At 65.9% G+C, this 55,955-nt stretch carries 53 protein-coding genes, 2 tRNA genes and 2 pseudogenes; 23 read left to right on the forward strand and 34 right to left on the reverse strand.

Translation table 11 applies throughout. The annotated features are described in order from the left end of the window. The first annotated feature begins 860 nt into the window (after nt 1–860). From JNK84_RS09855 to JNK84_RS09865, 3 genes are read left to right on the forward strand one after another with little or no spacing between them, the layout of a single operon-like run. Nucleotides 861–2,204: a site-specific DNA-methyltransferase gene (locus JNK84_RS09855; protein WP_293423569.1), complete on the forward strand. Its 1,344-nt coding sequence runs from the start codon at nt 861–863 to the stop codon at nt 2,202–2,204. Continuing rightward, complete coding sequence (locus JNK84_RS09860; RefSeq protein WP_293423571.1) at nt 2,201–3,094, forward strand: DUF5681 domain-containing protein; 894 nt, start codon at nt 2,201–2,203, stop codon at nt 3,092–3,094. Before JNK84_RS09855 ends, JNK84_RS09860 begins: the two co-directional genes overlap by 4 nt. A 55-nt stretch (nt 3,095–3,149) precedes the next feature. Further along, entirely contained in the window at nt 3,150–3,737 is a 588-nt protein-coding gene (locus tag JNK84_RS09865) for a hypothetical protein (protein WP_293423573.1), read from the forward strand. Nucleotides 3,738–4,285: 548 nt separating this feature from the next. Here JNK84_RS09865 and JNK84_RS09870 read toward each other — a convergent pair. The 7 genes and pseudogenes from JNK84_RS09870 to JNK84_RS09900 form a co-directional block, all read right to left on the reverse strand. After that, nucleotides 4,286–5,080 carry an enoyl-CoA hydratase/isomerase family protein gene (locus tag JNK84_RS09870; RefSeq protein WP_293423575.1) on the reverse strand — a complete coding sequence of 265 codons (795 nt, stop codon included), beginning with the start codon at nt 5,078–5,080 and terminating at the stop codon, nt 4,286–4,288. Nucleotides 5,081–5,250: 170 nt separating this feature from the next. Further along, nucleotides 5,251–6,020: pseudogene (locus JNK84_RS09875) on the reverse strand (ABC transporter substrate-binding protein). A 359-nt stretch (nt 6,021–6,379) separates the two neighbouring features. Then, a complete protein-coding gene (locus JNK84_RS09880) occupies nt 6,380–6,991 on the reverse strand; it encodes a MarR family winged helix-turn-helix transcriptional regulator (protein WP_293423577.1) in 612 nt (203 codons plus the stop codon). Between the two features lie 102 nt (nt 6,992–7,093). Next, complete coding sequence (locus tag JNK84_RS09885; protein ID WP_293423579.1) at nt 7,094–7,870, reverse strand: enoyl-CoA hydratase-related protein; 777 nt, start codon at nt 7,868–7,870, stop codon at nt 7,094–7,096. 10 nt (nt 7,871–7,880) lie between these two features. Beyond that, a complete protein-coding gene (locus JNK84_RS09890; RefSeq protein ID WP_293423581.1) occupies nt 7,881–8,648 on the reverse strand; it encodes a glucose 1-dehydrogenase in 768 nt (255 codons plus the stop codon). A 25-nt stretch (nt 8,649–8,673) separates the two neighbouring features. Next, nucleotides 8,674–10,313, reverse strand: a pseudogene (locus tag JNK84_RS09895) (AMP-binding protein). A 59-nt stretch (nt 10,314–10,372) separates the two neighbouring features. Continuing rightward, nucleotides 10,373–12,367 (reverse strand): oxidoreductase, encoded by a 1,995-nt coding sequence (locus JNK84_RS09900; RefSeq protein ID WP_293423583.1) that lies wholly within the window; start codon nt 12,365–12,367, stop codon nt 10,373–10,375. Between the two features lie 287 nt (nt 12,368–12,654). Here JNK84_RS09900 and JNK84_RS09905 point away from each other — a divergent pair, with 287 nt between their 5' ends. Continuing rightward, complete coding sequence (locus JNK84_RS09905) at nt 12,655–13,698, forward strand: acyl-CoA dehydrogenase family protein (RefSeq protein ID WP_293423585.1); 1,044 nt, start codon at nt 12,655–12,657, stop codon at nt 13,696–13,698. An 86-nt stretch (nt 13,699–13,784) separates the two neighbouring features. Continuing rightward, nucleotides 13,785–14,423 carry a hypothetical protein gene (locus JNK84_RS09910; RefSeq protein WP_293423587.1) on the forward strand — a complete coding sequence of 213 codons (639 nt, stop codon included), beginning with the start codon at nt 13,785–13,787 and terminating at the stop codon, nt 14,421–14,423. Between the two features lie 319 nt (nt 14,424–14,742). Here the strand turns inward: JNK84_RS09910 and JNK84_RS09915 are convergent. Continuing rightward, nucleotides 14,743–14,818: transfer RNA gene (locus tag JNK84_RS09915), tRNA-Ala, on the reverse strand. Between the two features lie 326 nt (nt 14,819–15,144). Between JNK84_RS09915 and JNK84_RS09920 the strand changes: the two genes are divergently transcribed. Continuing rightward, the gene (locus JNK84_RS09920) at nt 15,145–16,239 is read left to right on the forward strand and encodes a DUF2336 domain-containing protein (protein WP_293423589.1); all 1,095 of its coding nucleotides are present in this window, start codon (nt 15,145–15,147) and stop codon (nt 16,237–16,239) included. 44 nt (nt 16,240–16,283) lie between these two features. On the opposite strand, the gene JNK84_RS09925 is transcribed toward JNK84_RS09920, so the two are convergent. The 8 genes from JNK84_RS09925 to rsfS all read right to left on the reverse strand — a co-directional run bounded on the left by JNK84_RS09925 (nt 16,284) and on the right by rsfS (nt 22,438). Beyond that, nucleotides 16,284–16,553 (reverse strand): DUF1150 domain-containing protein, encoded by a 270-nt coding sequence (locus JNK84_RS09925; protein ID WP_293423591.1) that lies wholly within the window; start codon nt 16,551–16,553, stop codon nt 16,284–16,286. Nucleotides 16,554–16,601: 48 nt separating this feature from the next. Continuing rightward, nucleotides 16,602–17,030, reverse strand: coding sequence for an Hsp20 family protein (locus JNK84_RS09930; RefSeq protein WP_293423593.1), 429 nt, complete (start codon nt 17,028–17,030; stop codon nt 16,602–16,604). 141 nt (nt 17,031–17,171) lie between these two features. Next, on the reverse strand, nt 17,172–18,248 hold the full coding sequence (locus tag JNK84_RS09935) for a sn-glycerol-3-phosphate import ATP-binding protein UgpC (protein ID WP_293423595.1): 1,077 nt from the start codon (nt 18,246–18,248) through the stop codon (nt 17,172–17,174). Nucleotides 18,249–18,257: 9 nt separating this feature from the next. Further along, complete coding sequence (gene ugpE, locus JNK84_RS09940) at nt 18,258–19,106, reverse strand: sn-glycerol-3-phosphate ABC transporter permease UgpE (protein WP_293423597.1); 849 nt, start codon at nt 19,104–19,106, stop codon at nt 18,258–18,260. Next, nucleotides 19,106–19,987 carry a sn-glycerol-3-phosphate ABC transporter permease UgpA gene (ugpA, locus tag JNK84_RS09945; protein WP_293423599.1) on the reverse strand — a complete coding sequence of 294 codons (882 nt, stop codon included), beginning with the start codon at nt 19,985–19,987 and terminating at the stop codon, nt 19,106–19,108. Before ugpA ends, ugpE begins: the two co-directional genes overlap by 1 nt. A 59-nt stretch (nt 19,988–20,046) precedes the next feature. Continuing rightward, a complete protein-coding gene (ugpB, locus tag JNK84_RS09950; protein ID WP_293423601.1) occupies nt 20,047–21,366 on the reverse strand; it encodes a sn-glycerol-3-phosphate ABC transporter substrate-binding protein UgpB in 1,320 nt (439 codons plus the stop codon). Between the two features lie 237 nt (nt 21,367–21,603). Then, nucleotides 21,604–22,080, reverse strand: a complete 477-nt coding sequence (gene rlmH, locus JNK84_RS09955; RefSeq protein ID WP_293423603.1) for a 23S rRNA (pseudouridine(1915)-N(3))-methyltransferase RlmH — start codon at nt 22,078–22,080, stop codon at nt 21,604–21,606. Nucleotides 22,081–22,093: 13 nt separating this feature from the next. Next, a complete protein-coding gene (rsfS, locus tag JNK84_RS09960; protein ID WP_293423605.1) occupies nt 22,094–22,438 on the reverse strand; it encodes a ribosome silencing factor in 345 nt (114 codons plus the stop codon). Between the two features lie 315 nt (nt 22,439–22,753). Here rsfS and JNK84_RS09965 point away from each other — a divergent pair, with 315 nt between their 5' ends. The 6 genes from JNK84_RS09965 to JNK84_RS09990 are packed head-to-tail and all read left to right on the forward strand — an operon-like array spanning nt 22,754 to nt 25,471. Continuing rightward, nucleotides 22,754–23,137, forward strand: coding sequence for an ArsR/SmtB family transcription factor (locus tag JNK84_RS09965; protein WP_293423683.1), 384 nt, complete (start codon nt 22,754–22,756; stop codon nt 23,135–23,137). Next, on the forward strand, nt 23,127–23,465 hold the full coding sequence (locus JNK84_RS09970) for a DUF6958 family protein (protein ID WP_293423607.1): 339 nt from the start codon (nt 23,127–23,129) through the stop codon (nt 23,463–23,465). The genes JNK84_RS09965 and JNK84_RS09970 overlap by 11 nt, the downstream gene beginning before the upstream one ends. 45 nt (nt 23,466–23,510) lie before the next feature. Beyond that, complete coding sequence (locus tag JNK84_RS09975; RefSeq protein ID WP_293423609.1) at nt 23,511–23,927, forward strand: VOC family protein; 417 nt, start codon at nt 23,511–23,513, stop codon at nt 23,925–23,927. Nucleotides 23,928–23,952: 25 nt separating this feature from the next. Further along, nucleotides 23,953–24,366: a DoxX family protein gene (locus tag JNK84_RS09980; protein WP_293423611.1), complete on the forward strand. Its 414-nt coding sequence runs from the start codon at nt 23,953–23,955 to the stop codon at nt 24,364–24,366. A gap of 27 nt (nt 24,367–24,393) precedes the next feature. After that, nucleotides 24,394–24,948, forward strand: a complete 555-nt coding sequence (locus tag JNK84_RS09985; RefSeq protein ID WP_293423613.1) for an SRPBCC family protein — start codon at nt 24,394–24,396, stop codon at nt 24,946–24,948. 34 nt (nt 24,949–24,982) lie between these two features. Beyond that, complete coding sequence (locus JNK84_RS09990; RefSeq protein WP_293423615.1) at nt 24,983–25,471, forward strand: DUF1579 domain-containing protein; 489 nt, start codon at nt 24,983–24,985, stop codon at nt 25,469–25,471. 3 nt (nt 25,472–25,474) lie between these two features. On the opposite strand, the gene JNK84_RS09995 is transcribed toward JNK84_RS09990, so the two are convergent. The 5 genes from JNK84_RS09995 to secB form a co-directional block, all read right to left on the reverse strand. Then, nucleotides 25,475–26,986 carry a hypothetical protein gene (locus tag JNK84_RS09995; RefSeq protein WP_293423617.1) on the reverse strand — a complete coding sequence of 504 codons (1,512 nt, stop codon included), beginning with the start codon at nt 26,984–26,986 and terminating at the stop codon, nt 25,475–25,477. A gap of 81 nt (nt 26,987–27,067) precedes the next feature. After that, entirely contained in the window at nt 27,068–28,021 is a 954-nt protein-coding gene (locus tag JNK84_RS10000) for a DUF3829 domain-containing protein (RefSeq protein ID WP_293423619.1), read from the reverse strand. Nucleotides 28,022–28,128: 107 nt separating this feature from the next. Then, nucleotides 28,129–28,323, reverse strand: a complete 195-nt coding sequence (locus JNK84_RS10005) for a hypothetical protein (protein WP_293423621.1) — start codon at nt 28,321–28,323, stop codon at nt 28,129–28,131. Nucleotides 28,324–28,437: 114 nt separating this feature from the next. Then, on the reverse strand, nt 28,438–29,091 hold the full coding sequence (locus JNK84_RS10010) for a class I SAM-dependent methyltransferase (protein ID WP_293423623.1): 654 nt from the start codon (nt 29,089–29,091) through the stop codon (nt 28,438–28,440). 64 nt (nt 29,092–29,155) lie between these two features. After that, the gene (gene secB, locus JNK84_RS10015) at nt 29,156–29,638 is read right to left on the reverse strand and encodes a protein-export chaperone SecB (protein WP_293423625.1); all 483 of its coding nucleotides are present in this window, start codon (nt 29,636–29,638) and stop codon (nt 29,156–29,158) included. 193 nt (nt 29,639–29,831) lie between these two features. Between secB and JNK84_RS10020 the strand changes: the two genes are divergently transcribed. Continuing rightward, nucleotides 29,832–30,611, forward strand: coding sequence for an enoyl-CoA hydratase (locus tag JNK84_RS10020; protein WP_293423627.1), 780 nt, complete (start codon nt 29,832–29,834; stop codon nt 30,609–30,611). A 4-nt stretch (nt 30,612–30,615) separates the two neighbouring features. On the opposite strand, the gene JNK84_RS10025 is transcribed toward JNK84_RS10020, so the two are convergent. Then, nucleotides 30,616–31,074, reverse strand: a complete 459-nt coding sequence (locus JNK84_RS10025; protein WP_293423629.1) for an FxsA family protein — start codon at nt 31,072–31,074, stop codon at nt 30,616–30,618. A 145-nt stretch (nt 31,075–31,219) separates the two neighbouring features. On the opposite strand from JNK84_RS10025, the gene JNK84_RS10030 reads away from it, so the two are divergent. Then, nucleotides 31,220–33,112 carry an extracellular solute-binding protein gene (locus JNK84_RS10030; protein ID WP_293423631.1) on the forward strand — a complete coding sequence of 631 codons (1,893 nt, stop codon included), beginning with the start codon at nt 31,220–31,222 and terminating at the stop codon, nt 33,110–33,112. Between the two features lie 4 nt (nt 33,113–33,116). Here the strand turns inward: JNK84_RS10030 and JNK84_RS10035 are convergent, their stop codons facing one another. Then, the gene (locus tag JNK84_RS10035) at nt 33,117–34,037 is read right to left on the reverse strand and encodes a hydroxymethylglutaryl-CoA lyase (RefSeq protein ID WP_293423633.1); all 921 of its coding nucleotides are present in this window, start codon (nt 34,035–34,037) and stop codon (nt 33,117–33,119) included. Between the two features lie 134 nt (nt 34,038–34,171). Between JNK84_RS10035 and JNK84_RS10040 the strand changes: the two genes are divergently transcribed. Further along, on the forward strand, nt 34,172–34,453 hold the full coding sequence (locus tag JNK84_RS10040; RefSeq protein ID WP_293423635.1) for a hypothetical protein: 282 nt from the start codon (nt 34,172–34,174) through the stop codon (nt 34,451–34,453). Nucleotides 34,454–34,464: 11 nt separating this feature from the next. Here JNK84_RS10040 and hrpB read toward each other — a convergent pair whose 3' ends face one another. After that, on the reverse strand, nt 34,465–36,924 hold the full coding sequence (hrpB, locus tag JNK84_RS10045) for an ATP-dependent helicase HrpB (protein WP_293423637.1): 2,460 nt from the start codon (nt 36,922–36,924) through the stop codon (nt 34,465–34,467). Nucleotides 36,925–37,287: 363 nt separating this feature from the next. Here hrpB and JNK84_RS10050 point away from each other — a divergent pair. Continuing rightward, a tRNA-Gly gene (locus JNK84_RS10050) sits at nt 37,288–37,361 on the forward strand. Nucleotides 37,362–37,376: 15 nt separating this feature from the next. On the opposite strand, the gene JNK84_RS10055 is transcribed toward JNK84_RS10050, so the two are convergent. From JNK84_RS10055 to JNK84_RS10070, 4 genes are all read right to left on the reverse strand, one after another. Next, nucleotides 37,377–37,772 carry a DUF1801 domain-containing protein gene (locus tag JNK84_RS10055; protein WP_293423639.1) on the reverse strand — a complete coding sequence of 132 codons (396 nt, stop codon included), beginning with the start codon at nt 37,770–37,772 and terminating at the stop codon, nt 37,377–37,379. Nucleotides 37,773–37,846: 74 nt separating this feature from the next. Beyond that, nucleotides 37,847–38,329 carry a YaiI/YqxD family protein gene (locus JNK84_RS10060; protein ID WP_293423641.1) on the reverse strand — a complete coding sequence of 161 codons (483 nt, stop codon included), beginning with the start codon at nt 38,327–38,329 and terminating at the stop codon, nt 37,847–37,849. A gap of 11 nt (nt 38,330–38,340) precedes the next feature. Next, complete coding sequence (locus JNK84_RS10065) at nt 38,341–39,006, reverse strand: nitroreductase (RefSeq protein WP_293423685.1); 666 nt, start codon at nt 39,004–39,006, stop codon at nt 38,341–38,343. Between the two features lie 164 nt (nt 39,007–39,170). Continuing rightward, nucleotides 39,171–40,253 carry an ROK family protein gene (locus tag JNK84_RS10070; protein WP_441343226.1) on the reverse strand — a complete coding sequence of 361 codons (1,083 nt, stop codon included), beginning with the start codon at nt 40,251–40,253 and terminating at the stop codon, nt 39,171–39,173. Nucleotides 40,254–40,471: 218 nt separating this feature from the next. Here JNK84_RS10070 and otsB point away from each other — a divergent pair, with 218 nt between their 5' ends. From otsB to JNK84_RS10090, 4 genes are all read left to right on the forward strand, one after another. Next, entirely contained in the window at nt 40,472–41,305 is an 834-nt protein-coding gene (otsB, locus tag JNK84_RS10075; protein WP_293423645.1) for a trehalose-phosphatase, read from the forward strand. After that, nucleotides 41,305–43,101 carry a glycoside hydrolase family 15 protein gene (locus JNK84_RS10080; RefSeq protein WP_293423647.1) on the forward strand — a complete coding sequence of 599 codons (1,797 nt, stop codon included), beginning with the start codon at nt 41,305–41,307 and terminating at the stop codon, nt 43,099–43,101. The genes otsB and JNK84_RS10080 overlap by 1 nt, the downstream gene beginning before the upstream one ends. Nucleotides 43,102–43,227: 126 nt before the next feature. After that, the gene (locus tag JNK84_RS10085) at nt 43,228–45,465 is read left to right on the forward strand and encodes an alpha,alpha-trehalose-phosphate synthase (UDP-forming) (protein ID WP_293423649.1); all 2,238 of its coding nucleotides are present in this window, start codon (nt 43,228–43,230) and stop codon (nt 45,463–45,465) included. Nucleotides 45,466–45,538: 73 nt separating this feature from the next. Continuing rightward, nucleotides 45,539–46,993 carry an MFS transporter gene (locus JNK84_RS10090; RefSeq protein WP_293423651.1) on the forward strand — a complete coding sequence of 485 codons (1,455 nt, stop codon included), beginning with the start codon at nt 45,539–45,541 and terminating at the stop codon, nt 46,991–46,993. Nucleotides 46,994–46,996: 3 nt separating this feature from the next. On the opposite strand, the gene JNK84_RS10095 is transcribed toward JNK84_RS10090, so the two are convergent. From JNK84_RS10095 to JNK84_RS10115, 5 genes are read right to left on the reverse strand one after another with little or no spacing between them, the layout of a single operon-like run. Further along, nucleotides 46,997–47,746 (reverse strand): CoA transferase, encoded by a 750-nt coding sequence (locus JNK84_RS10095; protein WP_293423653.1) that lies wholly within the window; start codon nt 47,744–47,746, stop codon nt 46,997–46,999. Then, entirely contained in the window at nt 47,743–48,564 is an 822-nt protein-coding gene (locus tag JNK84_RS10100) for a CoA transferase subunit A (RefSeq protein ID WP_293423655.1), read from the reverse strand. Before JNK84_RS10100 ends, JNK84_RS10095 begins: the two co-directional genes overlap by 4 nt. 25 nt (nt 48,565–48,589) lie before the next feature. Beyond that, a complete protein-coding gene (locus tag JNK84_RS10105; RefSeq protein ID WP_293423657.1) occupies nt 48,590–50,092 on the reverse strand; it encodes a tripartite tricarboxylate transporter permease in 1,503 nt (500 codons plus the stop codon). Nucleotides 50,093–50,095: 3 nt separating this feature from the next. Then, nucleotides 50,096–50,563, reverse strand: a complete 468-nt coding sequence (locus JNK84_RS10110) for a tripartite tricarboxylate transporter TctB family protein (RefSeq protein WP_293423659.1) — start codon at nt 50,561–50,563, stop codon at nt 50,096–50,098. A gap of 5 nt (nt 50,564–50,568) precedes the next feature. Continuing rightward, nucleotides 50,569–51,558, reverse strand: coding sequence for a Bug family tripartite tricarboxylate transporter substrate binding protein (locus JNK84_RS10115; protein WP_293423661.1), 990 nt, complete (start codon nt 51,556–51,558; stop codon nt 50,569–50,571). A 224-nt stretch (nt 51,559–51,782) separates the two neighbouring features. Here JNK84_RS10115 and JNK84_RS10120 point away from each other — a divergent pair, with 224 nt between their 5' ends. Beyond that, the gene (locus JNK84_RS10120; RefSeq protein ID WP_293423663.1) at nt 51,783–52,574 is read left to right on the forward strand and encodes an enoyl-CoA hydratase/isomerase family protein; all 792 of its coding nucleotides are present in this window, start codon (nt 51,783–51,785) and stop codon (nt 52,572–52,574) included. A gap of 41 nt (nt 52,575–52,615) precedes the next feature. Continuing rightward, the gene (locus JNK84_RS10125) at nt 52,616–53,494 is read left to right on the forward strand and encodes an SDR family oxidoreductase (RefSeq protein ID WP_293423687.1); all 879 of its coding nucleotides are present in this window, start codon (nt 52,616–52,618) and stop codon (nt 53,492–53,494) included. Between the two features lie 163 nt (nt 53,495–53,657). On the opposite strand, the gene JNK84_RS10130 is transcribed toward JNK84_RS10125, so the two are convergent. Next, entirely contained in the window at nt 53,658–54,818 is a 1,161-nt protein-coding gene (locus tag JNK84_RS10130; RefSeq protein WP_293423665.1) for an acyl-CoA dehydrogenase family protein, read from the reverse strand. A gap of 219 nt (nt 54,819–55,037) precedes the next feature. Between JNK84_RS10130 and JNK84_RS10135 the strand changes: the two genes are divergently transcribed. After that, entirely contained in the window at nt 55,038–55,859 is an 822-nt protein-coding gene (locus JNK84_RS10135; RefSeq protein ID WP_293423667.1) for an IclR family transcriptional regulator domain-containing protein, read from the forward strand. Nucleotides 55,860–55,955: the final 96 nt, after the last annotated feature.

Raw genomic sequence — 55,955 nt, forward strand, 5'->3', positions numbered from 1 at the left:
CACGCGGCAACAGAGGCTCGATACGAGCCCATTCCTCATCACTCAGCCATTGAACCCGCTTCGCCATCCCAAGACTCCTTCCAGGAGCCTTGAATCAGCAATGATCGATCCTCGCCAGAGCTTATCGAGTACGGACCCTAGGAGAATGAAGCGGTTGGGTGAGCCCAAACCGATCAGCGTGATTGCTATGTGATTGCTAGAGGGCTCAATGACGACCGCCAACCCGCCAACGGGGTCGGGGCAATCGTCTAAGTCATTGATATTATTTAAGGAGTTTGGTGGCGGACGCAGTCTCGGTAGCGTGGGTCTGCGGTCTGTTATTCCCTGAATTCCCTGCAATTCACCCGGGCACTTGGAAACTGTCTCCGGTGACGGCAATTCCTGTCGGTAGTTCAGCGCTTTAGGGGATCAATTCCCTGTTCTGAGAAACAGGGAATTGGGCACTTGCGCAGGGAATTGCCTTGGCAAAGGGACGTGCAACAGGCGGGATTTTGGGCTTCGGACGCTACCTTTAGCGGGTTTGAGCCTCTGGTCTTCGGGAAATCACCGGCACGATACGGGATATGGGCGCCGTTTCCCGGGATGAGAGACGCGAATTTCGGGATCGGCCGGGTCAATTCCGGGATTTCGTCGCCGGTATCTGCGATTTCGAGAGTGATATCCGGGATCTTGAAGCCAGTATGTGGGATTTTATACTGACGTTGGAAGCGTCGACAGAATTTGAATTTCGCATTGGTTGCTACGGAACAAAAGGTAAGGAAAATTGCCTTCTATGTTTTTACTTGAAATATCCGACGAGGTTGCGTCACCGTTTCGCTGTCGGGGCTGATTCGCCCTAGGTCAGCGTGAGGCGTTGATTCATGACGAGGACGACATCCTCCATTGAGCTGCGGCGCGTGTCGCAGCTCAAACCCTATCCAGGCAATGCACGGCGCCATTCGAAGGCGCAGGTCAAGCAGATTGCCACGAGTATCGAGCGGTTTGGGTTCACGAACCCGGTGCTTGTTAGCGATGACGACGAGATCGTCGCCGGCCACGGTCGCGTCATGGCGGCGAAGCAGCTTGGCCTTGCCGAAGTTCCTGTCATTCGCCTCTCGCATTTGTCGGCAGCAGAGCGTCGCGCCTATGTCCTGGCCGACAACAAGCTGGCGCTCAATGCGGGCTGGGATACTGAGCTCCTGGCGATCGAACTGCAGGGGCTCATCGATCTCGACTTCGATCTGTCGTTGACTGGATTCTCGATTGCCGAGATCGACCTGGTTCTGGACGAAGCCAAGGAGAGCGGAAGCACGGAGGCGGGCCCTCTCGACCATGTGCCGCCCGTGGGATCGCAGGCGGTGACGCGCCACGGCGATCTCTGGATCATGGGACGGCACAAGCTGTTATGCGGGGACGCCCGGCGGGGCAGCGACTATGCTCTGCTCCTCGGCAATGAGCCCGCCGATCTCATCTTCACAGACCCGCCCTACAACGTACCCATCGACGGTCACGTTTGCGGTTCTGGCCGCATCCGCCACCGTGAGTTCGCGATGGCCTCCGGCGAAATGTCCTCGACCGAGTTCACCGCGTTCCTGCGGACCTGCTTGTCCAACGCCGCCGATCACAGCCGGGACGGAGCGATCGCCTTCGTCTGCATGGACTGGCGCCACATGGCAGAGCTGCTTGCGGCTGGCAGCGCCGCATTCACTGAGCTGAAGAACCTATGCGTCTGGAACAAAACCAATGGCGGCATGGGCAGCTTCTATCGGTCCAAACACGAACTCGTCTTCGTCTTCAAGGTCGGAACCGCGCCGCACACCAACAGCTTCGGCCTTGGCGACACGGGCCGTTATCGCACCAATGTCTGGGACTATGCCGGCATCAGCTCCGTAGGGCGCGGACGCATGGAGGAACTTGCCATGCACCCGACCGTCAAGCCGGTCGCGCTCGTCGCTGACGCGATCCGCGATTGCTCGCGCCGCGGCGAGATCGTCCTCGACGCATTCGGTGGATCGGGAAGCACCCTCATTGCGGCGGACTCATGCGGCCGGCGTGCGCGATTGATCGAGTTCGATCCACTCTACTGCGACACGATCGTGCGGCGCTGGGAAGCGGTCACTGGCAAGGAGGCTCTGCTCGCAAGCGATGGCCGAACATTCAGCGATCTTGCCGACGAGAGTGCGGACCAGGCGACCTCGCCCAAGGCGAATGAGGTGCTGCAGTGAAGCGCCGCGAACCGCCTGACGCGCTGTCGAATACCTACGCAGTGGGATACGGCAAGCCGCCCGTCGCGACACGCTTTCAGAAAGGCAAGTCCGGCAATCCCAATGGCCGGCCGAGAAAGGCTGCTGCTAGCAAACAGCCAGGTCAGTCATTGACAGACGCTGTCCTCGATCTTGCCCGCCAATCGGTCACCGTGCGGGAGGGCGAGGACCATCGTCAGATCTCAGGTCGCGAGGTCGTCCTGAAATCGATCATGAAGTCGGCCGCATCCGGCAACTCGCGCTCGCAGCGGCACATGATGGAATTGTTTGCCGAAGCGGAGGCTGCAGAGACAGCACGGATTGAAGAGGATAACCGCGTCTGGACCCGGTACGTCGAGGTCAAAAAGGCTGAGATCGCTGACTGTGCGCGTCGCGGTGTCACTCCGCCGCGCATGGTCCCGCATCCCGAGGACATTTATATCTTCGAGGGCGAGCCGGTTGTGTTTGTCGGGCCCCGCACGGAGAAGGAAGCCGACGACCTGGACAAGCTTGCTTGGCTGAACGAGGCGCTGCTCCTCCACTATATTTGGGAGACCGACGTGCTTCCAAAACATCCGGAAGCAAGCGGCAAAGGGATATCGCTAGCGGGGTTGGCATTTTACTACATCAATCCTCTGCTTCCGAAGCGCATGCGACTGAGCGATGAGGACATAAGCCGCCAGATCGGACGGATGAGTTTCTGCTCCCGCGCTCGGGAGCGTGCGATGGTTGCTGACGCTTGGCAGAGGGCCTTACCCGGCCACTCGATCAAGCTGAAGCCCGTTCTGCTCACAGAAGAACTCCTGAAGAGCAGTGACGTCAGCCAACCTGTGCGTGATCAGCTAGCGAAGTTTCTGGCGACCATATCCTGACGCAATTGGACGCCAATGGACATGTCCCGCCAAGGCATGCGGGACGAGGTGTCCCATGGCTATTTTGATCGACAGTCGGAGTGACGAGACGGCCACGCCGCTGAAGCTCTCCATCCGCTGGAGGAGAATCTTCAGCAACGGGCGCGAATGGGACCGCAATGGCGAAATGGCCATCGGCCTCTACATCGGCGACGAACCGATATTCTCGCCAGCCGTCTTCGATTCCGGTTTCATGCGCGGCTTGCAACTGAGGCCTGGTGAGTTCTGTGGGGACAGCGACTACTGCGAGATTCTGCGCGACATTCCGCGCGCACTGAAGACCGGCGAGCGAACGGTCATCGAGGATTTCATCTGCCTCTTCACTCGCATCGTGATCGGCCCCGATCTGTTTGGGCCTGCGCCTAAAGCTGACCCTGAAGCCCGCTTCTTCGATGTCCTCGTCATCATCGACCACGGTGGCAGGTGGCACGGCCCAGCTGTCGGCAGCGGCGGACCAGCCGTCCTCCTGGGCGTGACGCGCAACGCGCTCGAACAGTTCTGGCGCGACCTCGTCTCAGAGGCCTTGGACCCCTCGGTGTGCGATGAGGTTTCGCGCGAACGGCTGGCGAAGGAGTTCAATGCTGAGGATGCAAACGAGCGCTAGGCACGCGCAATAGCTCCGAAGGACATGGTGGACGAGCGCTGCACCCGCGCGCCGCTTGCTCGCTGAGTTCGAGCGTTAGGCCCCTCACAGCTTGGCTATAACCTCGGCAATGGCGGGCACTGCTACCCCTCACGCGAAGGGCGCCACCACGGCAATCCATTCTACGGTGGTTTCGGCCTTTCGGCGCTGGGCGGGAGGGCTTCGGAATCGCCCTCGACGCTGCTGGCGGGCGACAATCGCCCAGCGCCTGGCTCGCAGGATTTGCTTTGCTGAGCTTGGCGATTTTTCTCGACCCGCTGGCGCTTAGGTGGTCCGGCAACAATCTTAAGAGTGCGTGGCATGAGCAAAATGGGCTGCGGATCAATCTGCTCGCTCCCGTTACGATCATTCTCGCACATTCTGTTCTGCGTCCTAGAAGCAGACACTGGGTGATAGTTCGACAGCGGACGTTCGGCCTCGGGATATGCAGCTTTCAGTTCAGGCTCCACTCGAGAAGACGGCGATCCGCCGTTGCTGCATCTATCGGATGCCCTGCAGGGCCGCCGAGCCTAAGCGTCGCGGCCGGCTGCGAAATCCGGCTTGCGCTTCTCAAGGAACGCGCGAATTCCTTCGGCACACTCTTTGGATCTGGCCGCAGTCACGACGGAGCGCGCTTCCCGCTCTAGATGATATTCCAGCGTGGAGTTGAAGCTTTCCGAGAGCAGATTGCGTGTCAGGCCTATGGCCTCGGTGGCAGCGCCAGCCAGCAGCGCCGTATACCGCTGTCGTTCATTCTCAAGCTCCGAATCCTCGACAGCGCGTGTGATGAGGCCGATCGCTTCGGCTTCGATTGCCGACACCCGGCGGTTGGTTAGGAGCATGTCCTGCGCCTTGCGCATCCCGATCAGGCGCGGCAGGTGCCAGGAGGTGCTGACGTCCGGGCTGAGGCCGATATTGATGTACCCCGCCGAGAAATGAGCCGATCTTGCCGCAATGACGATGTCACCGGCAGCGGCAAGGCCGAGACCGGCACCGGCTGCCGGTCCATTGACAACCACCAGCAAAGGCTTGGGCATTCGCATGAAGCGGGTGACCGCCATGTGCAGAACGCCGGCCAGTTCGCTGAAGTACGAGGGCATGCGGTCGCCGGCATCGATGAACGACTGGATGTCGCCTCCGCCGCAGAACAGGCGGCCGTTGCCAGAAAGGACAACACTACGGATTGAGCGATCCTGATCACAGCGGATCGCCGCCTGCAGCAGCTCCCGGGCAAGCGGCATATCGAGAGCGTTGCCCGTGCTGGGACGGTTGAGCGTAAGGTTGGCAATGCCATCCTTGACGACGACCAGCAGTGAACTGTCCATGGGACCTCCGGTGTGAGTGGTGATTGAAGCGAAGGGTGTCCTGGAACCCATTGACCTCGGGGGTCGCATCAGGGCGGCGATCGCCCGGCGGTGGTCAAAAGAAGGGGCAATCCCGAGCCGGGATTGCCCCAGGTTCAGTGACCGGAAAGGGAAGTCACCGCGCTACGAGATCATCCGGCCAAGGCACAGCCGCCGGCGTTGAGTGGACGGAAAGCCTCGACGGCGGGGATGCTGGAAATCTGCTTGTAGAGATCCCATTCGCCCTTCGACTCGTTCGGCTTCTTCACCTCAAAAAGGTGCATGTCGTGCAACTTGCGCCCATCGCGCCGCACCGTGCCCTTGCCGAACGCCAGGTCGTCCGTGGGCAGTTGATCGGCGCGCGGACGCGGCCGAGAACCTTGCCGCCGGCAGCTTCGACGAAGCTTGTGGTGTCCCGCTCCAGCGCATGACCGAAGGCGTAGTCGGCGGTGATGAAGAACCACTTGTCACGCCCGGCACGAGTAAGCGCACCGCCTGTGCCGCGGCTAAGCGCATAGGTGTCGTAGGTCCATTGAATCGTGTTCGGCGTGCAGGCGCGGCCGGTGAAATCGGAGCTCGCGGGGCCCGACGCCAGGAACACCTTGTTGCGTTCCTTGGTAAGCGAATTCACGGCGAGGCCTACCGCGGAGTTTGCCACGTCCACGATCGCGTCGACACCGGCCTCGTCATACCAACGGCGCGCCAGGGTGGCGCCAACATCGGCCTTGTTCTGGTGATCGGCGGAAAGAATCTCGACCTTGAGGTCGGGTCGGGTGCGATTGAACTCCTCAGCCGCGAGACGCGCCCCGATGATGCAGCCCTGGCCGGACAGGTCGGCATAAGGCCCGCTGAGATCGGTCAGGACGCCGAGCTTCACCGAGGTTGTCGCAGCTCTGGCCGTCACGACGAAGGGCGAGAGCATCAACGAAGCGCCAGCGGCCGCCGAGCCAAGCCACTGCCGGCGTGAAAGTGCAAGCGCGCCTGCGGGCGGTTTGGATCTTGTCATATGGGGTCCTCCTCGGGATGGCGGCGTCTGAGCGCCTTGGATCCATGTTTGCGACAGTGTTCATTTATGTCAACATATTGATCCTTATCGAGCAAAGATTCTTTGAGTCGCCTGTCATTAATGCCAAATATGCGACTCATTTATCGAAGCGTCGTGCAATATCGTGATTCTATATAACAATATATTGACGTAATTGGTCAGCACGGTGGCGCAGCAAGTTGCACGCCGCCGGTCGCTCGCCGGCAGCTGCCTGGACGCAAGAGGGAAATGGGGGCCTATTTGCCGTGGCGCTTGGGCAACCCGACCTTTGAGAGTTCGACCTTCGCCAGATCGCTCTGCAGAACATTCAGGGAATGAACGAGCGAGACGCGCGCATCGAACGAAAAGTGCGCAGAAGCCTGGTCGTAGAACAGCGAGATTCTGGCTCTGATTTCTTTCCAGAACGTCCGCCCTCGCGGCGTGAGCCGCACGATGCGTGAGCGCTTGTCTCCATCGTCGGCGACCCTTCGGACAAGGCCATCGCGTTCCAGCCGCTTCAGAACGCCGTCGAGGTTCTGGCGCGTGACGACGAGATACTCGCCAAGCTGGCTGAGCGGGATTCCCGAAGCATACTTCTCGCGGGAAAGCGCGCCAAGGACGGCCCACTGAACGGTCGTGATACCGAGTTGTTGCACCGACTGGCGTTGCAGCTCGTTGCCAAGCTGAAAGAGCCGGAAAAAGATCCGATTGTTGAGCTGATCGGTCGCATTGTCGCTGGACGAGAGCTCGGGCGCCACCGGTATGCCCTCCTGGGGTGGCTGGCGCGTGGAACGCCGGCGCACCGCAGTCGAAGCGTCGGCTGCAATAGCCTTACGGGACTTTCGGCCAGTTTGGCTGTCCTTGCTCATCCGCCTGCCTTCGCGTTCATCCGCCGCCTTAATAGCGAAGACGTTGCCTTCGCAACAGCAGAACGTGCCGGCCCAAGATCAACGGCTCGGGCCGGCGAGCGGTCAGGCCTGGCGGAACTTCGCGGGCCGCTTTTCCAGAAAGGCTTTGACCCCCTCCTTGGACTCTTCGGTCTGGTAGAAGAGGGCCAGCGCCTGCATCCCCAGAGCCGAGATGCCGCGGATGGAGTCCGAGTCCTGGTTGAAGGACTTCTTGGCGATCGCGATTGCCGTGGGGCTCAGCGCCGCGATTTCCATGCACCAGCGTTCAACCTCTTCGTCGAGCTGCTCCGGGGGCACCACGGCGTTGATCAGACCCATCTGCAACGCCTGCTCCGCAGGGTAGCGACGGCAGAGCATCCAGATTTCGCGAGCCTTCTTCTCTCCGACCACTCGCGCCAGCAGGGCGGTGCCGAAGCCGGGGTCCACGGAACCGACCTTGGGGCCGACCTGACCAAACACAGCATTCGACGAAGCGATAGCCAGATCGCAGCAGGTCACCAGCACGTTGCCACCGCCGATCGCGAATCCGTTGACGCGGGCGATGACGGGCTTGGGCACATCGCGGATGAGGGTCTGAAGCTCCTCCACGGGCAGGCCGATCGTGCCGCGGCCATCATAGGCGCCGTCATGCGCCGACTGGTCGCCGCCGGTACAGAATGCCTTGGTCCCGGCCCCTGTCAGAACAATTGCCGCGATGGATTTATCCCATCCGGCCTTCGAGAAGGCCGCGATCAGCTCCTCGCAGGTCTGGCCGCGGAAGGCATTGTATTTGTCAGGCCGGTTGATCGTAATCCATGCGGCCGATCCCCTGACTTCGTAGGTGATGTCCTGATAGCTCATGTGCGGCTCCTCATCCGTGCATCGTCAAACCGCCGGACACGCTGATCGTTTGTCCGGTAATGAAATCGGCGTCGCTGCTGGCAAGGAATGCGATGATGCCAGGCAGATCGTCCGGCTGCCCCAGCCGCTTGAGCGGAATGGACTTCTGCAGCTTGTCGTAGATCTTCTGGCCGTACTCGCCTTCACCGATGAAGGAGCGCAGCAGGGCCGTATCGGTCGGGCCGGGGCAAACGACGTTGACGTTGACGCCGCTGCGCGCGCACTCGCGCGCGATGGTCTTTGAGAAGGAAATGATTCCACCCTTGCAGGCCGCATAGACGGACTCGCCCGAAGAGCCCACGCGGCCCGCATCCGACGCGATGTTGATCACCTTGCCCCTTCCGGACTTGAGAAGGTGGGGCAGTACGGCCTTGTGAAGATTGAGGGGGCCGCGAAGGTTGATCGCGATGATGTGATCCCACAACGACGGCTCGGTCTCGAGGAACGGTTTGGCGACGTCCCAGCCCGCGTTGTTCACGAGAATGTCGAGCTGGCCGAAATGCGCCACGGCCCGCTCGACGGCGTTCTGCACGGCGGCATACTGGATGATATCGAAAGCCAGCGGCAGGACATCTCCGCCCTTCGCCGCAAGCTTCTCCTTCAGCACCTGCAAAGCGGCCTCATTGAGGTCGCAGGCAACAAGCCTGATGCCTTCTTCGACGAAGCGCTGGCAGATGGCTTGGCCGATGCCGCCGGCAGCGCCGGTCACAAGGGCAACCCGGTCCTTAAGGCCCTTCATTATATGTCTCCAGGAATGCGTTGCGTTAAACTGCGGTCGATCTTGAATCGACCAACTCGCGCAGCTTGAATTTTTGCACTTTGCCGGTCGCCGTCCGCTCGATGGGGCCGAAGATCACCTTCTTCGGCACCTTGAACCTGGCGAGCCTTGCCCGACAGAACTCCAGGATGTCCTCGACCGATACGCGCCCCGCATCCGGCTTGAGCTCAATGAAGGCGCAGGGGGATTCTCCCCACTTCTCGTCCTTCATCGCGATGACCGCGGCCGAAGAAATGGCTGGGTGCTTGTAGAGGATGTCCTCGACCTCGATGGAGGAAATGTTCTCGCCTCCCGAGATGATGATGTCCTTTGAGCGGTCCTTGATCTCGACGTATCCGTCCTGGTGGAGCACGGCGAGATCGCCCGTTCGATACCAGCCGCCCGCGAAGACCTCCTCCGTCGCCGTTGGATTCTTCAGGTAGCCCTTCATTCCGCAATTGCCGCGGAACATGATCTCGCCCATGACCCTCCCGTTGCTGGGAACGGCGTTCATCGTTGCGGGATCCGCGACGAGCATGCCGTCGGTAACGACCGTGCGAACGCCTTGCCGCGCCATGACCGCAGACCGCGTATCGGGCGAAAGGGCGTCCCATTCGCGGTGCCAGTCGCAGAGCGACACCACGCCATGCATTTCGGTCGATCCGTACACGTGCCGAACGACGAATCCGAGCTCTTCCGTCGCCTTCAGGATGGCGGCCGGGGGAGCCGAGCCCGCCGTCATGACGGCCACCGGCTTGGCAAGTTTGCGGCCAACGCGATTGGCACCCTCGACGAGCATGGAAAGGACTGTCGGCGCGCCGCACAGATGCGTCCCACCGTGCGTTTCAATGGCATCGAAGATTTCGTCCGCAACCACGCGCCGAAGGCAGACATGCGTGGCCCCCAGCGCGGCGACCGCCCAGGAAAAGCACCAGCCGTTGCAGTGGAACATCGGCAAGGTCCAGACATAGACCGAATTGCTGTCCATCTGATGATGCAGGAGCTGGCCGAGGGCATTGAGATACACGCCCCGGTGATGGAACAGCGCCCCCTTGGGATTGCCGGTCGTACCGGAGGTGTAGTTCAGCGAAATCGCGTCGAACTCGTCGTCCGGCCAGACGATCTCGTCGTCCGGCTTTCCCGACCGCAGGAAGTCCTCGTAACTGTGGTCGCCGATCCGCTCTCCACCTTCGGCGTAGATGTCTTCGATATCGACGACGAGGGGGCGTTTGGTGAGCTTCGACAGCGCGTCCCGAGCGACACCGCTCCACTGCTTGTCGACGAGGAAACCTTGGTCTCGCTATGCTCGAGGATGAAGGCGATCGCCGCTGGGTCGAGCCTGGTGTTGAGCGTGTTGAGGATGCCGCCGGACATAGGCACGCCGAAGTGCGCCTCAAGCATGGCGGGCGTGTTGGGGCTCACCACCGAGACGATGTCACCGCGGCCGACGCCAACCTTCCGCAACGCCGACGCGAGGAGCCGGCATCGCGCGGCATGCTCCCGCCAGGTAAAGCGCTGATCACCGTGGATGATCGCGACCCGGTCCGGAAAAACGTCCGCCGACCGGAACAGGAAGTTGATGGGCGACATGGGGCGGAAATTTGCCGGCCGACGCTGGAGAAAATCGGCATCGAGATCCAGGGCCATTGGAGCCTCCCAGGAAGAGCCGTCGTTCGACGGCATTTTTGATGGACGTGGGGAGCAAGTTAGAGGCGGTTTCCGATCACGGCGCCCTCGTAGATGGCGCGTTTGGCGTCGAGCTCGCCCGCCAGTTTCGCGCCGCCGACGAGATGCACGGACTGCCCGCGTGCCTCGAGCTCGTCGGCAAGGCTTCTTGCCGAGACTTGGCCAGCGCAGACGACGATCGTGTCGGCCGGTAGAACCTCGATGCGGTCGCTGACCGCGATGTGAAGCCCTTCGGCGTCAATCTTCAGGTACTGAGCCTCGGCAATCTGTCGAACGCCGAAGTCCTTGAGCTCCTGCCGCAGGATCCAGCCTGTGCTCTTGCCAAGCGTCCGTCCGAATGGGCCTGCCGAACGCTTGAGCATGGTGATCGAGCGCTTGGCGGGATGCAGCGTTTTTCCTGTGCCGATGCCCCAGCGCTGCTCGAACTGTTCGACCGATTGCCGTCCGGCATGCTCGCCTGTTGCGAGGAGCAGCGCCACGTCGTGGCCAATGCCGCCCGCCCCGATGATGACGACACGGTTGCCGGCCGTGACGGAGCCGTCGAGAATGCTGGTGTAGCCAACCACGCGAGGATCATTCGCCCCCGGGATATCCAGCGGGCGCGGATCGATGCCGGTCGACACAATGACTTCGTCATAGTTGTCTCGGCTGAGAGCCTCGATGCCGACGCGCTGGCCCGTGCGAACTTCGACCCCCGCAGCGTCCAGCTGACGCCGAAGACTCTCGATCGCCAGACCGTAGTCCTCCTTGCCGGGGATATGCGCCGCCAGAGAGAACTGGCCACCGATCTCTCGGCCGCCCTCGTAGAGGGTGACGGCGTGACCTCGCCGGCCGGCCTCAAGGGCGGCCGCAATGCCTGCGACGCCGCCGCCGACGACACCGACCCGCTTCGTCTGGGCGGCAGGCTCGTCGGAAAATTCGACTTCGCGCGCCGCTCTTGGATTGACGAGGCAGCTAATCACCTGACCGGTGAAATAGTGGTCCAGACATGCCTGGTTACAGGCAATGCAGATGTTGATCTGATCTGGCCGGGCGTCGCGCACCTTGTTGACGAAATCGGCATCGGCGAGGAACGGCCGCGCCATGGAAATCAGATCGGCCGCGCCGCTTGAGAGCAGATGCTCTGCGACGTCGGGAAGATTGATCCTGTTGCTTGCCGTCACCGGAATGCCGACGGCTTCCTTGATCCGGCGCGTCGCATTGGCGAACGCTGCATGAGGTACCGCGCCAGCGATCGTCGGCACGGTCGATTCATGCCAGCCAATGCCCGTTGAAAGCAGGTCCGCGCCGGCCTTTTCGACCGCCTGTGCAAGCCAGACGGTGTCGTCGTCGCTCAGCCCGCCCTCGATCAGTTCGAGCGCCGAAATGCGGTAGCAAAGGATCTTCTCGCCGACGGCCTCGCGAACGGCCCTCACGACCGAAAGAGGAAACCGTGCCCTGTTCTCAAGCGAACCGCCCCATTCGTCCTCTCGGAAATTGGTTCGGACGGCCAGGAACTCGCTGATGAGATATCCTTCCGAGCCCATCACCTCGATGCCGTCATATCCGGCCTGAATGGCGAGCCTGGCCGTGTTGGCATAGGCATCGACGGTCTTGCCGATTTCCGCCGGAGTGAGTTCGCGAGGGACATCGCGATTGATCGGTGATTTCACCGCTGATGGGGCGACAATGGCGGGGTGGTAGCCGTAGCGGCCGGCATGGAGGATCTGCAGCAGAATCCGTCCGCCGGCTGCATGAACGGCTTCGGTGATAACGCGGTGGGCGCTGACCTGATCAGCCCGCTCCAGCGTGCCGGGCTCGTCCTTCATCCGTCCTGCATAGGTGGGCGCGAATCCACCGGTGACGATGAGCGCCGCACCGCCGCGCGCCCGGTCAGCGTAGAAGCGGGCTAGTTGATCGAACCGCTCGGGGTGGCATTCGAGGCCGGTGTGCATGGAGCCCATCACCATGCGGTTCGGCAGCGTGGTCTTGCCGACGCGAATGGGTTGCAGAATGGGCGAAGATGCCGCTGACATCTCGTTTCCTCCGTGGGCGCCCTGTCGCGCTCGTCATTGGTTTCCAGAGACAAACCCATCGGCGATTCAATGTCAATATGTTTGCGTATTACCCATCCGTCGACACCTTGCGCAGCATCACTATATGCCAAAATATGAGATTTTCGATGACGCTCAAATCTCAGATGGGCAAATATTATAACAACATATTGACACGATTGAGAGCCAGGTTTAGCTAGCAACGGCGGACCGCCATTTCCTGGAAATGCGGCTACTTTCGACGAGAAAGCGCGCGAGGAGGCCTACCGATGCTGAAGTCCTTTGCTCACCTCGACCAGTCGCGAAAGTGGTCACCGGAGGAGAATATCGCGCTCGATCAGGTCCGGCGGCTGGCCACCGACGTGCTGAGGCCCAATGCCGATCGTTTCGATGAAACCAAAGAGTTCCCGTGGGCCAACATCGAAGCGTTCAGGGCGGTTGGCTTGAACGGCATTTTCGTGCCCGAGGAGTATGGCGGGTCTCCCATCAGCTACCGGTGTTATCTCGAGGCCGTTCGCATCATCTCGGAGGCTTGCGCTGCGACCGGAATTATCTTCGGGACCAGTGCCGCGACGATCAATCCGATCCTCGAATATGGGAACGAGGAGCAAAAGCAGCGTTTCATCCGTCCGATCGTCGAGGGGGGTCTGGGCGCGCTGGCGATCACCGAGCCTCACGCCGGATCGGACGGTGGATCGGTCGTCACCAGGTTTGAGCCGCAGGGCGATCAGATCGTCATCAACGGACGCAAGATTTTCATCACCACGGGCGACGTAGCCGACATTCTGCTGCTGTTCGGCAAATGGGCCGGCCCCGAGAATTCGCCGAAGGCGGTCAGCGCAGTGGTCGTCGAGAAGGGCACGCCCGGCTTCGAAGTCGCGCGCCTCGAAACAAAGATGGGCACCCATGCCTCATCGACCGCCGAGCTTGTGTTCACAGACTGCCGGATTCCGCGAGCCAATCTGCTTGGGAACCCGGGCGATGGCATGAAGATCATGATGGCGACCTTGAACAAGTCCCGCCCGAGCGTTGCCGCTCAGGCCCTCGGTATCGCATCCGCCGCGTTCAGCGACATGGTCGCCTACGCCAACGAGCGCCGGCAGGGCGGCAAGCGGATTGTCGAGCACCAAGCCATCGCCTTCATGATCGCGGATCTGGCGATCGAACTGATGGCTGCCCGGACGCTGATGGATCACGTCGGCATGCTGGTCGACGACGGCGTCAAGGACATCAGCGTTGAAGCCTCCATGGTGAAGGTGAAAGCGTCCGATCTCGCCATGCGGCTCAGCAGCGCCTGGCCTCGCAGCTTGTAGAGCGCACCAAACGGCCAAGCCCAAACGGACTGCTACGCGGCCTGCTCTTCGACTCGCGCGGCAATCGGATGTCGCCGAGCTACACGATGAAGCATGGTGCTCGATACCACTACTACATCTCCAGGGCGCTCTTGGAGAACCGCAAGGCGGAGGCAGGCTCGCCGCCACGCGCCAGCGCCACGACGATCGACGACATCGTGCTCGGCGCTCTGCGGCAACATGCGCGGGAGATTCCGTTAGCCGACGCTGCACAGCGTGAGCTGGTGCTTGAGCTGATCGAGCGGGTTGAGGTTCACCGTAGCCAAATCACAATCACGTACGCGAACCACCTCGCCGGTAATGATCGCATCGTCGCGCTGCCATGGTCACCGCGGCAGACGAAGCCTGAGAAGATCGTTCACGAGGCAGCGGCAGCGAGCAACAAGGTCGCAGCTGCCGCCCCTCAGCAGCGCGCCAATCGCGAGCGCCTGATCAAGGCGATCGTCAAGGCGCGCTCATGGCTCGATGACCTGATCGCCGGTCGCACCGAAAGCGTTGACGCAATTGCCGACAGCGAGGGTAAGAGCAGCCGCAACATACGCATGATGATCCAGCTCGCCTTCCTCGATCCTCAGATCGTCGAGGCGGTCGTCGATGGCCGATTGCCCGACAGCATCGGCGCGACAGAGATCGTCACGGACCTCCCGATGGCCTGGCACGAACAGCGTCGGCTCCTGGGCGCTTAAGCCCGACCTCCGATCCACGAACAATCCCGACAACCATCAGCAGGCAACGAGGGCTGGGGCAATCTGGGCCTCGCAAACGTTCGTAGTGCTCCGACGTTGGACAAAAGGTCGAACCACTCTCCGGGCAAGTTCGAACCCGTCTCGGCCATCAACGATCGGACATTCTACTTCCGCCCCGGAGAATGGTCGCCGTTGAAGAGGTTGAAAGGGCGCAGAACAGAGTCTCAGACGTGCTCGAATGCCGAACCGGGTCGCTAAGTCCCTAGAAAAACGCGAGAATTACGCTGGCAGGGATAGCCGCGAGTTAGAACCGGGTGGTTGGTGGAGCCAGGCGGGATCGAACCGCCGACCTCTTGAATGCCATTCAAGCGCTCTCCCAGCTGAGCTATGGCCCCACATGCTCTGACGAGCCTTGGCGGATCTTGGGTCTTCCGCCTGTGTGCCGGCCCCGGAGGGGCAGGCGGCGCGGCGAGGCAAGGCCCCGCTGCGGAGCGCGTGTTTGGCACATTTCGCTGGAGGCATCAAGCGCGCGATTGGTGTTTTTTCCACCGGGCCAATCATGACCTGGCGGCGGTGGTGCCGGGTGGCGCAGGCCGGCCCGCACACGGCTGAAATGCTGCTTTGCATGGAATGTGCTCCACTCATTCAACTTCTTCTTAATTGGCCCGGAATTACCGTCGCCTACGACGAGCTTTCGGCCTTCGGGCAGAGCAGGGCGAGAATGGCGGCGGCATCCATCATCGAGGAACTGGAGGAGGTCATCTCCCGCGGCACGAGCGATCGCCGGGTGGAAACCCTGCGCCGCGTGACCGACCTGTTCCTGAACGATGCCGACCGCTACACCGAAGCGCAGATCGAGCTGTTCGACGACGTGATCATGCGGCTGTCGACGGCGATGGAGAGGGCCGTCCGCCAGCAGCTCGCCGAGCGTCTCGCGCCGGTGATGAGCGCTCCGAAGACCGTGATCCGCAGCCTCGCGCAGGACGACGAGATCGACGTCGCGCGGCCCATCCTCATGCTGTCCGCGCAGCTGGACGACAAGACCCTCGCCGGCATCGCCCGCACCAAGAGCCAGGAGCACATGCTGGCCATTGCCGGGCGCAAGACCATTGGCGAGAAGGTCACAGACGTGCTGGTCGAGCGCGGCGATGCCCGCGTCGCGTTGTCGGTCGCCTCGAACGATGGCGCGAGATTCTCGTCGGAAGGCTACGGCGCGCTGGTGGAGCGCGCCAAGGGCGACGACACGCTCGCCGAATGCATCGGTTTGCGACAGGACATCCCGCCCTACCTGTTCCGCGTGATCCTCGCGACCGCGCGCGAGAACGTTCGCAAGCGTCTGATTGCCTCGACCACCGCGCGCGAGAAGGTGCAGCTTGCAGGAGCGATCGCCGGCGTCGCCGACCGCATCGCGGTCGGAACCGCGACCTCGGCGCGCGATCTGACCGCCATCCACCGCGCCATTGTGGTGATGAACAACCGGGGCGAACTCGGCGAGGCTCAGCTCAAGGCCTATGCCGAGGCCGGCAAGACCGACGAGACCGTCTGCGCGCTGTCGGTGCTGTGTGGTGTTCCGCTCGACATGGTGGAGCGGCTGTTCATCGGCGAGCGCCCGGACCCGATCCTCATTCTCGCCCGCTCCGCCGGCCTGTCGTGGCCGACGCTGCGCGCGGTATTGAAGACGCGGCCGGGAGCGGCCGGAACATCGGCCGCCGGGCTCGACGAGACGCGGGAAAGCTACGACAAGCTCACCGCCAACACCGCGCTGCGCGTACTGCGCTTCTGGCAGGTGCGCGAGAGTTCGGCCAAGGCGAGCTGAACGGCGGCGCCGCAGGCAGAGCCGGCGGCGCCACGCCCAAGGGGTCAGTGCAGGCTGACCGTTTCCAGTTCGTTCTGCCAGGCATTGGCCTCGGCATCCTCGCGCCTGTCCGTCACCATGATCGGCGTGCCGTCGGCCGAAACGAGGGCGAACAGGTCCAGGCCCGGCGGCAATTCGGGCGCCTGCGGGAACATCCGCGAAATGTCGTCCGAGCGCATCGGCTTCACATAGGCGACCTTCGCCATGCCGAGCTTGGCGAGGATTTCGGGGGTGATGGTCTGAGTCAGGTCATTCTGCGTCAGGTCGTGGGTCATGATGAACCTCCTCGATAGGCAGGTTGCAGGTCGCGGCGGCTGGACCGGTCAGTCCTGGGCCGCGATGTCGATCCGCCGCACGATCCTTTCAGGCTCCGGACGGGCAAGATCGATCGACAGGAGCCCGTTCTTCAGGTCGGCTCCGATAACCTCCATTCCGTCGGCCAGCACGAAGACGCGCTGGAACTGGCGGGCGGCGATGCCGCGATGGATGAAATTGCGCGTCTCGCCGTCATCCTGCTGGCGGCCGCGGATGGTCAGCTGACTTTCCTCGACCGTGACGTCGAGCTGGTCGCGGGTAAAGCCCGCAACGGCCAGCGTGATCCGCAGCCTTTCGGGTTCTCCGCCACCCGGCGCGATCCGCTCGATATTGTAGGGCGGATAGCCGTCACCGGCCTTGGCGACCCGATCCAGAACCCGTTCGAGCTGATCGAAGCCGAGCAGGAAGGGCGATGACAGCGACGGCATGCGCGACATGGGGCGAAGTCCTCGAAAGAGCGACATCGGCAGGGCCCCGAAGGCGCCCCGCGGCCCGGAAAAGCTCCGGACATCGGCGAATATGGATATGGCCGCGACGGATCGCAAGGACGGCCGCAAGCTGCCGGCGGAACTCCGGCGTCAGCCGCCGATGCGCTTGCCGCTGTCCTTGTCGAACAGGTGCAGGTGGTCGGCGGTTGCCACGACCGAGACTGGCGTGCCCGGCTCCAGCAGCGCCTTGCCGGGCAGACGGGCGATGATGTCCTGCCCCGAGCCTCCCAGCGGACCATAGACGAAGGTCTCCGCGCCCACGGCCTCGACGGCTGTGACGGGGAAGGAGAGGCCGACCGCGCCATCGGGCGGAGAATTGGTGGTGACGATGAGATGCTCCGGCCTGATGCCGAGGATCGCGCCGCCGGCGGGCACGGCGAGGCCCTTGCCTCCCGTCAGTCCCCCCGCCTTCGCGCCGCCGTCGCCGGGCTCCACCGGGATCAGGTTCATCGGCGGCGCGCCGATGAAGCTCGCCACGAAGGTCGAGGCCGGCTTCTCGTAAAGGTCGAGCGGCGCGCCGGCCTGCTCCACCAGGCCCTTGTTCATCACCACCAGCGTATCGGCCAGCGTCATCGCCTCGAGCTGGTCGTGGGTGACATAGACCGAGGTGACGCCCAGCGCCCGCTGCAGCTTCTTGATCTCGACGCGCATCTGGATGCGCAGCTTGGCGTCGAGGTTCGACAGAGGCTCGTCGAACAGGAACACTTTGGGCTTGCGCACGATGGCGCGGCCCATGGCGACGCGCTGGCGCTGACCGCCGGAAAGCTGGCGCGGCTTGCGGTCGAGGAACGGCGTGATCTCCAGGATTCGGGCCGCCTCCTTCACCCGCGCATCGATCTCGTCCTTCGGCGTCTTCCGGTTGCGCAGACCATAGGCCATGTTGTCGTACACGCTCATATGCGGATAGAGCGCGTAGTTCTGAAACACCATGGCGATGTCGCGCTCGGCGGGTTCCTTCTCGTTCACGCGCCCACCGGCGATGCGGCAGTCGCCGGACGTGATCGTTTCCAGCCCCGCGATCATGCGCAGCAGCGTGGACTTGCCGCAGCCCGACGGGCCGACGAGCACGCAGAAGGCGCCGGACGGCACGGTGATATCGACGCCGCGAACGGCCTCGACATTGCCGGCATAGACCTTGCGCACCTGGTCGAGAACGACCTCGCTCATGGGAGTTCCTTACTTCTCGGTCTCGACGAGGCCCTTCACGAAGAGCCTTTGCATCAGGATCACCACGAGCACTGGCGGCAGCATGGCGAGCACGGCCGTCGCCATGGCGATCTGCCACTCTGTCAGCGCATCCTGCGTCACGATCATTTTCTTGATGCCGATGACGATGGTCTGCATGCTGTCGCGCGTCGTGATCAGCAGCGGCCAGAGGTACTGGTTCCAGCCGTAGATGAACTGGATCACGAACAGCGCGGCGATCGAGGTGATCGACAGCGGCAGCAGCGTGTCCTTGAAGAACTGCATCGGCCCCGCGCCGTCGATCTTCGACGCCTCCACCAGTTCGTCCGGCACGGTCATGAAGAACTGGCGGAACAGCAGCGTCGCGGTCGCCGAGGCGATCAGCGGGATGGTGAGGCCGGCATAGCTGTCGAGCAGGCCGAGGTCCGAGACGATCTTGTAGGTCGGGTAGATGCGCACCTCGACCGGCAGCATCAGGGTGACGAAGATCACCCAGAAGGCGGTCATGCGGAAGGGAAAGCGGAAGTAGACGATGGCGAAGGCCGAGATGATGGAGATGGCGATCTTGCCGATGGCGATCGTCAGCGCCATCACCAGGCTGTTGAACATCATGCCGCCGACCGGCTCGCGGGTCGTGCGCGACGTGCCCACGAAGATCGTCTGGTAGTAGTTCTCGAGGAAGTGTGGGCCGGGCCGTAGCGGCATCTGCCCGTTGGAGATCGTGGCGGGGTCCCAGGTCGAGGCGACAAAGGCCACGTAGACCGGGAAGGCGACCACCGCGATGCCGATCAGCAGGATCAGGTGCGGCAGGTAGCTGAAGATCGTCTTTCTCTCGACCATCAGTACTGCACCTTGCGTTCGATGTAGCGGAACTGGATCGCGGTCATGCCGATGACCAGGATCATGAGGACCACGGATTGCGCGGCGGAGCCGCCGAGGTCGCCGCCGAGCCGGCCGTCGGAGAAGACCTTGTAGACCAGCGTCGTGGTCGCCTGGGCGGGGCCGCCGCCGGTCACCGAGTCGATGATGCCGAACGTGTCGAAGAACACGTAGACGATGTTCACCACCAGCAGGAAGAAGGTGGTGGGCGACAGAAGCGGGAAGATGATCGTCCAGAAGCGGCGGGCCGGGCGCGCGCCGTCGATGGCTGCCGCCTCGATGACGCTCTTCGGGATCGACTGGAGGCCGGCGAGGAAGAACAGGAAATTGTAGCTGATCTGCTTCCAGGTCGCGGCCATGACGACCAGCGAGAGCGCATGGTTGCCGTTCAGCGTCGGGTTCCAGTCGAAGCCGAGCGAGCGGATCGCCTGGGACACGAGGCCGAGCGAGGGCTGGAACATGAACAGCCACAGCACGCCGGCGACCGCGGGGGCGACGGCATAGGGCCACATCAGGAAGGTCTTGTAGGCGCCGGCCGCCTTGATCTGCTTGTCGGCCTGCACCGCCAGCAGCAGCGATAGCGACAGCGAGAACACCGTGACGAGGATGGAGAACACCGCCGTCGTCAGCATCGAGCGGTAGTAGTCGGGATTCGAAAACAGGTGCGCGTAATTCTCGAACCAGACGAACTGGCTTGACGTGCCGAAGGCGTCCTCGATCAGGAACGACTGCCGGACCGCCTGCGCGGCAGGCCAGTAGAAGAATACCAGGGTAATGATGAGCTGCGGCAGGAGGAGCGCGTAGGGCAGCAGCTTGCCGTCGAAGACAACGCGCTTTTCCATTCAGGAATTCCTTGGAAAGGGCGAGGGGCGGGTGTTCAAGCCCACCCCTCGGATTGTCGTCAGCGGGTTACGGTGCGCTCGAACTGGCGCAGCATCGCGTTGCCGCGCGAGACGGCCGCATCGAGCGCCGCCTGCGCCGACTTCTGGCCGGCCAGCGCCGCCTCGATCTCCTCGGCCCAGACGTCGCGCATCTGCACCATGTTGCCGAGGCGAAGGCCGCGCGAATTCTCGGTCGGCGGCTTGTTGGTGAGTTCGAGGATCGGCGTCTCCAGATAGGGGTTCTGGTTGTAGAAGCCGGATGCCTTGACCTGCTGATAGGCGGCCAGCGTGATCGGCAGGTAGCCGGAATCCGTATGCAGCTTGGCCTGCCGATTGGTGTCGGAGAGGAAGGCGAAGAACTTGGCGACGCCGCGATACTCGGCCGCCGCCTTGCCGCCCATCACCCACAGCGAGGCGCCGCCGAGGGTCGAGTTCTGCGGCGCGCCCTGCACGTCCGGGTAATAGGGCATCGGCGCATTGGCCCACTCGAACTTCGCATTGGCGCGCACGTTGCCGTAGAAGCCCGAGGAGGTCAGCATGATCGGGCACTCGCCCGAGGTGAAGCGGCCCTCGCCGGTATTGGTGCGGCCGGAATAGCTGAACGTGTTGTCGCGTTGCAGTTCGATCAGGCTCTGCAGATGGCGGACATGCAGCGGCGAGTTGAAGCGCAGTTCGGTGTCGAAGCCGTCGATGCCGTTGGCGCGGGTGGCCAGCGGCACGTTATGCCACACCGAGAACTGCTCGAGGTTCAGCCAGGTGATCCAGGCCGAGGAGAAGCCGCATTTGTCGTGACCGGCGGCGCGCAGCTTCTTGGCCGCGTCGAACAGTTCGGGCCAGGTTTTCGGCGGTTGGTCGGGGTTGAGCCCGGCGCGGCGGAACGCGTCCTTGTTGTACCACATCACGGAGGAGGACGAATTGAACGGGAACGACAGCATCTCGCCGCGCGAGGTGGAATAATAGCCGGCGACCGCCGGCAGATAGGCCTTCGGGTCGAACGGCTCGTTGGCGTCGGCCATGAGCTGGAACACCGGCTTGATGGCGCCGCGGGCGGCCATCATCGTGGCGGTGCCCACTTCGAAGACCTGCAGGATATGCGGGGCGTTGCCGGCGCGGAATGCGGCGATGCCGGCATTCATCGTGTCGGGATAGGAGCCCTTATACGTCGGGACGACGCGGAACTCGGTTTGCGAGGCGTTGAATTCCTGCGCCAGCTTGACGACCACCTCGTTGTTGGCGCCGGTCATGGCGTGCCACCACTGGATCTCGACCTGGGCGCTGGCGGGGCTCGCGGTCAGCATGGCTGCTGCGGCGGCCGCAAGCATGAAGCGGCGGTTCAACATCGAATACATCCTCCCAAAGAGCGCGACGGGGCGCCTGTTCGGCTTGGCGCCCCTCGGAGCGTGCCGTTCTGGGTCCGCGAAACGACGGACAAGTGACACCTTAATGAAGCTTCAGTGACAGGGTAAGGGGGCCGGAAGCGCTGTCCTGCGGCATTTTGCAGTCGATGTTCGCATCGACCGGATGATGCCGTGGCACGGAAGGTTGCGCCGGCGCCTATTGCACCCGGCATGCATCGGTCAGGCCCGGTGATAGGGGTGGCCGGCAAGAATGGTCATGGCGCGGTACAGCTGCTCCAGCACCATGACGCGGACGAGCTGGTGCGGCCAGGTCATGGCGCCGAAACAGAGCGTGCGGTCAGCTACGCGGCGCAGGGCGGGATCGAGCCCGTCGGGTCCGCCGATGACCAGGGTCATCGCGCCTTCGCCGGCATCCTTCCAGTCGCCGACAAGGCCCGCGAAACTCTCGCTGCCCATGGCCTCGCCTCGCTCGTCGAGGAGGATCATCCTGCCGCTCGCGTGGCGGCGGATGGCGGCGGCCTCGTCGGTCTTGCGGGCCGCGGCATCCGCCAGCCGGCTTTCGTCGATCTGGACGATGTCGAGCGAACGAAACCCGAGCGAGCGGCCTGCCTTGGCGGCGCGCTCGCTGTAACGGTCCGCAAGCTCCGCCTCGGGGCCGGACTTCATCCGGCCCACCGCGACGATCAGGAGGCGCATGGTCGGCCGGACGTCAGCCGGCCAGCCGGTCGCCGGGGCGGGCGGCGGACCACATCTTCTCGAGATTGTAGAACGTGCGAACCTCGGGCCGGAACACGTGGATGATGACGTCGCCGGCATCGACCAGCACCCAGTCGCAGGCGGGCATGCCCTCGACGCGCACGTCCTTCACGCCGGCCTCCTTCAGCGCCTTGAGCAGATAGTCGGCAAGGGCGCTGACGTGACGGTTCGACCGGCCCGACGACACCACCATGGCATCGGCGATCGAGGTCTTTCCGGCGAGGTCGATGGTCTGGATTTCCTCGGCTTTGTTCTCTTCCAGGGTCGCGAGGACAAGTTTCAGGACATCCGCGGCCACGGGGCTGGCGGGGGGCGTCCCGGCGGGCGCGGCCTTGGCCTTGCGCCCCGGCAGGGTTGTGGTGGACAGGGGTCCGATCCTCTCGGTTCAGGCGCGCACGGGCGCCGCAAGCCCAGACTATAGCCGAATCGGTGACGTTTGGAAAACGGCCTTCGGCGCGCGGATTGTTGGCCGCCGGTGCGAAGGCAGCCTGAAACCGGTCCGATACAGGGCGGCCGGTGGTGGCGCGCACGGTGCTGATGTCAGGGCTTGACCGCCATCAGTGGATAGGGTAATAAACCAATCAGTTAAATAACCATACGGTTCACTATGCCGCTGGATCCCCTCAGCACGACCCTCCAGGCGCTCGCCGACCCCACCCGCCGGGCAATCCTCGCGCGCCTCGCGGAGGGCGAGACCTCGGTGACGGAGCTGGCGAAGCCCTTCGCCATGAGCCTGCCGGCGGTCTCGAAACATCTGAAGGTGCTCGAACATGCAGGCCTCATCACGCGCAGCAGGGAGGCGCAGTGGCGGCCGTGCCGTCTCGAGGCTGCCCCGATGCGCGAGGCGGCGGAATGGCTCGAGCGCTACCGGGTGATGTGGGAGGCCAAGCTCGATCGTCTCGCGGACTATCTCGCGAGCATCGAGGACGAGCGCGATGGCGTGGCTCCGCTCGCTGCTGACGCCACCGCGACCGGGAGCGTCGACGATGACCGCTGACCGGAACGACGACAGGATCGGCGTGTTGAACGTCAACCACCCCGGCAACGTGCAGCGGCGCGATGCCCGCCGCGTCGCCGAGGTGCGCCGTGCCTATCTCAGCGTCCTGCCCGAAGCCTCGCCGGGGCTCACCATCGCCGAGGCAGAACGCCGCTTGATCCCGCTCCTGCCCGTCGAATTGTTTCCGGACGGCGTCAAGGCGGGATGGTGGGCGAGGGCCATCCAGCTGGACCTGGAGGCGCGCGGCATCATCGCCCGCGAACCCGTCCGCCCGCTACGCCTGCATCGTCGCCCCGAGGCGCGCGATTTCTCACCCGCTACGCCCTGAACTCTTCCCCCGACCCTGAATTTTCCCCCGACAAGGAGCAGACCGATGACCATGAGCCCGATCATTCCGCATCTGAACATCGACGGCGCGACCGCCGCGATCGACTTCTACGCCAAGGCGCTCGGCGCGACCGAAATGGCGCGCGTGCCGGCCGAGGACGGCAAGCGGCTGCTGCACGCGGCGCTCGTCATCAATGGCGGCCACGTGTTTCTTCACGACGATTTCCCTGAGTTCCAGAGCCCGAACGGCCGTTTCGCCCCGCCTCCCAGGATCGGCGGCGTCTCGGTGACCATGCACCTCACCGTCGATGACTGCGACGCCTGGTACGCCCGCGCCATCGCGGCTGGCGCCGTCGAGGTGGTCGCGCCGCACGATGCCTTCTGGGGCGACCGATACGGCCAGGTGAACGACCCCTACGGCCATTCCTGGAGCTTTGCCCACACCCTGTCGGCCAAGAGCTGAGCGACAGACGCCCGGAGACATCGCAATGACCATCGCAGCGCATGTGGCGGCGCTGTCCCGCGCCGCCAGCCGCACCGGCTGGGTGCTGAGCGGCATCCTGATCCTGTTCCTCGTCGTCGACGGAGCCATCAAGCTGGTGCCGATCCAGGTTGTCCTCGACACGATGGCGGAGCTCGGTTGGCCGGCCGACCCGGCCAAGGCGCGCATCCTCGGTGTGCTGACGCTCGGCTGCGCCATCCTCTACGCCGTGCCGCGTACATCCGTGCTCGGGGCGATCCTGCTCACCGGCTACCTCGGTGGGGCGATGGCGACGCATATGCGGATCGACAATCCGCTGTTCAGCCACCTGCTGTTCGGCCTCTACCTCGGCGTCATCGCCTGGGGCGGCCTGTGGCTGCGCGAGCCGCGCATGCGGGCGCTCATTCCCCTGAAGTCCTGAACCGCTGTCTCGAACGGAGGCCAAGCCATGCTCTACGTTCTGCTCGCAATCCCCGTTGTCGTCGTCCTCGTGCTCGTCATCGCGGCGCGGAAGCCCGATCGTTTCCGCACCGAGCGGTCGGCTCTGATCGATGCTTCTGCCGAGCGCATCTTCCCGATGATCAACGATTTCCGCGCCTGGCCGACCTGGTCGCCGTGGGAGAAGAAGGACCCGGACATGAAGCGCTCGCTGTCCGGCGCGGCTTCCGGACCGGGCTCCATCTATGCCTGGGACGGCAACCGCAACATCGGCGCCGGGCGCATGGAGATTCTCGATGTGGCCGCGCCGGAGCGGGTGACGATCCAGCTCGACTTCTTTCGGCCGTTCAAGGCGCGCAACACGGCGGAATTCACCCTGAAGCCCGAGGGCGCGGGCACCCGTGTCACCTGGGCCATGTTTGGCCCCCAGCCTTTCGTCGGCAAGCTGATCTCCATGTTCATCGACTGCGACCGCATGGTCGGCAAGGAGTTCGAGACCGGCCTTGCCAACCTGAAGGCCGAAGTCGGGCGCGGCTCGCCGGGCGAGGCGCGCGCGGCGGCCTGACCCCGACGATCAACAATCAGCGAAGGAGGACGCGATGTTCGGTGAACCGCAGCAGGAGCACGGCTGGCTGCAGCAGCTGGTCGGCGACTGGACCTACACGGCCGAATGCGACGGCCCGCCCGGCCAGTCCGATCAGAAGATGAAATCGAGTGGCACGCAGACTTATTCCTCGCTCGGCGGCTTCTGGATCGTCGGTGAAGGCGAGGGCGAGATGCCTGGTGGCGGCCCGGCGAGCACGCGCCTCACCATCGGATACGATCCCGCGAAAGGCCATTACGTCGGTTCGTGGGTTGGCTCGATGATGCCGATGATGTGGATCTACGAGGGCGAGCTGGACGCCGCCGGCAAGGTGCTGACGCTGAAATCCGTCGGCCCGAGCTTCTCCGGTGACGGCACGATGGCGACCTACCACGACGTGGTCGAGGTCGTGGACGCCGACACGCACATCTTCCGCTCGCGCGTTCAGAACGCCGACGGCAGCATGACCGAGTTCATGACGGCCGAGTACAGGCGGGTGAAATAGGCGCTACACGCGCTTGCGAAACATCAGGATCACCGCGACCGGCACGACGAAGCCGATCGCGGTCGCGGTGATCAGCAGAGGGCCGAGCTCGGCATACATGCCGCGACCAACCGTGAAGACCTGGTTCAGGTATTTGGTCTGGAGCTGCCCCGCGACCAGCGCGAGGTTCATCAGCGAGGCCATCAGCGCGAACCACGTCGCCCGCCGCCCCTCCGGCGCGTAATAGGCGACGAGGGTCAGAAGCGGGATCATCGACAGCTGCGCGAAGGGCGAGGACGTCGCCGCATCCACCACCGCGATGGTGCGCGCGCCGAAGCCGAGATTGGCCTCGGTCCAGCCGGCGAGCCCGTAGAACAGGCCGATATTGGGCAGTGACAGGATCGTGCCCGCAACCGCGATCCAGAACAGCACGGACGGCACGGAATATTCGGTGAGTTGCTTGGAGAACAGCCACATGGCGGCGATGGCGATGACCGCGCCGGTCTGGCGCAGCACGCCGTAGAAGGCCTCGTCAAACTTCAGCACGTCCAGCGACCACCAGAAATAGCCGTCCCCTACGCCCGGCGTCGCGCGGAACGCAAAGATGATCACCGAGGCGAAGAGGATGGAGCGCCGCGTCGCCGGATCGATGTCGCGGGTGACGATGTGCAGCATCGTGATCACCACCACCATGGAGCCGGCGAAGACCACCTCCTGCGCATAGGGAACGCCGCCGAGCGCCACCGCGACGACGAAAGCGCCGAAGCCGATGCCGCCGCCAAGGATGCGCCAGTCGAGCGGGCGGCGCTCCGCCGTCTCCCCCCGGTAGAGCAGGATGCCGGTGACCGAGATCAGCGGAATGACCAGCCCGGCGAGAAAGACCTGCTCGCGGGTGAAGTGCTGGGCCAGGAAGCCGGACAGACCAGCGACCGACAGGATGCCGATGCCGAGCGCGAGGCGGCCGAGCACCTGCACCATGCCCAGATCGGCGCGAATCTCGGCATCCGCGCGCGGATTGCCGGCTGCATCGACGCGCTCGACCACTTCCGACGACATGGCGTCCGCCACGACGTCCTGGATGACCGCGCCGAGCACGATCAGCAGCGCTCCCATCACATAGGCCTGATCCGACCTCAACGCGGCGAGCCAGCCGCCGGCGGCGCCTGCCAGCGTCACCAGTCCCGAGGCAGTAAAGGCGGCGCCGATCAGCACGTAGACGCGCCGCTGCAAGCCGAACAGCGGCACGGAATCGACGAGTTGCCCGAACACCATCTTGATGGTCCAGGGCAGGCTCAGCCAGACGCCGATCCCCGCCAGTTCGGCCGGGGACAGCGACAGGCTCTCCTTGATCCACATGTCGCGGGCGACATCGATGATGCCCAGCGCGCCATAGGCGAAATAGACCATCAGGAGCGGCAGGTAGGCTGCCTTCAGCGCTCGCACGGGACGGGCGACGTTGTCGCGCCAGATGGTGGCGAGCCGCGTTTCCGTCGCGGGCGACGGCTGGCCGGGAACGGCGGATGTGGTCTCGCTCACGCTGTCCGGGCCCCGCTGTCGTGCATCGCCCTGTCTGTCACCGGCGCGGCGGGCGCGTCAATGCGCCACCGCAAGGACTGGTCAGGCGAGATTACGCAACACGGCGTCGGCGAAAGTCAGGAGGCCCTGATACGGCGTCTCGACATCCGCGATTTCAGGCGCCCAGCGCTTGGGTTCGGCGGGAAACGTCGAGATGCGCGTGCGTGCCTGGCGCATGGCGGCGAGATAGTTCCGGGCCGATCGCTCGAAACCGATCATCGCCTGCGGATTGGCGGCGGCGAAGGTCTCCGCTTCGCCGAGCACGGCTTCGTAGGCGTTCATTGCGTCGTCGAGCCTCCCGAGCTCGATCACGCCGCCGGCACGCGGGAACACCGCCATGACCCGGCGCGCCTCGATGGTCGTGCGGCGGATGGTCCAGCGACCATCGCGGCCGGCGCGGCGCTCGAAGGCGGCGAGTTCCGCCTGCTCGACCACTTCCCGCACCGGTTCCAGCGTCGTCTGGGCCTCGCGGTAGGCCGTGAGGAAGGCCGGCACGGCCTTGCGCAGGCGGGCATGATATTCGCGCGCCTTCGCGCCGCCGTCCTGTCTGTGCTGGCCGGAGGCATGGTAGGCGGCGGCCTCCGTCACGAGGGGCGCCACCTCGCCATGCAGCTGGATGACCATGGCCATGGCCGGGTCGCATTCCGCGAGCGACGGGCTCTGGCTCACCTCGGCGCGGGCGGCGGCCAGCTCGCGCGAGAGGTCGCGCGGTTCGTGCAGGCCGTTGATGCTGGCCTCGTTGCCGCTCGGCCCGCGGTCCGGGTTCACCAGCCAGGTATATCGCTGCCACATGGTCCGCATCTGCCCGGCGAGGTCCAGCAGGTCGGCATAGGCGTTGACCTTGGCGCGGACACGCACGAGGTCGGAGCCAATGGCCGCGCCGCCGGACGCCCGGGCCGGCGCGAGCGCCACCAGCGGCAGACCGGCGAAGGCTAGGGCGATGCTGCGGCGGGAGAGCTGCGAGGAAGACAGCGATCGGGACGGGGAAAAGCGCATGGCGATCTCGTCGGAAGGGCGTTGTTGTTGGCCCTTCTGTCGATCACCGCGGTTTCGCGCCAACGATCCTCGGCGCTATCAGCTGTTTCAGTTGCTTCCAGCCGACATCAGGCCGGACGGCGCCAGGCCGCCCCGCCGCATTCCTTCCAATTCAGCGCGCAAAGCGTCTCCGCGATCCGCTCCTCGGCTGCTTGAACGGAAGCGGCCGGCCATTCGCCGACGACCACGTCGTCATGCTTGAAGACAACCTTGAACGGGCGTGCCTTGAAGGCAGTGGGACGAACTTCGGCGGTGAGTTGCATCGCTATCCTCCCAAGGCGAACCGGACCATGCGGCGAGGATAGAGATGGAGACGGCGACAGTGTGGCGCATCCCCGCATTTTTCGTGGAATTATCAAACAATTGCGAGCAGCCGGCTAAGGGCCTTGCCGCAATCTCCAGACCGCCGTGCGCTTGATCTCTAGATCCTCCAGCGCCCGTGTCACCGGCACTTCGTATTCCGCGAGTTTCACCAGCCGTTCCCTCGGCAGGTAGGTGCGGCCGGGGTCGCCGATCAGCACGGGGCGGCCCTCTGCGGCGATCGGGCCGAGCCAGGCCATCATCGCCTCGGTCATGTCGCGCTGGTAGCAGATGTCGCCGGCAAGGATCACGTCCCAGCCGTCGTCCGTGCCGGAGGGGTCGCCAGTGCGCGCCGTCACGGTGACGCCGTTGGCGCCGGCATTGAGACCCACCGCCACCTCGGCGAAGGCGTCGATGTCGACGCCGGTCACCTCGGCCGCCCCGGCCTTGGCCGCCGCGATGGCGACGAGCCCCGAGCCGGTCGCGACATCCAGCACGCGCCGGCCGCGCACGACGCCGGGATTGTCGAGCACATAGCGCGCCAGCGCCTGTCCGCCGGCCCAGGCGAAGGCCCAGAACGGCGGCGGCAGGCCGATCGTGCCCAACTCCTCCTCGGTCTTCTGCCAGAGGGCGGTGGCCTCGTCCGCGAGATGCAGCGCGATCTCCGGCGCATGCGGCACCGGCATCAGCCGCGTATGGGCCCGGACAAAGGCGGCGCGGTCGGCGATCATGGTGCTTCTCGCGAAAAAGCCGGGCGCTGAGCCCGGCTTTCCGTATCGGTCGAGGCGGAACCGCTCACTGGGTGAGGGCCGGGCCGCCGCCCTCCGCCGGGGCCTGCGCCATGCGCTGGCGATAGAGCGCGACGAAATCGATCGGATCGAGATAGAGCGGCGGGAAGCCGCCGTCGCGGGTGGCGTTGGCGATGATCTGGCGCGCGAAGGGGAACAGCAGGCGCGGGCACTCGATCAGCACCATCGGATGGATGGAGTCCTCGGGAACGCCGGCGATCCGGAAGATGCCGCCGAAAATCAGCTCGAACTTGAAGAGCGTCATTTCCTTGGTCTTGGCGTCGCCCTCGATGGTGAGTTCCACCTGGAACTCCTCGGCGCTCATCGGATTGGCGTTGACATTGATCTGGATGTTGATCGCCGGCTGGTCGTTCTGCGGCATCAGCGAGCGCGGCGCATTGCGGTTCTCGAACGAGAGATCGCGCACATACTGGGCCAGCACGTTGAGCTGCGGGGCTGCGTCGAGCGCGGGTTCGCCGTTGGTGGTCATGCTTCTTCGCTCCGTTCGCGGGCTTGGCGTCAGGTGAGGGGCGCTGTGCGGAACCGCAAGGCGCGACGATGTGGCGCGCCAGCTACCACGCGGGGCGAACAGGGGCAAGGACGGGGCGCGGAGCCGCTCGGACGGGTTGATGCCCGGGGGGCGGTTCCGCCAAGGTCTGCATCGCGAAATGGGGAGTGTGGCGATGGCCGAGCCAGGCATCAGGGTCGAATTCAGGGAACGGGCGGGCAACCGCGTCGCCGAGATTGCCATCGACAACCAGCGCCGGCTCAACTGCCTCTCGACGCCGCTGCTGGTGGAGCTTGCGGCGGTTTTCTCACGGCTGTCCGAGGACGAGGCGCTGCGGGCCGTCATCCTGACCGGTGCGGGCGAGAAGGCCTTCATCGGCGGCGCGGACCTCAACGAGCTTGGCGCCTTCGACGCGGACACCGCGCGTCTGTTCATCACCCGCCTGCATCAGGCCTGCGCCGCCGTCCGTGCCTGCCCGGTGCCGGTGATCGGGCGGATCAGCGGCTTCTGCCTCGGTGGCGGGCTGGAGGTCGCCGCCTGCTGCGACATGCGCGTCGCCTCCGAGACGGCCGTTTTCGGCATGCCGGAGGTCCATATGGGCATCCCCTCGGTGATCGAGGCGGCCTTGCTGCCGGGCCTGATCGGCTGGGGGAAAACGCGTGAGATGCTGCTCACCGGTCAGCTCTATGGGGCCGAGGAGGCCCGCGCGATGGGCTTCGTCCAGAAGGTTGCACCGGCCGGCGAACTGGACGGGGCGGTCGATCACTGGCTCGCCGGCATCGCCAGAGGCACGCCGAAGGCCGTACGCGCGCAGAAGGCGCTGATCGGCCGCTGGGAGCGTGTCTCGATCGAGGAGGGCATCTATGCCGGCATCGACGCCCTGTCGGATGCCTACAGGACGGGCGAGCCGCAGGCGGCCATCGCGGCCTTCTTTGCAGCCAAGGCGAAGGGCTGAGGCGTCAGCGCGGTCCGAGTCGCGGATCCTGCGGCGGCCGGCGCGGTTCCTCGCGCCAGTCGGCGGGGTCGAGATCGACCACGCCGGGCGGTGTCGGACGCCGGGCCGAGGCGGTCTGCAGCGTTGCGCCGCCCGACAGCAGGCCCTTGATCGCGGGCAGTAGCAGGAGCACCGCGATGACGTCGGTCACATAGCCCGGAATGGCGAAGAGAAGGCCGGCAAAGGCGGTCAGCATGCTGCCCTTGGCGGCATCGCCCGACATCAGCACGACACCGCCGCGCGCCATCTGCGAGAACAGCAGTCGCGCGCCGCCCTTGAGGATCATGACGCCAAGGAACGATGTCGCGAGCACGCCGAGCAGCGCGGCGAAGAAGCCGACGCGACCCGCGACCCAGAAAAAGGTCGCGAATTCGAGAAAAGGCAGCGCGATCAGGCCGAGAACGAGCCAGCGCAGTTGGATCATGGACAAGTCTCCCGCCGCCATAGCTGGGATGCTTTAGGTAACGTTGCAAGCGGACGGCCTGTCGCAGGCCCTGCCTTCCCACCGCCATCGTGCAGCCTATGATGGCGAAAATCCCGTTGAAAGCCATGTCAGGACCGATGCCGCTATGACCGATGCCGAGCAGAAGGCCGCAGCCGCGGTGTCCGCCTTCGCCCCCGACCGCCGGTCCGTCGTCCTCGCTCCGTTCGCCGCCGCCATGTTCGGCCTGCCGGCCGTGGCGCAGGAGACGCCGGTCTGGCGGCACGCGCTCAGCCTCACCGGCGAGATCAAGTACCCGCCCGGCTTCCGGCACACCGGCTACGTCAACCCGGCCGCGCCGAAGGGCGGCCTCGTCCGCGATTCCGTCGAGGGGACGTTCGACAGTTTCAACACGGTCATTCCCAGAGGCTCGGCCGCCCCCGTCACCGCGCACCTCTACATGCCGCTGTTCGAGGACGCGATGGACGAGATATCCACCGCCTACGGCGCCATCGCCGATGCGGTTCGTCATCCCGCGGATTTTTCCTCCGTGACCTATCGCATCAACCCGGCTGCGCGCTGGCACGACGGCCAGCCGATCACGCCCGAGGACGTGATCTGGACCATGGAGCAGGTGAAGAAGCTCGATCCGCGCCGGGGCTTCTACTATCGCAACGTCGTGAAGGTGGAGAAGACCGCCGAGCGCGAGGTCACCTTCACCTTCGACGCGCCCGGCAATCGCGAGAAGCCGCAGATCGTCGGCCAGCTCCAGATCCTGCCGAGACACTGGTGGGAGGGAACGGACGCGCAGGGGCGCCGCCGCGACATCTCGCAGACCACACTGGAGCCGCCGCTCGGCTCCGGCCCCTACCACATCAAGAGCTTCGAGGCCGGCCGCTCGCTGGCCTTCGAGCGCGTGCCGGACTGGTGGGCGAAGGACCTGCCGATCTATGTCGGCAAGCACAATATCGACGAGCTGCGCTACGAGTTCTTCCGCGACGGCACGGTCGAGCTGGAGGCGTTCAAGGCCGACCAGATCGATTTCCGCACCGAGATTTCGGCGCGCGTCTGGGCGACGCAGTACGATTTCCCAGCGGTCAGGGACGGTCGCGTCATCCGCGAGGAGTTCTCCGAACGCGCCTCCACGCAGATGCAGGCGATCATCCTCAACCTGCGCCTGCCGAAATTCCAGGACGCGCGCGTGCGCCGAGCGCTGATCGCCATGTTCGACTTCGACACGATGAACGCCAACCTGATGTTCGGCGCCTACAAGCGCACGACCAGCTTCTTCGTCGCGACCGAACTTGCCGCGACGGGCCTTCCGGAGGGCCGCGAACTCGCCATCCTCGAAACCGTTCGCGACAAGGTGCCGGCGGAAATCTTCACGAGCGCGCCGTCGCTGCCGGCCGGCGGGTCGTCGGAGAACCAGCGCAACAACCTGCGCGAGGCGCTGCGCCTGATGCAGGAGGCGGGCTACGTCGTGCGCAACCGGCGCATGGTCAACGCACAGACCGGCGAGCCCTTCCGTATCGAACTGCTGCTGAACGGCCCGACCTTCGAGCGCCACGCCCTCGCCTTCAAGACCGCGCTCGAACGCCTCGGCGTCGATCTGCAACTGCGCGTCGTCGATTCATCGCAATATGTGAACCGCATCCGCGAGCGGAACTTCGAGGCGATCTTCGGCTCCTACCCTCAGACGCTGTCGCCCGGCAACGAGCAGCGCGACTTCTTTGGCGCGGCGGCGGCGGACAGACCCGGATCGTACAACTATGCCGGCATCAAGAACCCGGCTCTCGACGCGATCATCGAGAAGATCATCTACGCCAGGGACCGCACCGAACTGGTCGCCGCGACGCGCGCCATGGACCGCGTGCTGCTCGCCAATCACTACATGATCCCGACCTGGTATTTGGACCAGCAGCGCACCGCTCGCTGGAACCGCTATTCGCGGCCGGAGACCATGCCCTATTACGGCGCGGCCGCCTTCCCGACGATCTGGTGGTGGGATCAGGCCAAGGCGCGGGCTTTGGGCAGCCGCTAGCGCATCACGCCGCGCGGGCCGGAAACACGCCCGCCCGCAGCAGTGCCGAGGGCATGGGCTTGCCGAGCACGCCGGCCAGCCAGCGCGCCGTGTCGATCACCGTGTCAATGTCGAGCCCGGTCTCGATGCCCATGCGGTTGAACGCATAGACGAGATCCTCGGCGGCCACGTTGCCGGTGGCGGCGGGCGCGAAGGGGCAGCCGCCGACGCCGCCCGTCGAGGCGTCGAGGAAATCGACGCCCGCCGCCACCGCCGCGATGGCGTTGGCGATGCCGGTATTGCGCGTGTCGTGGAAATGGCACCGCCATTTCACTGTCGAGGACAGCTTTTTCGCCCGCGTCAGCATATCCGTGACCTGCGAGGGCACGCCGCAGCCGATCGTGTCGGCGAAGCCGATGTCGAAGGGGTCCAGCGGCAACAGGGCCTCGACGACCTCCATGACCCGCTCCACCGGCACCTCGCCGTCGAACGGGCAGCCGAAACAGGTGGTCACCGAAATCGACATCGGAATGCCAGCCACCCGCGCGATGGCGGCCACGTCCCTCGCGCCGGCGATGAGATCGGCGGTGGAGGCGTTCTGATTGCGTCTGGCGAAGCCCTCGGACGCCGAGACCACGTAGTTGATCTGCGTGCATTTCGCCGCCACCGCCCGGTCGGCCCCGCGCGCGTTGAGCGCGAGCCCGATCAGGTTGCGGTCTGCGTAACGCCCCGCGAGCCCGGCCATCACGGCCTCGGCATCGGCCATCTGCGGCACGTGCTTCGGATGGGCGAAGGACACCGCCTCGACATGGCGGAAGCCGGCCGCGAAGGCCCGTTCGACGAGGGCGATCTTGTCCTCGGTCGAGACCATCGCCTTCTCGTTCTGCAGGCCGTCGCGGGGCGCGACCTCGATGATCTCGACGGAACGGCTGACAGTTTCAGGCATGGCATCCTCCGGGAGGGGAGTTGTCAGCGAGGGACCGGGCGAATGCAAGCGCCGGCATGAGGGGCTTCGGGAACGCCGCCACTCTTTCGTGCGTTTCTCCCGGTCAGCTCGTTCCCGATCGACAGGAGACCGTCATGACCGAACGGATCGCAAGGCGCGGCATTCTGGCCTTGGCTCTTGCCGCCGCCGGCTTCGCCTTCGTCGCCGCGCCGGCCGGAGCGCGCGAGATGCAGTGGCGCCGCCGCCATCGCCGCCGCTGGGTCAGGCGTCGCCGGTGGCGCGATGAACCCGATTACGTCGAACGCCATTATGGTCCGCCGCGCCGCCGGTATGGCCTGTCGGCACGCGACCGCATGCTGATCGACCGCCAGCAGGTGCCGAGTTCCTATGGTTCGACGTCACCCTTCTTCGACTGACGCACGAGCCGTCACGTGCCGCGCGGCTTCGCCCTGTGCGTGGCCGCCGCCGAGGCCGGATCGTCAGGCCAGGGATGGCGCGGGTAGCGGCCCTTCATCTCGGATTTCACCGCCTGCCAAGAGCCCTTCCAGAAGCCCGGCAGGTCGCGCGTGATCTGCACCGGACGGTGGGCCGGCGACAGCAGTTCCACGACCAGCGGGATTTTGCCGCGCGCGACGCTCGGGTGAACGCCGAGGCCGAACAGCTCCTGCACGCGGATCGACAGAACCGGCTCCTCGCCCTCGTAGTCGATGGCGTGGCGTTGCCCTGACGGAGCGTCGAAATGGCTTGGCAGGTCTGCTTCGACCCGTCGCTTCACGTCCCATGGCACGAGCTGGTCGAGAGCATTGCCGAGATCGTCGGCGCCGATCTGCGGCAGCGCCGTCTTGCCCATGAGATGCGGCGCGAGCCAGTCGGCGGCGCTGGATGCCAGCGCGTCGTCGGACAGGTCGGGGAAGCTCTCGTCCACCCGCCGCAGGAAGGCGACCCGGTGGCGCAGCGCGAGCTGGGCCTTCGACCAGGGCAGGCGGGACAGGCCGAGGCTGGCAATGCCTTCGGCGAGGGCGGCAGCGCTTGCCTCCGTCGCCGGAACAGCGAGCGTCTGCTCGCCGAGGTTGACCGCGCCGATGCGTCGCGAGCGGCGCGCCCTGAGCGCGGCAGCGGTCTTGTCGAAGGTCACGTCCTCCCGCGTTTCGATCCGGTCGGCGAAATCGACCTCGATCTCGGCAAGGCTGATGGGGGCCGCGGAGAGAATGCGCGCGCGGGCCGCGATGCCGCCGATCTCCGCGACGGCCAGGAAGGTTTCGCGCGCCAGCGGCGAAGCCGGGTCGACCGAGCCGCCCCGGCCGTTGGCGAGCACGAAGTCACCATCCTTGCCGCGCGCCCGCGCGATCCGGTCGGGAAAGGCCAGCGCCAGCACCGCGCCGGCGCGCTCATGCCCGGAACCGATATCCGGCCGGGCATCGACCTCGCGCAGCCAGCCGGCAGCCATGCGACGCGCATCCTCGGCGCGACGCGAGCGATCCGAGCGCAGCCGGTCGAGCCGGTGGCCGATATGGATGTCGTCGCCGCCGAGGCCGCGCTCGGAGACGAGCAGGGCCAGTTCTGCCGCCAGGCGCCCTTCGCCGCGCCGCGATCCGTCCACCACCATGCGCGCCAGCCGGGGCGCGAGGGGAAGGGCGCGCAGGCGCTTGCCTTCGTCGGTGATGCGCCCATCGCGTTCCAGCGCGCCGAGGCTTTCGAGCAGGGCCCGTGCCTCGCTCAGCGCGGGCTTCGGCGGCGGGTCGAGGAAGGCGAGCGCCGCGGGATCGGTGACGCCCCATGCCGCGCAGTCCAGCAGCAGCGAGGAAAGGTCGGCGGCAAGGATCTCCGGGGTCGCATAGGCCGGAAAGGCACCCTCCTGCGCTTCGTCCCAGAGCCGGTAGCAGACACCCGGCTCCGTGCGGCCGGCACGGCCGCGCCGCTGGTCGGCGGCCGCGCGCGACACGCGCACCGTCTCCAGTCGCGTCAGGCCGAGATCGGGCTCGAAACGCGGCACGCGGGCAAGGCCGGAATCGACCACCACGCGAACGCCCTCGATGGTCAGCGACGTCTCGGCGATCGAGGTCGCCAGCACGACCTTGCGGCGGCCAGGCGGCGCCGGTTCGATGGCCCTGTCCTGATCGGCACGGTCGAGCGCGCCGAACAGCTGGACGATATCGACGGTTGGATCCCTGACCGTCGCCGCGAGCAGGTCGGCGGTGCGCCTGATCTCAGCCGCGCCCGGCAGGAAGACCAGCGCCGAGCCGGCCTCCTCGGCAAGCGCCCGCCGCACGGTACGCGCCATCTCGTCCTCGATCCGCGCGTTCGGGTCGCGTCCGACGTGACGCGTCATCACCGGATAGGCGCGGCCCTCGCTTTCCACCACGGGGCAGTCGCCGAGGAGACGGGCCACCCGCGCCCCGTCCAGCGTCGCGGACATGACGAGAATGCGCAGATCCTCGCGCAGGGCCCCTTGTGCGTCGAGGGCGAGCGCGAGGCCGAGATCGGCATCGAGGCTGCGCTCGTGAAATTCGTCGAACAGCACGGCCGAGACTCCGGTCAGCGCGGGATCGTCGAGGATCATCCGCGTGAAGATGCCCTCGGTCACCACCTCGACGCGCGTTCGCGCGGAGACCTTCGAGCCGAAGCGGACCCTGAGACCGACGCGGCCGCCGACCTCCTCGCGAAGTGTCTTCGCCATGCGGTCGGCCACGGCGCGGGCGGCGATGCGGCGTGGCTCAAGCACGAGGATCTTGCCCGCCCCCGACCAGGCTTCCTCCATCAGGACGAGCGGCACGCGGGTCGACTTGCCGGCGCCGGGCGGCGCGACAAGAACGGCGCGCGGACCCGCTGCAAGGGCGGTCTTCAGCGCCGGCAGTGCCGCGTCGATGGGCAGGGAAAGCTGGGACACCGGGCGCGTTTACGGTTCCTTCACCGCCTCCGCAAGCAGGCGGCTCCACCGGGGCGTGAAACCGGCATCCGGGCCTCCCGCTTGCGACGCCTGCCCTGAAGGCGCGCCGCTGTCTCCGGACGGGACGACGGCGTGCCGGATCGGGAGGCTCCGACGCCGGCCCGGTCGACGCATCGCCCGGATCACGGTGACCGCCTCAAGAGCGGCGCCGCCGGGCGCGGGGCGGCCAGTCCCCATCGCTCCTCATGGCCGCCCTCATGGGACGGCCCGCGGGCGCCGCCGCGGGCCGTTCTCCGCGCGCGCGTGCGCTCGGGAGGCGTGTCTTGCGCTGCCACCCCCGCCTTGGCTATGGTCCGCGCCGACGCGGGTGTAGTTCAATGGTAGAACGGCAGCTTCCCAAGCTGCATACGAGGGTTCGATTCCCTTCACCCGCTCCAGCCCGCTTCAATCGGTCATTTCTTGCGTGACGCCGCGTTCAGCGCCGCTGCCGCGCGGATCAGTTCCTTCAGCGCGGTCTCGTTGATCGTATCGCCCTCGCGCAGATCAATCGCGCGCCGCGTATTGCCGTCGAGGCTGGCATTGAACAGGCCGGCGGGGTCGGCCAGCGAGGCGCCCCTGGCGAAGGTCAGCTTCACCACGGCCTTGTAGGTCTCGCCGGTGCAGATGATCCCGCCATGGGACCAGACCGGCACTCCGCGCCATTTGATCTCCTCGCTCACCTCGGGCCCGGCTTCGTGAATGAGCGTCCGCACGCGCGCCAGCACCGCGCCGCGCCAGTCGTCGAGCGCCGCGATCTTCCCGTCGATCAGGCGGGATGCGTCCCCGGCCGGCGCGCTGCCCTTGGTCATCACCACCTCGTTGCGGTCCTGTGCGCGACCGTCGCGGATTGCCCGGGACGCGTCCAGCCGCTCGCGCTGCCGCATCAGCCCGCAAGGAAGCCGTCGCGCCGGAGCCTGACCACCGCCAGATCCATCGCCGACAGGAAGGCCGAGCGGTCCCGTGGCGAGAAGGCCGGCGGCCCGCGCGTTGCCCCGCCCGCCGAGCGGATATCGTCCATGAGGTTGCGCGTGGCGAGCGCCATGCCGATCGAGGCCATATCGAACAGCCGCCCGTTCGGAGCAAGAACGGTTGCGCCGGCCTTCACCGCCCGTGCCGCCAGCGGGATATCGGCGGTGACAACGACGTCACCGCGCCCGGCCCGCTCGGCGATCCAGTCGTCCGCGATATCGGGGCCCTCGCTGACCACCACGCGCTCGATCCACGGCTCACGCGGCACGGCCAGCGGCGCATTCGCCACGACGAAGACATGCAGCCGGTAGCGCTGGGCGACGCGATAGACCTCGTCCTTCACCGGACAGGCATCGGCATCGACATAGACCGCGATGCGCTTGGTTTCCTCCGGCATGGCAGCGCGACCTATTCGGCCCAGGTCACGACCTCGTCGAGGCCGGCGCGCGCGGTGCGATAGGCATTGACGGGATGGGCGGCGTCGGCAAGGCCGAAGGAAATGCCGCAGACGACGCGGCGGTCTTCGCCCATGCCGAAATGGGTGCGGATCGCCCTGGAGTGAACGGCGAGAGCCGCCTGGGCGATGGTAGCCACGCCGAACGAGGTAGCCGCGGTCATGAAGTTCGAGACATAGGCGCCGCAATCGACGGCGCCATAGACGCCGAGTGGCTCCTCGGTGCTGATGATGGCCACGTGCGGCGCGTCGAACAGCTGGAAATTGCGCAAGGCCTGGCGTGCATAGGCCACCTTGTCGCCGCGCGCGACGCCCACCGCGTCATAGAGCTGGAAGCCGCAGGCGCGCCGCCTGTCCAGCGCCGCACCGCGATATTCCCGCGGGAAGGGGAAGTCGGCATCGGGCTTGGCCTCGGCGGAATCAGGCGAGCCGCTGCCGGTGGCCAGCGACACCATGAGGTCGCGGAAGGCATCGCGCGCCGCGCCGCTGGCGATGGTCACCTGCCAGGGCTGCGTGTTGTTCCAGGAGGCGGTCTTCTGCGCGACCGTCAGGATCGCCTCGATCGTCGCGCGCGGCAGTGGATCGGGCAGGAAGGCGCGGCAGGAATGCCGTGCCGTCATCAGGCGGTCGAAGACGAGCGCATCAGCGGTCGGCGCGGGCGAAGGCGTCTGCTGGTCCATCGTGTGGCGATCCATGACAATGCGGGTCGTATTTGCGGAGGTGCCGCCATGGTGGCGCGCGGACGCGCCGCCCGTCTACCGGCCGTTCGGCCAGCCCATGCGCGTCAGTCGGCCGACCTGTTGCGGAACGACGCGTTGCCGAGGCCGGTGCCGATGGTCACGACGCCCCATTCCTTCACGTCCTGCATGAACGGCACCTCGCTGAGGCCCTGAACGACGGCGTCGTTGTGCATCACGACGACCGTCTCGTGCCCGCCGATCTCGGGAATGGCTCTGGCGATGTGCGCCGGCAGATTGAAATGCTCACTCTCCCAGTTGCCGCCCGGGAGGTTCTGGCCGCCGCGCGCGATCGCGCCGTCCTCGCGGATGAGGCCCGGGCAGCCGATGCCGATCACCGGGGCAAGCGCCAGCTCCTCTTTCTTCGTCTTGCTGATCAGGCCCTCCAGCATCCCGATCAGCTTGTCGATCGCGGCTGTTCGTGACGGCGCCTCGTCGGCATGGCGCCAGAGCTCGGACTTCCAGACCTCGGCCTTGGACAGATCGGGGTTCTTCTTGATGCCGAGACGCACCACGCCCGCTCGGATGTTGGAGCCGCCAATGTCCACGGCGAGAATCGCGTCATGGCCGGCCAGCATCCATGCGGGCATCAGGTGCGCCGCGCCGATCAGCCCAGCCTCGTCGGGATGGTTGCGGATCGGGTGGATGCCGATCTCGACGCCCTCGGATTTCAGCAATGCGCTGGCGCGCGCGATGGCCAGCTCGCCCACGCGGCTCTCCCGAAATCCGCCGCCCGCGGCGATTCTCTCGACATTCTTCCAAGCTTTTGTGCGGCGGTAGCGCCGGATGACGCCGGCGAGCGCCGCAGCGAAATCCTCGACCGCCGCGTGGATCAGCGCCGCGGCCTCGGCATCCTTGCCCGTCATGAGCTGGTCGAGCTGTTTCTTGCCGAGGTCCTCGGTCGCGACCTCGCCCAGCGGATCGGCATCGAGCCTGGCGAGGCGCTTGCGCCATTCCTCCAGAGTGTCGGTGAAGGCTGATTTCGACGCCCGGTCGCCGATAAAGCCTTCCTTGTCGCGCAGTTCCAGATTGTAGCTGGACACGATGACGGAAGGCAGCTGCTCGAGGCCGTGACCGATCACGCCCTCGGTCCGCCGCGCGGGCTTCCGTTTCACCGCTTGCCTTGCCATGGCTCTCCCCCGGCTTCCGACCGGTGGGGAACGCGGTCTGGCGCCGGGGCGTTCCCGGACATGACCCGGACATGATTTCCGCGAGCAGTGGAACCGATGCGGAGGTGGCGCGTTGCCTTGAGCATGGGGTCGCTTCAGGGGCCGGATACGGCACGCATTGCGCATCGGGACAAGAGATCGGGCGGCGACATTCGCCCGGCGATCAATGGACAGGACCGATGCTGACAAGATCCAGGAACGAGACCGGTTCCCACAACGATGAGGCGAGCCTCGTTGCGCACCAGGCCGCGAGCGAGCGCGGCATCGTCGCTTCCCTGGCCCTCGATATCGCTGGCAATCCCGACGGTTTCGCCATCTTCACCGATTTCGACGGCACGCTGGTCGACATCGTCGGCCGGCCCGAGGATGTCGTGGTGCCGCGCGGGCTCAGGACCGACATAAGGCGGGTGAGAACCTTGCTGGGCGGTGCTTTCGCCATCGTCACCGGCCGCACGCTTACCGAGGTCGGCCGCTTCCTCGGTAAGGGGCTCGACGCTTCCGGCCTGCACGGCATCGAATTCACTTTCGCCCCGCCGGCCGGACAGTCGCCGCGCGCCGGCGATGCGCCGCGCGAACTGGTCGAGGGCATTGTCAGGATCGTCGCGGCCGATCCTGGGTTAAGGCTTGAGAACAAGGGGGCCATCATCGCGGTCCACTACCGGCAGGCGCCCGCCGCCCATGGTCGCCTCAGGTCCGGGCTCCTCGATCTGATCGCGGCGCTTCGGCTCGACCATCAGATCAAGGAGGGCAGGGCCGTCATCGAGGTCATGCCGCGTGGCCAGTCCAAGGGCACGGCGCTGCTCGAATTCATGCAGCGCACGCCCTTTGCCGGCCGGCGTCCGATCATGATCGGCGACGACCGCGCCGACGAGGACGCCTTCGCGGTGGCGCGCGAGGCGGGCGGCTTTGGCCTGCGCGTCGCGGGCGAGCATTTCAACAGGGGTGACGAGCCCTTCGCCCATGCCCGCGAGGTAAGGGCCTGGCTCGCCACGCTGGCGGGGAGGATGTCCTGATGGAAGTGCATGCGGACAGGCCCGCGCCGCCCGAAATGGCGGTGATCGGCAACAGCACGGTCGCGGCGCTCATCGACAGGCAGGCGCGCATCGTGTGGACCTGCTGGCCGCGCATCGATGGCGACCCCTTGTTCTCGTCGCTGATCGGCGGTCCGGACCCGCAGCGCGGCTACATGGCCATCGAACTGGAGGGTCTCGTCGCCAGCGAACAGGCCTACGAGCGCAACACCGCGATCCTGACCACGGTGCTGACCGCGGCGGACGGATCGGCGGTGCGCGTCATCGATTTCGCCCCACGCTTCAAGCAGTACGATCGCGTGTTCCGCCCGCCCATGATCATGCGCCGCATCGAGCCAGTCGCGGGCAACCCGATGGTGCGCGTGCGGATGCGGCCGACCATGGCCTACGGCCGTCATGACGGCTTGCCGATCCCCGGCTCGAACCATATTCGCTATGTGTCCGATGCCGGCTCGGTGCGCCTGACCTCCGACGTCCCGGTCGCCTACCTGTCGAGCGAGGCGCGCTTCGTCGTCACCCGGCCGATGACGCTGATCGTCCATGCCGACGAGACCTTCCCGAACTCCATCGACGGCGTCTGGGGCGCGTTCCTGCGCTCCACTCGCCAGTACTGGCTCGATTGGGTGCGCTACCTCTCGGTGCCCTACGAATGGCAGGAAGCGGTGATCCGCGCCGCCATTACCCTGAAGCTCTGCTCGTCGGAGGAGACCGGCGCCATCGTCGCGGCGCTGACAACCTCGATCCCCGAGGCTCCCGGCACCGGCCGCAACTGGGACTATCGGTTCTGCTGGCTGCGCGACGCCTATTTCACGGTTCACGCACTGAACAAGCTCGGCGCGACGCTGACCATGGAGCGCTTCCTCGACTACATGCGCACGGTCATCGCCACCGAGAAGAGGCCGAACCTCAAGCCGGTCTACGCGATCGTGCCGGAAGATTCGCTGGAGGAGCGCATTTCGGAATCGCTCACCGGCTTCGGCGGCGACGGGCCGGTCCGGATCGGCAATGCCGCCGCCGATCAGGTGCAGCACGACGTCACCGGCAGCATGATCCTCGCGGCGTCGCAGATGTTCTTCGACCACCGCCTGCCGGAGCTTGGCGGCGTCGCGCTGTTCCGCGAGCTGGAGCCGCTCGGCGAGACGGCCGCCGCCAATGCCTTCGAGCCCGATGCCGGCATCTGGGAATATCGCGGCCGCCAGTCGACCCACACGCATTCGGCCGCGATGTGTTTTGCCGCCTGCGACCGCCTCGCGCGCATCGCCGGGACACTCGGTCTGGACGAACGCGCAGGCTACTGGCGCGCCCATGCCGAGCGTATCCGCGAGGCGATCCTGACACGCGCCTGGAACGAGCGGGAGGGCTTCTTCGCCGCGAGCTTCGATGGCGCGGGGGCCGATGCCAGCACGCTGCTGCTGCACGAACTCGGCGTGGTCGAGGCGAGCGACCCGCGCTTCGTCGCCACTGTCGGCAAGCTGCAGAAGCGGCTGACGCGCGCCGGCTTCCTGCTGCGCTACGACGAGAAGGACGATTTCGGCACGCCCTCCACCTCGTTCAATATCTGCACCTTCTGGCTCGCCGACGCGCTGTTCGCCATTGGCCGCGTCGAGGAGGCGCGCGAGATTTTCGAAGGGCTTCTCGCCCGCCGCAACCATGTCGGTCTCCTTTCGGAGGACATCGATCCGGCCAACGGCGCGCTGTGGGGCAATTTCCCCCAGACCTATTCGATGGTCGGCATCATCGTCACCGCGATGAGGCTGTCGCGCGACTGGGTGCATTGACGGAAGAATCGGCTTCAGAACCCGAAGCGACAGCGACCGGCAACCCGCGCGTGACGCGGGAACCGGCAAACAGGAGCGGGTTCGTCGCGAGCGCCTGATGCGCGAAGCGCCGGCCCGGCACAGTCCATGAGTAATGTGTCCCGCGGCTTGTTGCTGCTGGCATTTTTCGCCATTGCCCTCCTCGGCCTGATCGCCGCGCTGGTGCCGCTGTCCACCTCGCTGATCGAGCAATGGTCGCGCCGCGATGTCGAATTGCGCTCGGAGCTGGTCTTCAATTCGATCCGCGACCGGATCGAGCGCGAGGTGACGAGCCCCTCGCAGGAATTGAGGCCGCTGTTCGAGCGGCTCACGAGCGACGAACGCATCCTGGCGCTCGGCCTGTGCGACGCCTCCGGCCAGATCGTCGTGTCGACTCGCCGCATGCCGCGCGACGTGCAGTGCCACCCGATCATCGCGAGCGGCACGCCGGTCGCGCGGTCGGTGCGCTTCGAGCGCACGCGCATCGACGGCGAGCGCGTTCTAGTCGGCATCTTCCCGCTGACCGGAGCGGCGACGACCGGCAGCCTCGTCATTCTCCACGAGCTCGCCTTCGTCTCGAGCCGTATCGTCGAGGCGCGCTGGTACATGGTCGTCGTCGGCATCGCCCTGCTGCTGCTGGTGGGCACGCTCGCCTTGCTGATCCTCGGGCTCATGCAGAGGCGCTACATGGCCGGCGTGCTGGCGACCATTCAGGACATGAGGACCGGCCGGCCGCAGCGCGGCGTCATGGACCCGGTCCTGAAGGACGAGAGCCGGGAGATCCGCGGCCTCTTGCGCGATTTCCGGGAGAAGATCCGCCAGGAGGATGGGACGCCGCTCGAATGGTCGCCGTCGACCCTGCAGGACCTCCTCGAGAACGAGCTGCCGGACGCCGAGGTCTTCGTCGTCTCGAACCGCGAGCCCTACATCCACAATCATGCCGACGACGGCCGCGCCGTGGTGCAGCGGCCGGCCAGCGGTCTCGTCTCCGCGCTGGAGCCGGTCATGCGCGCCTGCGGTGGCACCTGGGTTGCCCACGGCTCGGGTTCGGCGGACCGCGAGACGGTCGATGCCAGCGATCATGTGCTGGTGCCGCCGGCCAAGCCTGCCTACCGCCTGCGCCGCATCTGGATCACCGATGAGGAGCAGGAGGGCTACTATTACGGCTTCGCCAACGAGGGGCTCTGGCCGCTCTGCCACCTCGCCTATGTCCGGCCGATCTTCCGCGAGAGCGACTGGCTGCAATATGTCGCCATCAACCAGCGTTTCGCCGATGCCATCGTCAGGGAGGCGAGTCGGCCAGACCCCGTCATCATGGTGCAGGATTACCACTTCGCCCTGCTGCCTCGGATGATCCGCGCGCAGCTGCCGAAGGCGACCATCCTGACCTTCTGGCACATCCCCTGGCCGAATGCCGAAGCCTTCGGCATCTGCCCGTGGAAGGAGGAGATCATCGCCGGGCTCCTCGGCTCGACCGTGCTCGGCTTCCACACCCAGGCCTACTGCAACAACTTCTTCGAGACGGTCGACCGCTTCATGGAGAGCCGCATCGACCGCGAGCATCGCTCGGTTGTCTTCGGCGGCGAGGAGACCATGGTGCGGCCCTATCCGATTTCGATCGAATGGCCGCCCGCGGCGCTCCTGTCGCAGCAGCCGGTGGCCGAATGCCGGCGCGCCGTGCGCGAGCGCTTCAATCTGCCCGAGGACATGAAGATCGGCGTCGGCATCGAGCGCTTCGACTACACCAAGGGCATACTCGACCGCCTCATGGCGATCGACGAGCTGCTGGCCCGCCAGCCGCAATGGAAAGGGCGCTTTGCCTTCATCCAGATCGTCGCGCCGACGCGCTCCAAGCTGCCGAGCTATACGAGCCTCCAGAAGGAGGCGTTGCGCCTCACCGATGAGATCAACGAGCGGCACGGCGCGGGCGGCTACAAGCCGATCCTGCTGGTGATCCGCCACCACGAGCCGGACGAGGTCTATGAGCTGTTCCGCGCGGCCGACCTTTGCGTCGTCTCGTCCCTGCACGACGGCATGAACCTCGTCGCCAAGGAATTCGTCGCCGCCCGCGACGACGAGCAGGGCGCGCTGGTCCTGTCGCGCTTCGCCGGCGCGTCGAGCGAGCTCGGCGAGGCGCTGATCATCAACCCCTACGACGTGCAGGGCATGGCGGAGGCCATCGGCCGGGCGCTGGTCATGCCGGAGGACGAGCAGCGCGAGCGGATGCGCCTCATGCGCGCGCAGGTGCGCGAGCGCAACGTCTACCGCTGGGCCGGCCAGATTCTGCTCGACGCCTCGCGCCTGCGGAAGCGCCAGCGCGTGAAGGAGTTCGAGGAGGGGCTGTGACGGACACGCAGGACAGGGCTCATTGGCGGGCGTTCGGGCCCCGCCGCGCGTTGCCGCCGGTCAGGAGTTGCGCATGACGACCAGGGCGAAGCTGGCAGCGGATGGGCCTGTCATCGAGACCGACATCCCCGCGCGGCTCGACCGCCTGCCCTGGGCGCGGTTCCATACGCTGGTCGTCGTCGCCCTCGGCATCACATGGATTCTCGACGGGCTGGAGGTGACGCTTGCCGGCACCGTCGCGGGTGCGCTTAAAAGCAGTCCGACGCTGCAGTTCTCCAATGCCGATGTCGGCCTTGCCGGTAGCGCCTACCTCGCCGGCGCGGTGCTCGGCGCGCTGTTCTTCGGTTGGCTGACGGACCGCCTCGGGCGCAAGAAGCTCTTCTTCATCACGCTTGCCGTCTATCTGGTCGCGACCGCCGCCACCGCCTTCTCGTGGAATCTCTGGAGCTTCATGGTCTTCCGCTTCCTGACCGGTGCCGGCATCGGCGGCGAGTATGCCGCGATCAACTCGACCATCCAGGAACTCATCCCGGCGCGCGTGCGCGGGTGGACCGACCTCGTCATCAACGGCTCGTTCTGGATCGGCGCGGCGCTTGGCGCCTTCGGCGCGATCATCCTGCTCGACCCCGCATGGTTCGCGCCGGATCACGGCTGGCGGCTTGCCTTCCTGATCGGCGCGCTGCTGGCTCTGTTCATTTTCCTGATGCGCATGTGGCTCCCCGAGAGCCCGCGCTGGCTGATGACCCACGGCCGCGCCGCTGAAGCCGAGGCCATCGTCGCCGGCATCGAGCGGCGGGTGCGCGCAGAAGGCCACGTCATCCCCGACACGCCGCTGGCGAGGGTGCGCTTGGTCGCGCGCTCTTCCACGCCCTTCTCCGAAGTCGCCGAGACGCTGTTCCGCCGCCAGCGCGGTCGCACGGCGGTCGGCTTCACGCTGATGGCGGCGCAGGCCTTCTTCTACAACGCCATCTTCTTCACCTATGCGCTGGTGCTAACCGACTTCTACGGCATCGAGGCCAACCATGTCGGCTGGTACATTCTGCCCTTCGCGCTGGGCAATGTGCTCGGCCCCATCCTGCTCGGCCGCTTCTTCGACACGCTCGGTCGTCGGCCGATGATCGCCTTCACCTATACGATGTCGGGCCTGCTGCTTGCGGGCACCGGCTGGCTCTTCGCTGAAGGGCTGCTCACCGCGCAAACCCAGACCGTCGCCTGGATGGTGATCTTCTTCTTCGCCTCCGCCGCGGCCAGTTCGGCCTACCTGACGGTCAGCGAGACATTCCCGCTGGAACTGCGGGCGCTCGCCATCGCCTTCTTCTACGCCGTCGGCACGGGCATCGGCGGCATCATCGGGCCCTGGGCCTTCGGCCAGCTCATCGAGAGCGGGTCGCGCTGGTCGCTGTTCGGCGGCTACATGTTCGGCGCGGTGCTCATGCTGATCGCGGCCGTCGTCATGTGGCGCTTCGGCATCGCTGCCGAGCGGCGCTCTCTGGAGGATGTCGCCCGGCCGCTCTCGGCGGTGGACTGAGGATCAGGCCGCCAGCTCCGCCGAAAGCCCGCGCGCGAATTCCGGATAGGTCTCGGCGAGCTCGTCCAGCACCCGGCCGCGCAGCAGCGCCATGACGCGCGCATCGGGATCGGGCGTCGTCGCGGCAATCGCGTCATGGTCGAAGGCAAAACCCGTCGCCGCCTTGATGCTTTCCAGCGTATGGCCGGGATGGACGCTGGTCAGGCGGAACCGCCGCTTCTCCCTGTTGAACGAGAACTGACCCATGCCGGTCAGCAGCGCATGCGGCCCGCCGGTGCGGTGGACGCCTTCAGGGCTGGTGCCGGGCGCCGAGATGAAATCGACCTTCTCGACGAAGACGCGCGGCGAATGCTCCTCGCGGAACAGGATCACCCGCGGCACCACGAAATAGAGATAGGCCGAGCCGAACGAGCCCGGCCAGCGCACCTTGGTTTGTGGATAGTCGCCGGTCCCCACCAGGTTGATATTGGCCTCGCCGTCGATCTGTCCGCCGCCGAGAAAGAACGCATCGATGCGGCCCTGTCCGGCACAGTCGAACAGCTCGGCGCTGCCGTTGGTGAAGAAGTTGTGCGCCACCGATCCGAGGATCGAAATGCGCACGCGCGGGGCGTCGGCCGCTTCTGCCAGCGCCCGGCGCAACATGGCGCCCGCCGCCGGTATCGGGGAGGATGCGCCGACCGCGACATGACGCACGCCATCGAGCAGATTGGCGATGGCGACGATCAGCCTCTCGCGCGGAAGCACCGGGCTCATCGGGCGGCTTCCAGCGCATGGTCGGCGCCGTCGAGGAACGCGCGGAAACCGGCTTCGCTGCGGGCTTCCCGCGCGTAGCGCGCCACCTCCGTCATGTCGGGACCGTATTCGCCCCAAAGGCCAAGCGGCTTCGCGCCCCCTGGCGCCACGGCCACCGCCTCGACATAGAGGGAAGGGATGACGCCCGCCGCCGTGCGTTCGTCGCTCAGCAGACTTTCCTCGACGATCCGCTCGACGGTCACCAGCGTCTGCTCGGAGGCATAGGCGAGCGAGGCAAGCTCGCGCCGCCGGCCGATCCACACATTGCCGTCGCGATCGGCGACCGGCGCGTGGAAGATCGCGACATCCGGCCGGATCGCGGGAATGGCGACGATGGGGTCGGGCGTCTCGGAGAAGGGATTGTCGATCACCTTCCAGTCCGGCCGGTTGGCGAGGATGTCGGTGCCGATCAGTCCGCGCAGCGTCGCGAAGGGCACGCCCTTCTGCGCCGCGAGAAAGCCGGCATGGACAGCCGGGCAGGTGGAATCGACCACCTTGATCGCGCCGGTCGCGATCGCCCGAGCGAAGCAGGGCGCGCCGCCGGCTTCGCCCAGCGTCATCGCGCTCGTCTCGATGGTATCGACCAGGCCCGCCCCGATCAGCATGTCCGGCTGCATCCCGCCTGTGGGCAGACACACGACATGCAGCCGTCCCGCGCCATGGGCGATCAGCGGCCGGGTCATCGCCATGGAGACGCCGGCATAGTCCACGGGCAGGGCGAGCTTCATGCCGGGCTTGACCCGGCGGGCCATGGCATCGAGCGTCAGGACAGTGGACATGGCATCGCTCCGTCTCGCGGCCGGGTCATTCCTCGGTCGCCATTTCCTTGCGCTTCGCATTGATCCACGGAACCAGCGCGGTTGCCAGGATCAGCACGGATGCGACGACGAACACCGCCGAGAGTGGCCGCTCGATGAAGGTCATCCAGCTGCCGCGCGACAGGATCAGCGCCTTGCGCAGGTTGTTCTCGAACATCGGCCCCAGCACGAAGCCGAGCACCAGCGGCGCGGGCTCGTAGCCCCAGCGCGCCACCAGCCAGCCGAACACGCCGAAGGAGATCATCACATAGAGGTCGAAGATCTGTCCCGACGAGGCATAGACCCCGATGCAGCAGAGCAGCAGGATCATCGGAAAGAGGATGCCGTAGGGCACCGACAGGCAGCGGACCCAAAGCCCGATCAGCGGCAGGTTGAGCACCAGCAGCATGACGTTGCCGACATACATCGAGGCGACCACGCCCCAGAACAGGTCGGGGCGCTGGGTGATCATGGTCGGCCCGACCGGCACGTTGTGAATGATCAGTGCGCCGAGCAGCAGGGCCAGCACCGCGTTCGGCGGAATGCCCAGGGTCATCAGTGGAATGAAGGCCGAGCCCGCCGCGGCGTTGTTGGCGGCCTCCGGGCCCGCGACGCCTTCGATGGCGCCCTTGCCGAAGCGCTCGGGCGTCTTCGAGATGCGCCGCTCCAGCGCATAGGACACGAAGGAGGAGATCACCGCGCCGCCGCCCGGCAAGATACCCAACACGAAGCCGAGCAGCGTGCCGCGCACGATGGCCCAGCGGCTGGCGACCCAGTCGGCGCCGGTCAGCCAGAGCCGCGAGATCTTCGCGGTGACGACAGTCCGGTCGGTGCCGTGCTCGAGGTTCTTGAGGATTTCGGCGATGCCGAACAGCCCCATCACGACAGGCACGAGGCCGATGCCGTCGAGCAGTTCCAGGCGGTCGAAAGTGAGGCGCGGCAGGGCGTTGATGGAATCGATCCCGATCAGGCCGAGGATGAGGCCAAGCCCGGCCATGATCAGCGATTTCAGCACCGAGGCCTGCGACAGATAGGCGATGAGGCAGAGGCCGAGCAGCATCAGCGCGCAATATTCGGCCGGCCCGAAGGCGAGTGCCGCGGCGATCATGACAGGCGCCAGCAGCATGAGGCCGACCAGCGCGACCGTGCCGGCGAAGAACGAGCCGATGGCGGCGACGAACAGCGCCGCGCCCGCGCGCCCCTGCTTCGCCATTTCGTGGCCGTCGAGGCAGGTGACGACGGAAGCCGCCTCGCCCGGAATGCGCACGAGGATCGCCGTTGTCGAGCCGCCATACATCGAGCCGTAATAGATGCCGGCAAGCATGATGACCGCGCCGGTCGGCGGGATCGCGAAGGTCGCCGGCAGCAGCAGCGACATGGCGGCGATCGGGCCGATGCCGGGCAGCACGCCGACCAGCGTGCCGATCAGCACGCCCGCGAAGCAGTAGAACAGGTTGTCGAGCGAGAGCGCGACGAGGAAGCCGTTGCCGAGCTGGCCGAGGAGGTCCATGGCTCAGTTCCCCAGCATCGTGCCGGCGAGCAGGCCGGCAGGCAGGTTGCTGGACAGCAGCTTCACGAACAGGAACCAGCTGGCGAAGGCGCCGCCGATGCCGAGGGCCGCCGCCAGCGGCGGCCGGTAGCCGCCGACATAGATGAACAGGCCGGTGAGCAGCGCGGCCGATGTCGGGATGAATCCGACGCGTTCCAGCGCCACGGCGTAGATGGCGAGAGCGACGACACAAGCGAAGGCCAGCGACAGCCGCCCGTTCGGCTGGATATCCGGCCCGCTTGCCGGCGCGCCGACGAGCGCGAAGCCGCCGAGTGCCGCGGCGGCGACGAGCATCGCCACTCCGATCCACCAGAACATGAAGCCGGAGCCGGGCTCGGTCGGGTCGCCGAAGCCGAGGCTGCCGCCCTCGCGGACGAGGAAGAGGCCGAGGCCGCCCACGATGGCGGCGCCCACGAGGTCGGGAATGCGCATGGCGTTCAGCTGCGGCGCAGGTTGAGCCGCTCGACCTGTTCGCGCATGTCCTCGTACATCTTTTTGACGAAGGTCTCGTAGGTCGCCGTGTCCATGTAGTCGACCTCCTGGTCGAGCTGATCCATGACGCGCATGTGCTCGGGCTCCTCGATGCCCTTCTTGAAGGCATCGTGCAGCACCTTGACGATGCCGGGGTCCATGCCCTTCGGACCGGCAAGGCCAAACGGCGAGTTGGCCACGATGTCGATGCCGCTCTCCTGCAGCGTCGGCACGCTCGACCAGGTCTTCGTGCGGTTCTTGCCCCATGTGGCGAGCAGGCGGAGCTGGCCGGCATTGACCAGCGGCGCCCAGCCGCTGGAATCGGCCTGCGCCGTGACGTGGCCGCCGAGTACGGCGGCATTGGTCTCCGCTGCGCCGCGGAACGGCACATGGGTCCATTTGATGTTCTGCCGCGCGGCGATGTCCATCATGGTGATGTGCAGCGACGTGCCCGCCCCCGGCGTCGCATAGGTGACCTTGTCGGGATTGGCGCGGGCGAAGTCGATCAGGTCCTTCATCGTCTTGTGCGGGCTGTCGGCGCGGACCGTCGTGCCGAAGCAATAGCCGGCGACATGGATGACGTAGCTGAAGTCGGTCAGGGGGTTGAACGCCACGCGCGTCATGTGCGGCAGGCGGAACATGGTGATCGGCATCTGCGCCAGCGTGTAGCCGTCGGGCCTCGCGCTCGCGGCCATCTGGGCCGGGCCGAGCGTGCCGCCGGCGCCGGGCTTGTTCTCCACGATGATGCGTTCGCCGAGGTGCTTCTGCGTCGCCTCGGCCAGCGCGCGGAAGCCGGCATCGGTGGAACCGCCCGCCGTCCAGGGCACGATCAGCGTCACCGGCCGGTTCGGGAAGCGGCTCTGGGCGAGGCCAGGCGCGGCGAGGCCGGCGAGCGCCAGCGTCGAGGACGAGGCGATGAAGCGGCGACGCGTGGGCGTCCAGACGGTCTTCGGCATGTACGTTCCTCCCCGATGGCATTTCACCGCGCTCTTGCCGGCGCGCTCGACGGTTGTCCGTCTGGTCGGACAGTAGAGCGAAATCGCTCCGGCCGTTCAACCCTTGCGGGATCGGTGCGGCGTTCCGCCTCCTGATCTCTCGCCCGAATGAAGGACTGGCGAGGAAACGCCCGATCGCGTGGAATGAAACGATGCTTCAAAGGGCGAATGGTGGAACAGGCCAGATGGACCAGACGGTGATGACGGATTCGGTGAAGGTTTTCCGCGATGGTGCCGTGGCGGAGATCGTGCTCAACGAGCCGCAGTCGATGAATGCGCTTTCCGCCGGTATCAAGGCGGGGCTGGAGACGCACCTGCCGGCGGTGCTCGATGATCCCACGGTCCGCGCGATCATCCTCACGGGCACGGGCCGGGCCTTCTGCGCGGGCGGCGACATCCGTGCCATGGACGACCGGGGTGCCGTCTCGGTGCAGGGCCGCATGGAGCGCAGCTACCGCTGGCTCGCGCCGCTCTTGAATGCCGGCAAGCCCATCGTTACCGCGATCAATGGGGCGGCGGCCGGCGCGGGCCTGTCGCTGGCACTGACCGGCGACGTGGTCATCGCCTCACGCGACGCGCGGTTCAAGGCCGGCTTTCCCGGCCTCGGTGCGGTTGCCGATCTTGGTCTTGGCTACACGCTCACGCGCGCGGTCGGGCATGTGCGCGCGAGCGACATCCTCCTCACCAATCGCGAGGTTTCGGCGGAGGAGGCATTCGCCATGGGGCTCGCCTCCCGCCTCGTCGATGCAGCCGATCTGATGGCGACGGCGCGGCAGGTCGCGGCGGGGCTCGCCGCCGGGCCGACCGTGTCGCTTGGCATGACCAAGCGCCTTCTGCGCCGCGCCTACGACCTGCCGCTCGAAGCCTATCTCGAGGAGGAGGGGCTGGCGCAGGTGCTCTGCTTCGGCAGCGACGATTTCGCGGAGGGGGTCGCGGCCTTCAAGGGCAAGCGCAAGCCGGCCTTCCAGGGGCGCTGAAGAACCACAAGAACGAGAACCAGAGGGAGACGGCGATGACGATGTTCAGGGACGACCTGCTGAAGGGCAAGCGCATCCTCGTGACCGGCGGCGGCACCGGGCTCGGCAAGGAAATGGCCGAGGACTATCTGCGCCTCGGCGCGACGGTCCATATCTGCGGCCGGCGCAAGGGCGTGCTGGACGAGACGGCTGCCGAGCTGATGGGCAGGCACGGCGGCAAGGTCATCACCCATTCCGTCGATATCCGCGTCGCGCAGGCCGTGGACGAGATGATCGAGGAGATCTTCGCCGCCGGTCCGCTGACCGGCCTCGTCAACAACGCCGCCGGCAATTTCATCAGCCCGACCAAGGATCTCTCGCCGCGCGGCTTCGACGCCATCGCCGGCATCGTCTTCCATGGCTCGTTCTACGTGACCCTCGCCTGCGGCAAGCGCTGGATCGCGGGCGGCCACAAGGCCAGCGTCATCTCGATCCTGACCACCTGGGTCTGGAACGGCGGCCCCTTCACTGTCCCCTCCGCCATGTCCAAGGCCGGCATCAACGTCATGACCCAGTCGCTAGCCGCCGAATGGGGCCGCTACGGCATCCGCCTCAACGCCATCGCGCCCGGTCCTTTCCCGACCAAGGGCGCCTGGGAGCGGCTCAATCCGGGTCTTGCCGCCGACGAGGACAAGGGCCGTGATGGCAATCCCATGGGCCGCAACGGCGAGATGCAGGAACTCAAGAACCTCGCCACCTTCCTGATGGCGGACGGCTGCGAATACCTGACCGGCCAGACCATTGCCATCGACGGCGCGCGCTACAATGCGAGCGGCGGCAATTTCTACAACCTGTCGAAGCTCACCGACGAGCAGTGGGCCGAGATGGCCGAGATGATCCGCGGCGCCAACGAGAAGGATCGCGCTAAGCGGACGGCCTGATCAGGCGTGCCGCATTTGCGATACCCGCCCTCAACGTCATGCCCGGGCTCGGCCCGGGCATCCACGAACTCCTTCAACTGTCGTGGTCAAGTCGTGGATGGCCGGGCCGGGCACGGCCATGACGGAACAGGCCAGCAAGTCTGGATTTGTGTCGCGCCGTTGTTCATCGGCGCTGGTCGAACCGCCGGCCGACCAGCGCCGCGGCGATGTTGATCTTCTGGATGTCGATGGAACCGCCGGCTATGCCCCAGCCCCACGAATCCCGGAAGCGCTGCTCGGCCTTGAACGACTTGGAATAGCCGTAGCCACCCATGATCTGGATGGCGGCGCCGCAGACCTCGCGCGTCATCTCGTTGGCGAAGCACTTGGCGACCGATGAATCGATGATCGAGGGCAAGCCCGCCGCCGCGTTCGTCACCGCGCGGTGGATGAGCAGGCGCGAGGCTTCGACCTTCATCGCCATTTCCGCAAGCTTGATCTGCACGGCCTGGAAATCGACCAGCGCCTTGCCGAACTGCTTGCGCTCCTGGACGTAGCCGAGCGCGTCCTCCAGCGCCGCTGCCGCGATGGCGAGGCTCATCGTGGAATTGCCGCAGCGCTCCAGATCGAAAGCCTCCATCAGCTTCTTGAAGCCGCCGGCCGGGACGATGATGTTCGAGACGGGCACCCGCACGTCGTCGAAATGCATGTCGGCGCTCGGAATGCCACGGAAGCCCATGAGCTGTTCGGGCGCGCCGAACGAAAGGCCCGGCCTGTCCTTCTCGACCAGCACCGCGCCGATGCCCTTGGCGCCCGGCTCGTCGGACAGGCGGCAATAGACGACATAGGCGTCCGAATGGCCGGCGCCCGAGCACCAGCGCTTCTGGCCGTTGATGACGACCGTATCGCCCTCGATCCGCCCCCGCGTCTTGAGGTCCGTCAGCGCGCTGCCGGCTTCGGGCTCGGACATGGAGACCGCGACGATCATGTCGCCCGAGACGACCTTGGGGATGATCCGCCGCTTCAGCTCCTCGCCGGCAAAATGCTGGATCGCCAGAACCGGACCGAAGCAGGATTCGAAGATCGGGAAGGCGACGGCCGGCGAGACGCGCGCGACCGCCTCCAGCACCAGCACGGCGTCGAGATGGCCGAGGCCGACGCCGCCATGCTCGGCGTCGAGATTGATGCCGAGATAGCCCATGGCCGCCAGCTTCTTCAGGTAGGCGTGCGGCAGCGGCTGTCCCGATGCTTCGATCTCGGCGGCGATGCCCGTCAATTCCCGCCTGGCGAACTCGGTCGCGGTACGCTGCAATTCCTGCTGCTCGGGCGTCAGGCTGAAGTCCATGGCGTCGTCCGTCCCTGCCGCCACGCAAGGGTGGCGGAATTTCAACTGATGAAATATAGTTTCATATCAAATATCCTCGAATCCGTGATGCGCCGTCAAGGACGGATGCCATCGGCCGTTCGAACGTGTCGCATCGAGGTCGGCGGCGTGCCGACAGGATGATTTCATCCTTCATGCCGCTGGTGCTAATCATGCCGGAAAGGGCAGGGGCAGACCATCATGCCGTCATTTGAACCGGTGATCGCATTGTCGCGCGGACTTGAGGTCCTGCGCGTCCTCAATGCCGAGCGGCAATCCACGGTGGGATCGCTGCACAAGGCGACGGGGCTGAACAAGGCCACCATCGTTCGCATGCTCGAGACGCTGGAGCATGAAGGCTATGTCATGCGTGACGCGGACCGGGCGGTGTACCTGCCCACCGGCCGCTGCCTGCTCCTGTCCCATGGCTATGACCAGCATCTCTGGATCGGCGGGGTGGCCGAACCGATCATGCACGAGTTCCGCAAGCAGATCGGCTGGCCTTCCGACATCGCCATTTTCGACCGCGATGCGATGATCGTGGCGCAGACGACGCGCGAGCCCGGCTCCATGCTGTTCTCGCGCCGGCCGGGATTCCGCTTTCCGCTGCTCTCCACCTCCATGGGGCGGGCCTATCTCGCCTATTGCACGCCGGAGCAGCAGGAACGCATCATTGCCTCGCTCGCCGCCATTCCCGGCAAGTCGACCGAACTCGCCCGCCAGCCGAAGAAGCTCGCCCAGCTCCTCGCCGAAGTGCGCGAGAACGGTTATGCGGTGATGGACGAGGCCTACAGCCAGCACGTCTTCGACGGCCGCGTCTGGGCCATGGGCGTGCCCGTGCGCGAGGGCGACGAGGTCTATGCCAGCATCAACATCATGATGCTTCACGGCGTCATCTCGCTGCGCGAGGCCGAGAAGACCTTCCTCAAGCCGCTGCAGGCGACCGCCCGGCGCATCGCCGAAGCGCTCTCCGACAAGTTCCGCGCGACGCTCTGGGCGCCCGGCGGCGCGAGGGCCGATTAAAGCCGCCCGATGGGACGGCGTGTCGCATATTTCATGTTCTGAAACAGCCTTTCATTGTTTGACGGCCCATTCCTTCCGTGACAGCCTTCCCGCGGG

Source organism: Phreatobacter sp., from assembly GCF_016793595.1.
GTDB lineage: Bacteria > Pseudomonadota > Alphaproteobacteria > Rhizobiales > Phreatobacteraceae > Phreatobacter.

Bases quoted from the DNA above. Each gene is read 5' to 3' on its own strand.
- otsB (WP_293423645.1), top strand. From the start codon at position 40,472: ATGCTGACAAGATCCAGGAACGAGACCGGTTCCCACAACGATGAGGCG.
- JNK84_RS10010 (WP_293423623.1), bottom strand. From the start codon at position 29,091: ATGATCGCCGACCGCGCCGCCTTTGTCCGGGCCCATACGCGGCTGATG.
- JNK84_RS10130 (WP_293423665.1), bottom strand. From the start codon at position 54,818: ATGGACTTCAGCCTGACGCCCGAGCAGCAGGAATTGCAGCGTACCGCG.
- JNK84_RS09985 (WP_293423613.1), top strand. From the start codon at position 24,394: ATGCTCTACGTTCTGCTCGCAATCCCCGTTGTCGTCGTCCTCGTGCTC.
- JNK84_RS10005 (WP_293423621.1), bottom strand. From the start codon at position 28,323: ATGCAACTCACCGCCGAAGTTCGTCCCACTGCCTTCAAGGCACGCCCG.
- JNK84_RS10090 (WP_293423651.1), top strand. From the start codon at position 45,539: ATGACGACCAGGGCGAAGCTGGCAGCGGATGGGCCTGTCATCGAGACC.
- JNK84_RS10120 (WP_293423663.1), top strand. From the start codon at position 51,783: ATGGACCAGACGGTGATGACGGATTCGGTGAAGGTTTTCCGCGATGGT.
- JNK84_RS10100 (WP_293423655.1), bottom strand. From the start codon at position 48,564: ATGTCCACTGTCCTGACGCTCGATGCCATGGCCCGCCGGGTCAAGCCC.
- ugpA (WP_293423599.1), bottom strand. From the start codon at position 19,987: ATGGAAAAGCGCGTTGTCTTCGACGGCAAGCTGCTGCCCTACGCGCTC.
- JNK84_RS09855 (WP_293423569.1), top strand. From the start codon at position 861: ATGACGAGGACGACATCCTCCATTGAGCTGCGGCGCGTGTCGCAGCTC.
- JNK84_RS10080 (WP_293423647.1), top strand. From the start codon at position 41,305: ATGGAAGTGCATGCGGACAGGCCCGCGCCGCCCGAAATGGCGGTGATC.
- JNK84_RS09980 (WP_293423611.1), top strand. From the start codon at position 23,953: ATGACCATCGCAGCGCATGTGGCGGCGCTGTCCCGCGCCGCCAGCCGC.
- JNK84_RS10105 (WP_293423657.1), bottom strand. From the start codon at position 50,092: ATGGACCTCCTCGGCCAGCTCGGCAACGGCTTCCTCGTCGCGCTCTCG.
- JNK84_RS10115 (WP_293423661.1), bottom strand. From the start codon at position 51,558: ATGCCGAAGACCGTCTGGACGCCCACGCGTCGCCGCTTCATCGCCTCG.
- JNK84_RS09865 (WP_293423573.1), top strand. From the start codon at position 3,150: ATGGCTATTTTGATCGACAGTCGGAGTGACGAGACGGCCACGCCGCTG.
- rlmH (WP_293423603.1), bottom strand. From the start codon at position 22,080: ATGCGCCTCCTGATCGTCGCGGTGGGCCGGATGAAGTCCGGCCCCGAG.
- JNK84_RS09870 (WP_293423575.1), bottom strand. From the start codon at position 5,080: ATGGACAGTTCACTGCTGGTCGTCGTCAAGGATGGCATTGCCAACCTT.
- JNK84_RS10055 (WP_293423639.1), bottom strand. From the start codon at position 37,772: ATGACCAAGGGCAGCGCGCCGGCCGGGGACGCATCCCGCCTGATCGAC.
- JNK84_RS10060 (WP_293423641.1), bottom strand. From the start codon at position 38,329: ATGCCGGAGGAAACCAAGCGCATCGCGGTCTATGTCGATGCCGATGCC.
- ugpB (WP_293423601.1), bottom strand. From the start codon at position 21,366: ATGTTGAACCGCCGCTTCATGCTTGCGGCCGCCGCAGCAGCCATGCTG.
- JNK84_RS09885 (WP_293423579.1), bottom strand. From the start codon at position 7,870: ATGAGCTATCAGGACATCACCTACGAAGTCAGGGGATCGGCCGCATGG.
- JNK84_RS09990 (WP_293423615.1), top strand. From the start codon at position 24,983: ATGTTCGGTGAACCGCAGCAGGAGCACGGCTGGCTGCAGCAGCTGGTC.
- JNK84_RS09930 (WP_293423593.1), bottom strand. From the start codon at position 17,030: ATGTCGCGCATGCCGTCGCTGTCATCGCCCTTCCTGCTCGGCTTCGAT.
- JNK84_RS09900 (WP_293423583.1), bottom strand. From the start codon at position 12,367: ATGTCAGCGGCATCTTCGCCCATTCTGCAACCCATTCGCGTCGGCAAG.
- JNK84_RS10135 (WP_293423667.1), top strand. From the start codon at position 55,038: ATGCCGTCATTTGAACCGGTGATCGCATTGTCGCGCGGACTTGAGGTC.
- JNK84_RS10070 (WP_441343226.1), bottom strand. From the start codon at position 40,253: ATGGCAAGGCAAGCGGTGAAACGGAAGCCCGCGCGGCGGACCGAGGGC.
- JNK84_RS10000 (WP_293423619.1), bottom strand. From the start codon at position 28,021: ATGCGCTTTTCCCCGTCCCGATCGCTGTCTTCCTCGCAGCTCTCCCGC.
- JNK84_RS10085 (WP_293423649.1), top strand. From the start codon at position 43,228: ATGAGTAATGTGTCCCGCGGCTTGTTGCTGCTGGCATTTTTCGCCATT.
- JNK84_RS09880 (WP_293423577.1), bottom strand. From the start codon at position 6,991: ATGAGCAAGGACAGCCAAACTGGCCGAAAGTCCCGTAAGGCTATTGCA.
- JNK84_RS10040 (WP_293423635.1), top strand. From the start codon at position 34,172: ATGACCGAACGGATCGCAAGGCGCGGCATTCTGGCCTTGGCTCTTGCC.
- JNK84_RS09925 (WP_293423591.1), bottom strand. From the start codon at position 16,553: ATGACCCACGACCTGACGCAGAATGACCTGACTCAGACCATCACCCCC.
- JNK84_RS10095 (WP_293423653.1), bottom strand. From the start codon at position 47,746: ATGAGCCCGGTGCTTCCGCGCGAGAGGCTGATCGTCGCCATCGCCAAT.
- JNK84_RS10025 (WP_293423629.1), bottom strand. From the start codon at position 31,074: ATGATCCAACTGCGCTGGCTCGTTCTCGGCCTGATCGCGCTGCCTTTT.
- secB (WP_293423625.1), bottom strand. From the start codon at position 29,638: ATGACCACCAACGGCGAACCCGCGCTCGACGCAGCCCCGCAGCTCAAC.
- ugpE (WP_293423597.1), bottom strand. From the start codon at position 19,106: ATGGTCGAGAGAAAGACGATCTTCAGCTACCTGCCGCACCTGATCCTG.
- JNK84_RS10030 (WP_293423631.1), top strand. From the start codon at position 31,220: ATGACCGATGCCGAGCAGAAGGCCGCAGCCGCGGTGTCCGCCTTCGCC.
- JNK84_RS10035 (WP_293423633.1), bottom strand. From the start codon at position 34,037: ATGCCTGAAACTGTCAGCCGTTCCGTCGAGATCATCGAGGTCGCGCCC.
- JNK84_RS09905 (WP_293423585.1), top strand. From the start codon at position 12,655: ATGCTGAAGTCCTTTGCTCACCTCGACCAGTCGCGAAAGTGGTCACCG.
- JNK84_RS09890 (WP_293423581.1), bottom strand. From the start codon at position 8,648: ATGAAGGGCCTTAAGGACCGGGTTGCCCTTGTGACCGGCGCTGCCGGC.
- JNK84_RS09975 (WP_293423609.1), top strand. From the start codon at position 23,511: ATGACCATGAGCCCGATCATTCCGCATCTGAACATCGACGGCGCGACC.
- JNK84_RS10125 (WP_293423687.1), top strand. From the start codon at position 52,616: ATGTTCAGGGACGACCTGCTGAAGGGCAAGCGCATCCTCGTGACCGGC.
- JNK84_RS09920 (WP_293423589.1), top strand. From the start codon at position 15,145: ATGGCGGCGGCATCCATCATCGAGGAACTGGAGGAGGTCATCTCCCGC.
- JNK84_RS09935 (WP_293423595.1), bottom strand. From the start codon at position 18,248: ATGAGCGAGGTCGTTCTCGACCAGGTGCGCAAGGTCTATGCCGGCAAT.
- JNK84_RS10065 (WP_293423685.1), bottom strand. From the start codon at position 39,006: ATGACGGCACGGCATTCCTGCCGCGCCTTCCTGCCCGATCCACTGCCG.
- JNK84_RS10020 (WP_293423627.1), top strand. From the start codon at position 29,832: ATGGCCGAGCCAGGCATCAGGGTCGAATTCAGGGAACGGGCGGGCAAC.
- JNK84_RS09910 (WP_293423587.1), top strand. From the start codon at position 13,785: ATGAAGCATGGTGCTCGATACCACTACTACATCTCCAGGGCGCTCTTG.
- JNK84_RS09970 (WP_293423607.1), top strand. From the start codon at position 23,127: ATGACCGCTGACCGGAACGACGACAGGATCGGCGTGTTGAACGTCAAC.
- JNK84_RS10110 (WP_293423659.1), bottom strand. From the start codon at position 50,563: ATGCGCATTCCCGACCTCGTGGGCGCCGCCATCGTGGGCGGCCTCGGC.